This is a genomic window from Salinisphaera sp. PC39, from assembly GCF_040361335.1.
In the GTDB taxonomy this organism is placed as follows: domain Bacteria; phylum Pseudomonadota; class Gammaproteobacteria; order Nevskiales; family Salinisphaeraceae; genus APNM01.
This window is the reverse complement of sequence record NZ_APNM01000008.1, coordinates 114693-170969: the sequence shown is the minus strand read 5'-3', so window position 1 is coordinate 170969 and position 56277 is coordinate 114693. Positions and strand designations below refer to the sequence as shown.

The following is a 56277-nucleotide window of genomic DNA, read 5'->3' as shown; positions in this document are numbered from 1 at the left end:
TGCTGCACGGCGCGCGCGACCCCGCGACCCTGCCCGAATGGGCCGCGGGACTGGCGCGCCGTCTGCCGGCGGCCCGGGCGCTGTTGTTTCGCGATGCCGGGCACACGGTCACGTTCACGGATGCCTGTGCCATGGCCGTCGCCGACGCCTTTCTGGCGTCGCCCCGGGCGTGGTCGCCGCCGGCCTGTCTGGGCGAGCGGCTCCAGGCCGCCTACCCGTAACAGTCCGGGACCAGGACGGTCGGTACGGCTTCCGGCAGTGTCTCGGGGTAATCCAGGGTGTAGTGCAGGCCGCGCGACTCCTTGCGATCGCTGGCCGAGCGCACGATCAGGTCCGCGACCTCGACCAGGTTGCGCAGTTCGATCAGGTCGGGTGTGACCCGATAGTTGCCGTAGAACTCGTGGATCTCGCTGCGCAGCAGCTTGACGCGATGGCGGGCGCGGGCCAGGCGCTTGTTGGTACGCACGATGCCGACGTAGTCCCACATGAAGCGGCGCAGTTCCTGCCAGTTGTGCGCCACGACCACTTCCTCGTCCGAGTCGGTCACCCGCGACTCGTCCCAGGGCGGCAGCGACGGCGGGGCCGGCACCGTCTCCCATGCCGATTCGATCGACTCGGCCGCGGCGGTGGCGAATACCAGGCACTCCAACAACGAGTTCGAGGCCATGCGGTTGGCGCCGTGCAGCCCGGTGTAGGCGGTCTCGCCGATGGCGTAGAGGCCCGGCAGGTCGGTGCGCCCGCCGAGGTCGGTCACCACGCCGCCGCAGGTGTAGTGGGCCGCCGGCACCACGGGCAGGGGCTCGCGGGTCATGTCCAGTCCCAGTTCCAGGCAGCGGGCGTGGATGGCCGGGAAGTGGCGCTGGATGAAATCGGCGTCGCGGTGGCTGATGTCCAGCCAGACATGATCCAGGCCCAGGCGCTTCATCTCGGCGTCGATGGCGCGGGCGACGACATCGCGCGGCGCCAGCTCGCCGTCGGGGTGATAGTGCGTCATGAAGCGGCTGCCGTCGGGCAGGCAGAGGTGGCCGCCCTCGCCGCGCACGGCCTCGCTGATCAGGAACGAGCGCGCCCTGGGATGGAACAGGCAGGTGGGATGGAACTGCATGAATTCCATGTTGGCCACGCGGCAGCCCGCGCGCCAGGCCATGGCGATACCGTCGCCGCTGGCGGAATGCGGGTTGCTGGAATACAGGTAGGCGAGGTTCGCGCCGCCCGTGGCCAGGACCACGTTGCGGGCGGCGAAGGTCCGCACCCGCTCGGCGGCGATGTCATAGACGTACGCCCCGAGGCAGCGTTCGCGCGGGCGCCCGAGGCGGGAGTCGGTGATCAGGTCTACGGCGGCGTGGTGCTCGAATATCTCCACGCCGGCCGCGCGTCGCGCCAGGCCTTCCAGTGTCGTTTCCACGGCCCGGCCCGTGGTGTCGGCGGCGTGGATGATCCGGCGATGGCTATGGCCGCCCTCGCGGGTCAGGTGGTAGGCGTAGCCGGTGTCGTCCTCGGCCGGGGTGAAGGGCACCCCGCGTTCGATCAGCCACTCGATGGCGGCGCGGCCGCGGGAGACGGTGAACTCCACGGTCCGCTCGTCGCAGAGCCCGGCGCCCGCCGCCAGGGTATCGGCCACGTGCGACTCGATGGAGTCCTCGGCGTCGAGCACGGCCGATATGCCGCCCTGGGCATAGAGTGTGCCGCCCTCGCTGAGGGCGCCCTTGGAGAGCAGGGCGATGCGGCGGCCGGCCGCGGCGAGCCGCAGGGCCAGCGTCAGGCCGGCGGCGCCGCTGCCCAGGATCAGGACATCGTAGGCCGTCGGTCGATCTCGGTTGTTGTCGTCGGGCATGACGGGAAACGGGGCGATCGCTAGAATACAGGCATATCAGAACAGTTCCCGCCCGGCCGTCGGCATCGGCCGCGCGGGCCCGAACCGGCCGGCGCGGCCGGCAACAGAATACAAGCCGCCACTATACCGCAGTCGCAGGGCGAACTTATCCGGGGGACACGGGTCTACAGGTAGGTGAGTGCCCCGGTGGCGCGGTTCGCGGCCGGCGATACCGTGAGCACAGGGGTGAAGGCCCAGATGGGCGAGGACAGCACCGACGAACAACTGGTGGCGAGGGCACAGGCGGGCGAGCGCATCGCGTTCGACCTGCTGGTGCGCAAGTACCAGTACAAGGTGGTGAAGCTGGTGTCCCGCTATGTGACGCCGGCGGATGCGCCGGACGTTGCCCAGGAAGCCTTCATCAAGGCCTATCGGGCGCTCGACGGTTTCAAGGGCAACAGTGCGTTCTACACATGGCTGTACAGGATATCCATCAACACGGCGAAGAATTTCCTGGTCGCGCGATCGCGGCGACCGGCGTCGCAGGACATCGACTTCACGGACGCGGAGATGCTGGGCCACAGCGACCGGTTCTCCGAACAGGACACCCCGGATGCCCTCCTGGAGAGCGAGGAGATCCGGGACGCCGTGATTGCCACCATTCGCGAGTTGCCTCCGGACTTGCGGACGGCGATCATGCTGCGAGAGTTGGAAGGCATGAGTTACGAGCAAATCGCGGACAGCATGGAATGCCCGGTGGGGACCGTGCGCTCGCGCATTTTCCGGGCGCGGGCCGCGATCGACGAACGCTTGCGGTCGTTGAGCGAGAGGTGAGGGCATGATTGACGAACGGTTTTCGGCATACCTGGACGGCGAGGCATCGCCGTCGGAAGCGGAGGCGGTGCTATCCGAGATGGGCCGCGACCCCGGATTGCGCGCGGCTTGGGGGCGCCAGCAGTGGTTGCGCTCCGCGTTGCGCGACGTCGACACCGAGGCGGCCTACGATCCCGGCTTCGCCGAGCGGGTGGCACGGGCCATCGATGACGCCGGCGAGAGCCCGGCGCGGGCGGACCGGGTCGTTTCCTTCCCCGCCCGCCGTCGCTGGCGGACCGCCGCCAGCCTTGCGGCCGCCGCCTCCGTGGTCGGCGCGGTGTTGTTGGTCGCCGAGCCGCTCGGCCGTGACTCGTCGGGCATGCCCGACGCCGGCGGCACCACGCTCGCCGGTGACGATGCCGGCGTCCCGGCCGTCGCCGTTTCCGGCACGCCGGCGGGCGAGACGCGGGCCGCCGTCAACGTGGCGCGTTCGAACCGTGCCGCCGATCACTGGTCCGTCTCCGATCCCGCGGTCGAGGACCAGCTCAACGGTTATCTCCTGGAGCACAACGGTCTGGCCCGCGGCTACGGCATGTCGGGCGCCACGCCGAGCTTCCTCCGCGTCGCGACGTACGGGCAGGACACGCAACGGTGATGATCCGCCGGCTCGTCCCCCTGGCACTGCTGCTGGTCGCCGGGGTCGCCGTCGCGTCGGACGGCTGGCTTGCCCAGGCATCGCAGGCCGTGCGCACGACCAACTACCAGGGCGTGCTGGTCTATCTCCGCGACGGCAGCGTCGACACGCTGCGCATCGTCCACCGTTACCGCGACGGCGAGGAACGCGAGCGGCTGGTCTCGCTGAGCGGCGAACCCCGGGAAGTATTGCGCCACGAGTCCGAGGTCACCTCGGTGCTGCCCGAACGCCGGGTGGTCATGGTGGCGCAGCATCCGCGCGAGGGTCTGTTGTCCAAGTTCGGCCGTTATGCCGACGGCGGCTTGAGCGAGCATTATGCCTTCCGCGAGCTCGGCAAGGCGCGGCTGGCGGACCGCCTCTGCCGGGTCGTGATGCTGGAGCCCAAGGACCAGTACCGCTACGGCTATCGCCTGATGATCGACAAGCAGACGCACCTGCCCCTGAAGCTCGATCTGCTCGGCGAGGAAGGCGTGCTGGAACAGCTCATGTTCACGCAGATCGAGTTCCCCGAGCGGATCCCGGACGAAGCCCTGGCGCCCTCGTTCGACACCGAGGGCTTCCGCTGGGTCCGGCACCGCCCCATGGAAGTCCAGGGCGGCGAGGCCGAACGCGATGCGTGGGAGGTCAGCGATGTCCCGGCGGGCTTCGAGCTGGCCGAGGACGGGTTCCGGCGCGTGGGCAACGGGGTCGCGAGGCAATTGCTGTTCACCGACGGCATCGCCACCGTCTCGGCCTTCATCGCCCGCGGCGAGGGTCGCGGCTTCACGGGAGGCACCACCATGGGCGCCGTCAATGCCTACGGCCGACGTGACGGGGAATACCAGATCACCGTTGTCGGCGAGGTGCCCGAAATCACGGTAAGGTACATCGCCGAGCACCTGCAGCGTCGGGCGGGCGGCGTTGCCAAGGAATGAGGCCGCCGCGGCAGCGTCCGCGTGGTCGCAGACATACCCGGATCAAGGGGGACCCATGCCACGTTTGATAGCCGCGGTGGTCGCGGCCGTGCTGCTCGCCGGCTGCGGGTCGGAGCCCTATGAGGCCCGCCTGCCCGATTTCACCGATCTCGCGAAGCAGGCGGCGCCCAGCGTCGTCAATGTCAGCGTCGCGCCGGAGAGTGGCAGCGACGAGCCCGGGTCCGAAGGTTTCGAGGACTGGTTCCGGCGGTTCTTCGAGGACGGCTCGGCGCCGCCGCCCTCGCGCGCCGCCCAGGGGTCGGGTTTCGTCATCTCCGAGGACGGATACATCCTGACCAGCCGGCACGTGGTGCGCGGCGCCGGCGAGATCGAGATCACGCTCAGCGACCGCCGCCGTTTCGTCGCGGAGCTGGTCGGCGAGGACGCGGCCAGTGATCTGGCGGTGTTGAAGATCGACGCCGAGGACCTCGATCCGGTCGCCATCGGTGATCCCGCGGCGCTGGAGGTCGGCGCCTGGGTGATGGCGATCGGCTCCCCGTTCGGCTTCGAGACCTCGGTGACGGCCGGCATCGTCTCGGCCAAGCAGCGCAGTCTCGTGGACGACCAGTACGTGCCGTTCATCCAGACGGACGTGGCGATCAATCCGGGCAATTCCGGCGGCCCGCTGTTCAACCTCCAGGGCGAGGTGGTGGGCATCAACGCCCAGATATTCAGCCGCAGCGGCGGATTCCAGGGCGTGTCCTTCGCCATCCCGATCGATGTGGCGATGGATGTGGCGAAACAACTCCGCGACAACGGCCGCGTCGCGCGCGGCTGGCTGGGCGTGCAGATCCAGGAGGTGGATCCCGCGCTGGCCGAATCCTTCGGCATGGACAAGCCGACCGGGGCGCTGGTGGCGCGCGTGTTCCCCGGCAGCCCCGCGGAGGCCGCGGGGTTCCGCGACGGTGACGTGATCCTGGCATTCGGCGGCCACGACATCCCCTCGGCCGCGGCCCTGCCGCCGCGTGTCGGCAGCACGCCGCCGGGCGAGGAAGTCGCGGTGGCCGTGCTGCGCGACGGCGAGCGCGAACGCATCGAAGTCACGCTGGGAGAGTTGCCGGAGGAAGGACCGATGGCCGGCTCCGCCGGCGGAGACGACGATAAGGACGCGTCGGTGCTCGGCCTCCGGCTGCGTGGCCTGACCGAGGAGGAACGCCGCGAGACCGGCTTGGAGCAGGGCGGGGTGCGTGTCGTCGACGTCGACCGCGGCGCGGGCGCCGATGCCGGCCTGCGGCCGGGCGACGTCATCCTCGGCCTGGGCGCCGAACGCATCCGGGACGCCGATACCCTGCGCGAACGGCTCGCGGGCATGGAGGGCACCGTGGCGCTGCTGGTCTGGCGCGACGGCGCCCGGCTCTATCTGGCGCTCGACACGGGCGGCTGACGCCGCCCCCGCCGCGGGCCGCCGCGGCCGTCCGTGAAGGGCGGCCGCCAAGTCCGTATACTGCGCGCTTTCACGGCCGCTCCACGCGCGTCACTTCCGGTTCTCCGCACCCATATGCAGTCGCACATCCGCAACTTCTCGATCATCGCGCACATCGATCATGGCAAGTCGACGCTCGCGGACCGTTTCATCCAGCGCTGCGAGGGTCTGACCGAGCGCGAGATGGCGGCCCAGGTCCTGGACTCCATGGACCTGGAGCGCGAGCGCGGCATCACCATCAAGGCCCAGGCGGTCACGCTCAACTACCGGGCGCGCGACGGCGAGGTCTACAAGCTCAACTTCATCGATACGCCGGGGCACGTCGATTTCTCCTACGAGGTCTCGCGTTCCCTGGCCGCCTGCGAGGGCGCGCTGCTGGTGGTGGACGCCTCCCAGGGCGTGGAGGCGCAAAGCGTGGCCAATTGCTACACGGCGCTGGAGCAGGACCTCGAGATCGTGCCGGTGATCAACAAGATCGATCTGCCGGCCGCCGATCCCGACGGCGTCGCCCAGCAGATCGAGGACGTGATCGGTCTGGATGCCGCGGACCGGCTGCTGGTCTCCGCCAAGACGGGCGAGGGCATCGAGGACGTGCTGGAGGCCATGATCCGTCGGATTCCGCCGCCGGAGGGCGATCCGGACGCGCCGCTGCAGGCATTGATCGTCGACTCCTGGTTCGACAACTACCTGGGCGTGGTCTCGCTGGTACGGGTCGTGCACGGCTCGATCCGGTCCGGCGACCGGATCAAGGTCATGGCCACCGCCCGCGAGTACGAGGTGGACGAGGTCGGCATCTTCTCGCCCAAGAAGGACAAGCGCGACGCCCTCTCGGTGGGCGAGGTCGGTTACGTGATCGCCGGGATCAAGGACATCGACGGCGCGCCGGTGGGCGATACCCTGACGCACGCCGCGCGCCCCTGCGCCGACCGCCTGCCCGGATTCCGCCAGATCCAGCCGCGGGTGTTCGCCGGGCTCTATCCGGTCTCGGCGGACGACTACGAGGACTTCCGCGACGCCCTGTCCAAGCTGCGGCTCAACGACTCCTCCCTGAACTACGAGCCCGAGACCTCGGCGGCGCTGGGCTTCGGGTTCCGCTGCGGCTTCCTGGGCATGCTGCACATGGAGATCGTGCAGGAGCGGCTCGAGCGCGAGTACGGCATCAACCTGATCACCACCGCGCCGACCGTGGTCTACGAGGTCGAGACGCTCAACGGCGAGACGCTGGCGATCAGCAACCCGACGTCCCTGCCGGAGCCCTCGGCCATCGCCGAGATTCGCGAGCCCATCATCCGCGCCAACATCCTCATGCCGCAGGAATTCGTCGGCCCGGTGATGCAGTTGTGCATGGACAAGCGCGGCGTGCAGAAGTCGATGCAATACCTGGGCACGGCGGTCTCGATGACCTTCGAACTGCCGCTGTCGGAGGTGGTGCTCGATTTCTTCGACCGGCTCAAGTCGGTGTCGCGCGGCTTCGCCTCGTTCGAATACGAGTTCGCCCGTTTCCAGGCGGCGAGCCTGGTACGCCTGGAAGTGCTGATCAACGGCGACCCGGTGGACGCGCTGGCGCATATCGTGCATCGCGATCGCGCCTACGAGCGCGGCAAGGCCCTGGTCGAGCGGCTGCGCGGCATCGTGCCGCGGCAGATGTTCGATGTCGCCATCCAGGCCTCGATCGGTACCCGGATCATCGCCCGCACCACGGTCAAGGCCCTGCGCAAGAACGTCACCGCCAAGTGCTACGGTGGCGACGTCAGCCGCAAGCGCAAGCTGCTGGAGAAACAGAAGGCGGGCAAGAAACGGATGAAACAACTCGGCTCGGTGGAAATCCCCCAGGAGGCCTTTCTCGCCGTGCTCTCCACGGATAGCGAGGAGTGATGAACGACCTGCATTTCGATTTCGAGGCGGCCCTGGTGTTGGCGACCCTGTTCACCGGCGTGTTCTGGGCGCTGGATCGCTATCGCTGGGAGCGCCGGCGCGGGGAGGGCGACCGGCCGCCCTGGGTGGTGGAATTCTCGCGCTCCTTCTTCCCGGTGATCGTGGCGGTGCTGGTGCTGCGCTCGTTCCTGTTCGAGCCCTTCCGCATCCCGTCGTCGTCGATGGTGCCGACGCTGCTGGAAGGGGATTTCATCCTGGTCAACAAGTTCGGTTACGGGCTGCGGCTGCCCGTGATCCATACCAAGATAGTGCCCCTGGGCGAGCCCGAGCGGGGCGATGTGGCCGTGTTCCGGTTCCCCCCGGATCCCAGCAGCGACTTCATCAAGCGCGTCGTGGGCCTGCCGGGCGACGTCATCACCTATCGCGACAAGCACCTGAGCATCAACGGCGAACCGGTGCCCATGGAATCCCTCGGCCTTTACCAGGGGCCGGGGGCCTCGGCCTACGATATGGTGACGGCATTCGAGGAAGTGGTGGGCGAGCACCGGCACCGGATACTGCACGTCCAAGGGCGCGACTCGCTCAACTTGCGGGCCGAAGTGCCGCCGGGCCATTATTTCGTGATGGGCGACAATCGCGACAACAGCGCGGATTCGCGCCGCTGGGGCTTCGTGCCGGAGGCCAACCTGGTGGGCAAGGCCTTCCTGATCTGGCTGAGCGTGGACACCGACGACTGGCGGCTGCGGCTGTCGCGCTTCGGAGACAGCATCGAATGATGACGGGGCATCCGGATAGACAGCGCGGGCTCACCCTATGGGGGTGGCTTTACGTCCTGGCGACGCTCGGCGTCATCCTGATGGTCGGCATCAAGGCCGTGCCGATATACATGAACAACTACGATATCCGCTCCACGCTCCAGTGGGCGTCGTCCCAGCCGGAGCTCCGCGATGCCCCGGCTTTCGAGATCCAGGAACGGATCCAGCGGCGCTTCGACTCGGGTTACGTCGACAACATCTCCGGCCGCGACATCAAGGTGGAGCGTGTCGACAACGGCCGCCGCCTGAGTGTGGAATACGAGGTGCGCGAGCCCCTGTTCGCGAACCTGACCCTGCTCTTCGAGTTCCACGAGACCGCGGTCATCCCGCGCAACCCTTGACCGGCGGGGCAGTCGACAGCACCGCCGCCGCGCTGGCGCGGCGCCTCGGGCACGATTTCCGCGACCCGGCGTTGCTGGACGCGGCGCTCACCCATCGCAGCGCCGGCGGCGCCCACAACGAGCGTCTGGAGTTCCTGGGCGACGCGGTGCTCAACTGCGTGATCGCCGAGGCCGTCTACGAACGCCGGCCGGACGCGCCGGAGGGCGATCTGTCCCGCCTGCGCGCGAGTCTCGTGCGCGAACGCACCCTGGCCGAGATCGCCGGCGAGCTCGATCTCGGTGCCTGTCTGCGGCTGGGTTCCGGCGAGTTGCGCAGCGGCGGTTTCCGGCGGGCCTCGATCCTGGCGGACGCCGTCGAGGCCCTGGTCGGTGCCGTCTACCGCGATGCCGGGTTCGCCGCCGCCCGCGAGGTGTTGCTGCGGTTGTTCGCCGACCGCCTGGCATCGCTGCCGGACGCGGACACGCTCAAGGACGCCAAGACCCGGCTGCAGGAATGGCTGCAGGGACGTGGCCGGCCGTTGCCGGGCTACCGGACCATCGAGGTGAGCGGCGCGGAGCATGCCCGCCGCTTCGTCGTTTGTTGCGAGCTGGCCGATGCCGACCTGTCGGTGACGGGCGAGGGCAGCGGTCGCCGGCGCGCCGAACAGGCGGCCGCGAGCGCCATGCTGGCGGCGCTGGAGGAAACCGATCATGACTGATGCCGTTGACACCGGCCCGCGACGCGCGGGCCTGGCGACGCTGTTCGGCCGGCCCAACGTGGGCAAGTCCACCCTGGTCAATGCCCTGGTGGGCGAGAAGGTGAGCATCGTCACCCCCAAGCCGCAGACCACGCGCCACCGGATCGTGGGCGTGGTCACGCGCGATGACCTCCAGATCGGCCTGGTCGACACGCCCGGCCTGCACGGCGGCCACGGGCATGTCCTCAACCGGGTGATGAACGATGCCGCCCTGGGCAGCCTGGAGGGCGTGGACGCGGTGGTCTTGGTGGTCGAGGCCGGCCGCTGGGACGAGGGCGACGACCGCGCCCTGGCGCGCGTCCGGGCCACCGGCCTGCCGGCCGGGCTGGTGGTGAACAAGGTCGACCGTATCCGGCGCAAGGAACAGTTGCTGCCCTTCATCCAGGAATGTACCGCGCGCCACGACTTCGCCTTCGTGGTGCCGTTGTCGGCCGAACGCGGCGACAATCTCGCGCCGTTGGTCGAGGAACTCGGCAAGCTGATGCCGGCCGGGGAGTTCCTGTTCCCGGAGGACGAATACACCGACCGCAACCTGCGGTTCCTGGCGGCCGAGGCCGTGCGCGAGAAGCTCATGATGCACCTGCGGCAGGAATTGCCGTACGCGGTGACGGTGGAGATCGAGTCCTTCGAGGAGACGCCGCGCGGCCCGCGCATATCGGCCGTGATCTGGGTCGCGCGCGAGGCGCACAAGCGCATCGTGATCGGCGAGGGCGGGGCGATGCTCAAGCGGGTGGGACGCGGCGCCCGGCTCGATCTCAAGCATCGCCTCCAGGCGGCCGTGGACCTGCGTCTGTGGGTCAAGGTGCGCGAGGATTGGTACGACGACGAGGCCGCCGTCCGCTCGCTCGGCCACTGACGCGGCGATGCGCGTCCAGCTCGAGCCCGCGTTCGTCCTGCACCGGCGGCCCTATCGCGACAGCAGCCTGCTGCTCGAGGTCTTCTCCCGCGAGCACGGCCGCCAGGGCCTGGTGGCCCGCGGCGCCCGCCGTCCCAAGGGGCGCTGGCGCGGCCTGCTGGAGCCGTTGCAACGCCTGCGGTTGTCGTGGAGCGGCCGCGGCGAGCTGGGCACGCTCACGGCCGCCGAGCCCGAGGCGCGCCGGGCGATCGCCGGCGACGGCCTGTACGCCGGCTATTACGCCGGCGAGCTGATCCTGCGCCTCACGGCGCGCGCCGATCCGCATCCCGAGCTGTTCGACATCCTGGATTCGTTGCTCGCGATGCTGGCCGACGGCGCCGACCCCGGACCGCCGCTGCGGCTGTTCGAACGCGATCTGCTCGCCGAGATCGGTTACGGCGTGCCCCTGACCCACGAAACCGACAGCGGCGAGCCGGTGCGCCCGGATGCCGCGTATGTGTACCATCCCGCCCACGGTCTGCGACGCGGGGCGAGGGCGGCCCCGGGCGAAATCCCGATCGCCGGCGACGCCCTGCACGCGCTGGCCGCGGGCGACCTGAGCGACACCGGGCACGCGCGTGCCGCCAGACGCCTGCTGGCCGCGGGTCTCGCCGCCCAGCTCGGGCCGCAACCCCTGCGGACCATGCAGACCCTGCGCGCGCTGCGCCGTTTCCGCCATTCGGAGGAGTCATGAAGCAACCGATCCGCCTCGGGGTGAATGTCGACCACGTGGCCACCCTGCGCCAAGCCCGCGGCACGACGTATCCCGATGTCCTGGCGGCCGCGCGGCTGGCCCTCGAGGCCGGTGCGGACAGCATTACCGTGCATCTGCGCGAGGACCGTCGCCACATCCAGGATCACGATGTCGCCTCGCTGGTCGCCGAGGGCGATATCGCGGTCAATCTGGAGATGGCCGTCACCGACGAGATGCAGGGGATCGCCGAGCGATTGCGCCCGCGCGATGTCTGCTTCGTGCCGGAGCGCCGCGAGGAGTTGACCACCGAGGGCGGACTGGATGTCGCCGGCGACCGCGAACGCGTGACCGCGGCGGTGGCGCGGCTTGCCGCGGCCGGTATCCGGGTGGCGCTGTTCGTGGATCCGGAGCCGGCCCAGATGGCGGCCAGCGCCGCCGCCGGCGCGGCCGCGGTCGAGATTCACACCGGCGCCTACGCGGATGCCGCCGATGCCGCCGCGCGCGAGGCGCAACGCCGGCGTATAGCCTCCGCCGCGGTCCGGGCACGCGAGCTGGGCCTGGAAGTGCATGCGGGGCATGGCCTGCACGCGGACAACGTGGCGCCGATCGCGGCCATGGAAGAGATCGTGGAACTCAATATCGGCCATGCCCTCGTGGCGCGGGCGGTTTTCGTCGGCCTCGGCGCGGCCGTGGCCGAGATGCGGTCCGCCATGAGCGCGGCCAGGGACTGACCGTATACGGCTGCCGGGCCGCTACTGACAATCGGACGTATTCGTGTCAGACTATTCCTACATTGAGGTAGGAGTAGGGATTACGTGGATTCCCTGCATCGCGGATTCCTGACGACACTGTGCCTGGCGGCGATCGCGCTCGGGGCGCCCGCGCTCGCCATCGGCGAGCAGGCGTTGACCGCGCTACGCGGCGGCGCAACCGCGGGAAGTGCCGGCCTGCAGATCCTGGGCGGCGACCTGCTTCCGTCGGGGGAGGGCTCGGCCGCCGGCGGCGACTCGCTGCTGGCCGACAACGGCGAGGTCAACGACAGCGCCACCCTGTCGCCGGCCGCCGACCATGTCGGCGGCCTGCCCGGGCTCGATGGTCTGAATGCCTCCAGCCGGGCCGTGCGGGAGGCCCTGGAGGACCTCGACCCGGTCACCGTCCGGCTGCTGTTGGGGCAGGTCGACCGGGCGATACTCGAGCATATCGCCGGCAGTCTGGCGGCGCCGCTGCCCGGCATCGACGAGCAGGGAACGACCGCCCTGCCGGGACTCGACGGCCTGCCGGTCCGGCCCCGGCGCCAATGATGCCGACCCGCCGGCATCGTCCCGGCTCAAGTTTGCCGGCGGCATGCCGATAAACGGCGGGTAGACCATCCGGTAACCGCTGCCGCAAGCGACGAAGGACCATCGCGATCATGAACAAGCTGTTCTATCTCGCCGTCGGTCTGTGCCTGATCTCCGGCGCCGCGCGCGCCGAGGGCGGCGACACCCTCGGCGGCACGGTGAACGATGTCACGACCGGGCTGACCGGGACTCTCGCGCAGACCCTGCTCCTGCTGGATACCTCCACCGGCGCGCTCCTGGGCGTGGACGCGGGGCTCGATGGCCTGGCGGAAACGATCGATGCGACCGGGCAGGGTGCCGGCGGTTCGGCGGAGGCCCTGCTCGACGGCCTGACCGGCGATGCCGGCCTGGACGCCGCGCTCGGCGCCACGCTCACGCAATTGCCGTCCGGCGACGACGGGCTGGTGCTGCCCGGGCTCGGGGCCTTGCCGCAGGATACGGTCGCGGATACCGCGCTGCCCCTGCCGGGGCTCGATGCGCTGCCGATGCAGGGCGTCCTCGCCGCGCGCGAGGACGATCCGTCGCTGCCCGGCGTCCGGACCCTGCCGCTGCCGGGGTTGGATGCGTTGCCGATTCCCGTTCGTTAGACCGTGATCCGTGATTGGTGATTGGCAAGAGCGTAAGCCCCTCTTCCCAACGAATCACAACGAATCACCAATCACGCCAACCTCCCGGCCAACGCCAGGAAACTGCGATAACGCCTGTCGCTGACGTCGCCGCGTGCCACGGCCGCCCGCAAGGCGCAGTCCGGCTCGCGGTCGTGGCGGCAGTCGCGGAACCGGCACCGGCCCAGCCAGGGACGGAATTCCCGGAAGCCCCGGGCCAGTTCCGAGGGCGGCATGGGCCAGAGGCGGATATCGCGCACGCCCGGCGAGTCGATCAGGTGTCCGCCGTGCGGCAGCGGGTATAGACGCGCCGCGGTGGTGGTATGCCGGCCCTCGCCGCTGGCGGCGGACAGGGCCGAACTGCGTGCTTCGTAGTCCGGGATCAGCGCCGTGACCAGCGCGGACTTGCCCACCCCCGACAGCCCCGAGAGGATCGCCTGCCGGCCGCGCAGGGCCCCGGCCAGGCGTTCGAGGCCGGCGCCGGTATGGGCGCTGACGGCGTGGACTTCGTAGCCGAGCGCGAGGAATTCGTCCGTGGCCACCGGGCCGATGTCGCATTTGTTGGCGACGAGCAGGGGACGCAGTTCCAGCAATTCCGCGATCGCCAGGTAGCGATCGATCTGTTCCGGCGCCACCGGCGGTTCGGGGGCCGCCACGATCGCCATGGTGTCCAGGTTGGCGGCCACCGGGCGTCGTCCGCGCCGCTCGTCGTGTCGCCAGAGGACGCCCCGGCGGGGGTGGATGCGGGTGACCACGATCCCGCCGCCCGTCGTCGCGATATCCACCCGGTCGCCGCAGACGGTCCGGATACCGCGCTGTTGCGGGAAACCCTGCACCAGCCGGCCGTCCGGCAATTCCAGCAGCATCCGGCGGCCGTAGGCGGCGGCCACGACCGCGGTTCCGGCGTTGTCCAAGCGGGGTTATTCCTCGAGCAGCCGGTCGACCTTGGCGGCACATATGAAGTCGTTCTCCGACAGGCCGCCGATGGCGTGGGTGGTGTAGTGGATCCGGCAGTTCTTGTAGCCGAACTCAATGTCCGGGTGATGGTCCTCGCGATGCGCGATCCAGGCCACCGCGTTCACGAAGGCGGTCGTCTGGTAGTAGTTCTTGAACCCGAACTCGCCGGCCAGGGCCTTGCCGTCGCCGCTGATCGACCAGCGCGACGAGAGTTGTCCGAGCCGGGCATCCGCGGTATCGCGGTCCATCGGTTCCACGCCGCCCTCGCAGGGCGCGCAGCGTTTGTCAGCGAGTTCGCTCATGGCTCGATCCGGTCGCCGCAAATGGGTAGGTTAAAGGTAACATCAGGGGGCGCCGTCGCTAAATCGGGGGTGCCTTAAGACCACATGCCGCCAGGATGCCGTCTATGACTGCGGACCCGCAGAACCTGATCTGGATCGACCTGGAGATGACCGGGCTCGATCCCGAGAACGACCGAATCATCGAAATCGCCACGGTGGTGACCGACAAGTACCTGAACATCCTCGCCGAGGGGCCGGTGCTGGCCGTGCGCCAGACCGAGGAACGCCTGGCCGCCATGGATGCCTGGAACACCCGTCAGCACGGCGGTTCCGGCCTGGTCGACCGGGTTCTGGCCAGCGATGTCGACGAGGCCGAGGCCGAGCGCCGTACCCTGGCATTCCTGGCCGATTTCGTGCCGGCCGGCGCGTCGCCCATGTGCGGTAACAGCATCTGCCAGGATCGGCGTTTCCTGGCGCGCTACATGCCGGAACTGGAAGCCTACTTCCATTATCGCCATATCGACGTCAGCACCCTCAAGGAACTGGCGCGGCGCTGGGCGCCGGACGTGGCCGCCGGCTTCGGCAAGGAGAGTCGCCACCTGGCGCTGGAGGATATCCGGGACTCGATCGCGGAGCTGGCGTACTACCGGACCAATTTCCTGCGCGTGTGACCCGTCACAGCGCCGCCAGCGCGTCGCGTACCGCGGCCTCCACGTCGCCCAGGTCCACCTCGGCGGGCGTCTCACCCGCCTGGATGCGCGTCTCGACCGTCGCGGCCGCCGCGCGTATCGCCTCCAGACCGTAGAAGGCCGCGGTGCCGTGCAACGTGTGGATCTCGGCCGCGGCGCGCTCGCCGTCGCCGGCGCGCAACGCGTCGGCCACGGCCTCGGTCTGGCGAGGCAGTTCCTGGGCCAGCAGGGCCGAGAGTTCGGGGTCGGAGGCCAGATGGGCGGCGCGCCCGCCGCCGCCGCTGGGTTCCGGCACGTAGGCGAGCTGGGGCATGTGCGGTTGGACCGCCCGCCAGAGCCCGGATTCGTCGAAGGGTTTCACCAGCGATTCGTCGGCGCCGGCCGCCAACAGGGCGCGCCGGCGCTCGGGATCGGCGTCCGCGGTCATGGCCACGATCACCGGCTGGCGTCCGGCCGCGGCCAACTCTCGGATCCGGCGGATGGCGCCGGCGCCGTCGAGTCCGGGCATCTCCGAGTCGACGATCACAAGGGGGAAGTTCGCCTTGCGCCACGCCGCCACCGCCTCATTGCCGTCGGCGGCCTGGGCGACACCGGCCCCCAGGCCGCTCAACAGGGCCGCCAGGTAGCGCCGCGCGGCCTCGCTGTTGTCCGCCACCAGCGCCGGCACGTTCTCCAGCGGCCGCTCGTGGGAGGGGGCGGCGTCGGGTGCGGGCACGCCGCTGAGATCGCACAGGCTGCGATACAGCCGCAAGCGGTTGCTGGATTTGGGCAACGCCATATTGGCGCCGAGTCCCTCCAGGGCCGACAGCACGTCGCGGTCGATCGAGGTCACCAGGGCCAGCACCGGCAGCCCGGCTTCCCGGCAGGCGGCGATCGCCGCCGACAGGCGTTCCCGCCCGGTCAGGTCGGCCGCCCGCAGGCCCACGAGCACGACGTCCGGCCGCGCGGTGTCCGGGCTGGCCGCCAGCTTGTCCGGTAGCGCGGCGTGTCCGTCCAGCTCGGTCACGTCCATGCCCCAGAAGCCGAGGTGATGGGCGAGGGCGATGCGGGCGGTGGCGTCCTCGTCCGCGAGCCAGGCGCGTTTGCCCTGCAGCCCGGTCCAGGGCATCCAGCGTTGATCGCGGTGCGGCGCCTTCCTGAGGGGCAGCACGAATTGGAAATCGGAGCCGCGGCCGGGCTCGCTGTCGACCGTGATGTCGCCGCCCATCATCTCCAGCAGGCGTTTGCTGATGGCCAGCCCCAGGCCGCTGCCGGCTTCCGCCGCGCCGCTGCGCAGCCGTTCGTACATGTCGAACAGGCGGTCCATGTCGCGGGCGTCGATGCCGCGCCCGGTGTCGGCAACGCTCACCCGCAGGGTGCAGCGCTCGTCGTCCTCGCTTTCGAGCATCAGCCGGACGGTGACCCCGCCGCGGTCGGTGAACTTGATCGCGTTCGACACCAGGTTGGTCAGGATCTGCTGGAAGCGCAGCGGGTCGCCGCGCAGATGTACCGGCACGTCGCGGTAGATCAGGTGCACCAGCTCCAGGTCCTTTTCGAAGGCCAGCGGCGCGAGTAGGTTGAGCGTGTCCTCGACCGTCTCGATGAGGTTGAAGCCCACTTCGTCGAGGCTGGCACGGCCCGATTCCAGGCCGCTCCAGGCCAGCACGTCGTCGATGATCCCCAGCAGGTTGCGCGCCGACTTGCGCACGGTGGCGACGTACTCCCGCTGTTCGCCGTTCAGGCCGGATCGCTCCAGCAGGCTGGTATGGCCCAGGATCGCGGTAAGGGGCGCGCGCAGCTCGTGGCTCATGCCGGCGACGAGATCGGCGCGCATCCGCGCGGCGTTGCGGGCGTGGTCGCGCGCCAGCGCCAGCTCGCGCTCGCGCCCGCGCAGTGCCTCGCTATACTCGCGCACCTGGTGTTCGCTCTGGGTCAGCCGTTCGCCGATCGCGGTGAGCTGGTTCTCGATATCGGCGAAGCCGTCGCCGGCGTCGGGCGTCTGGCCCGCGAGGTCGCGCACCCGCTGCCCAAGGCGCGACAGGGGGCGCGCGGAGAACCAGCCGACACCGTATCCGCCGGCGGCCAGGATCGCGAACAGGATGACCGCTACCGCGGCCGCGCGATGGACCACGCCCGCGATCTGTCGTTGCAGTTCCGGCTCGGACAGAGTCAGCGCCGCCTCGCCGATATCCGGCCGCGGCGTGCCGAACGGGTCCAGCAGGCTGCCTTCGCCGGCGGGCGGTATCTGGGCGCGGAAGCGCCGCGGCGGGATCGGCTCCAGGCCCGGCAGCCGGGCGACGGCGCGGCCGAAGGCGGCGGCCCACTGTACGCTCGCCGGCGGCTGGCGCGTGCCGCGCTCGGCGCGTGCCGCCAGGATGTCGCCGGCATCCCGGATCTCGGCGCTGCCGAGTATCGGGTCGGTCTCCAGGACCGAGCGCGCGATCTCGTTGAGTTCGGCGCGGTTGTCGGCGAGCAGCGCGAGATGCCCCGCGCGCGCCACTTGCCGCACCAGGCCCTCGGCCAGGGTGCGCTGGGTGCGCTGCAGTTCCCGCACGTCGTTATGGACCAGTGCGAGACCGGTAGCCAGGGATAGGGCGAGCGCGGACCCGAGTACGATCAGGGTCAGGCGCGTGCCCGGGCGCCAGCGTGTCATCCCGGCATGGTAAGGCAATCGGGGGCTGTGCTCACGCCCCGCGTGCCGGCGGCTGTTAGAATCGCCCGCATGAAGACCATCACGCTCGAAGACTGCGTCGGCGGCACGCCGCTGGTGCGCCTGCAGCGCTTGGCCGGCGACGATCGCGGCAACACCGTGCTCGCCAAGCTGGAGGGCGACAATCCCGCGGGTTCGGTCAAGGACCGCCCGGCCTACAGCATGATCAAGCGGGCCGCCGAGCGCGGCGACATCCGGCCCGGCGATACCCTGGTGGAGGCCACCAGCGGCAACACCGGCATCGCGCTGGCGATGGTCGCCGCGATGCAGGGCTACCGCATGCGTCTGATCATGCCCGAGAACATGAGCGAGGAACGGCGCGCGGCGATGCGGGCCTACGGCGCCGAGATCATTTCGGTCTCCGAATCCGAGGGCATGGAGGGGGCGCGCGACCTCGCCGAGTCGATGTCCCGCCGTGGCGAGGGCTATCTGCTGGACCAGTTCGCCAACCCCGACAATCCGCGCGCCCACTACGAGGGGACCGGTCCCGAACTCTGGCACGACACCGGCGGCGAGATCACCCACTTCGTGGCGTCCATGGGTACCACCGGCACCATCATGGGCGTGTCGCGCTACCTCAAGGAGCGCAACCCGGATATCCAGATCGTGGGCGTACAGCCGGCCGGCGAGTCGCGTATCCCGGGCATCCGGCGCTGGCCCGAAGCCTATCTGCCGCGCATCTTCGAGCCGGCGCGGGTTGACCGCGTCATCGACGTGGAGGCGGCCGACGCCGAGAACACCATGCGCCGTCTGGCGCGCGAGGAGGGCATCTTCGCCGGGCCGTCCTCGGGCGGTGCGGTCTGGTCGGCGCTGCAACTCGCCGGGGAGGTGGAGAACGCCGTGATCGCGGTGATCGTCTGCGACCGGGGCGACCGTTACCTGTCCACCGGCGTCTATGACTGAATCCGTCGTCTCGCTGGCGATCGCCACCGTCCCCGACACGGCCGCCGCCCGCCGCCTGCACGATTTCGGCGATCTCGACGACGCCGACGTGGTGCGGGCCCTGGGGCAATTGCGCTTCCAGGCCGACGGCCACGACACCCTGCCGCCGCATCTGTGCCGCGTGTCCGCCGTCGCCATGGCGGTGGCCGACGGCGACGGTTTCCGCCTGGAGATGCCGGAAGGCGGGGAGGAGGATCTCCTCAAAGCGCTCGCGTCCCGTGCCGGTGAGGGCGCCCGCATCGTGTCCTGGGATGCCTCCGGCGTGTCCGTGGCCGCGCTGCGCTATCGCTGTCTGCTGCACGGGGTGACGGCGCCGGGGCTCTGGCCGGGTACGAACGGGACGGGGTACCTGGATCTGGCGTCGACTCTGTCCGGTGCGTCCGCGGTGCCGGTGACGCTCGGCGACGCCGCGCGGCTGCTGGGCCTGCCGGCGCCGATGACATCCGGCGACGGCGCCTGCGCGACCGCGGCGGTGACTACCCATCTGCTGCATCTGCGCTATCGGCAACTGCGCGGCGATCTCGACGCGGGGGCGAGGGCAGCCGCGGAGTCGCGGGTCCGGGAAGCGCTGGCCGCCCGTGGCGAACCTTGCTGGGAGCCCTTCCTGGGCGAGTGGCGGGCCGCGTGAGCCGGCGGCGGCGCAACCAGCCGGCGGGCCCGTTCGAGCTCGCCGTCGAGGACCTGGCGAGCGACGCCCGCGGGGTGGGCCGTGACGCCGACGGCAAGGCCGTGTTCGTCGCGGACACGCTGCCGGGGGAGCGCGTGCGCTATCTCCGCACGCGCCGACGGCGCCATCACGACGAAGGCCGGCTGGAGGAGGTCCTGACGGCATCGCCCGAGCGGGTCGATCCGCGCTGCCCGCATTTCGGCGTCTGCGGCGGCTGCGCGCTGCAGCATCTGGACCCGGCCGCCCAGATCGCGTTCAAGGAGCGTCAGCTCCTGGAAGCCCTGGAACGCATCGGCGGGCTGGTTCCGGCGTCCGTGCTGCCGGCGGTCACCGGCCGGCGCTGGGGCTACCGGCGGCGGGCCCGGCTGGGGGTCAAGCACGTGCCCAAGAAGGGCGGGACCCTGGTGGGTTTCCGCGAGCGCGGCGCGCCCTATATCGCGGTCCTCGAGGGCTGCGAGGTCCTGATCCCCGATGTGGGGCGCCGGATCGCCGGCTTGCAGCGGCTGCTGGACGGCCTCTCCATCCGCGAGCGTGTTCCCCAGATCGAGGTCGCCGGCGGCGACGACGCCGTCGCCCTGGTCCTGCGGGTCCTGGACGAGCCCAACGAGGCCGATCGGCAACGGTTGGCCGAGTATTCCCGCGAGACCGGGCTGTGGTTCCACCTGCAGCCCGGCGGCTTGGACACGGTGACGCCGCTGTTGCCGGAGACACCGGAACTGACCTATACGCTGCCGGCCTTCGATGTCCGGCTGGCCTTCCGGCCCACGGATTTCGTCCAGATCCACGGCGAGGTCAACGCGCGCATGGTCGCGCAGGCGATCGACCTGCTCGAACCGGCGCCGGGCGAGCGGGTCCTGGAGCTGTTCGCGGGCCTGGGCAACTTCAGCCTGCCGCTGGCGCGGCGGGGTGCGCGGGTGACCGCCGTGGAGGGCGAGGCGGGCCTGGTGGCCCGGGCGCGCGAGAACGCTCGCGCGAACGGCCTGGGCGACGCCGTGACCGCCTGGGACGCCGACCTGTTCCAGCCGTCCGCCGATGCCGCCTGGCTCGCGGGCGACGTGGACCTGGCGCTGCTCGATCCGCCCCGGGCCGGTGCCGCCGAGATCCTGCCGCTGGTCGCGGCCAAGGGGCCGCGGCGCATCGTGTACTGTTCCTGTCATCCCGCCACGCTCGCCCGCGACGCGGCCGAGCTCGCCGGCCGCGGCTACCGGCTGCGGGCCGCGGGCGTGGTCGACATGTTTCCGCACACCGCCCACGTCGAGGCAATGGCGCTGTTCGAGCGCTGACGCCGCGAGCAGCCGAACGGGAGGCCGGGCCATGGCTGTCGAGATCGAACGCAAATTCCTGGTGAGCGGCGATGGCTGGCGCGAGGAGGCCGATGCCGGCCGGGTCCTGCGCCAGGGTTATCTCTGCGGTCCGGGTCCGGCCTCGGTACGGGTGCGGGTGGACGGCGAGCGGGCCGAGCTCAATATCAAGGCGGCCGTCATCGGCGCTTCGCGCGCGGAATACGAGTATCCCGTCCCGCTGGCCGATGCCGAGGCCATGCTCGCGGAGCTGTGCGTGTATCCGCCGCTTTCCAAGACCCGGTACTTGGTCCGGCGCGGCGGCCATGTCTGGGAGATCGACGAGTTCGACGGCGCCAACGCGGGCCTGGTGGTCGCCGAGATCGAGTTGTCGGATCCGGACGAGGCATTCGAACGTCCGCCCTGGCTGGGCCGCGAGGTCACGGCCGAGCGGCGCTACTACAATCAGGCCCTGGCGGAACGCCCGTACCGGGAATGGGACGATGACGCATAGGATCGAGATCGACCTGGCCGCGCAGCGCCTGTGGCTGCTCGACGACGCCGAGCGGATATTGGCCACGCACCCCGTGTCGACCGCGCGCAACGGTGCCGGCGAGCGCAACGGCAGCCACTGCACGCCGCGCGGCGCCCACCGCATACGCGCCAAGATCGGCGCCGGCGCCGCCCCCGGGACGGTATTCGTCGGCCGGCGGCCCACCGGCGAGATCTACTCGCCGGCGCTGGCGGCGGCGCATCCGGGCCGGGACTGGATCCTCACCCGCATCCTCTGGCTCTGCGGCGAGGAGATCGGCCGTAACCGGCTGGGTTCGGTGGATACCATGCGGCGTTATATCTATATCCACGGCGCCCCGGACGAGAGCGCCATGGGCGTGCCCGGCTCCATCGGCTGCATCCGCATGCACAACGATGAACTGATCGACCTGTTCGACCGCGTCGCGGTCGGCACCAAGGTCCTGATCCGCGAAGGGGACGGCTCGTGAACGCGCCGGCGCCGGGTCCCCTGATGATCGATCTCGCCGGCCCCGAGCTGACGCCGGAGGAACGCGACATGCTGGCGCATCCGGCCGTCGGGGGGCTGATCCTGTTCACCCGCAACTACCGCGACCGCGCCCAGCTCGCCGCGCTCTGCGCACAGGCACGGGAGGCGCGCCCCGGACTCCTGATCGCGGCCGATTACGAGGGCGGCCGGGTGCAGCGTTTCCGGGACGGCTTCACGTTGTTGCCGCCGATGCGGGCGCTCGGGGAACTGTACGACCGCGATCCGGCGGCGGCCCGGACCGCCGCCGGGGACTGCGGCCTGGTGATGGCGGCGGAACTGGGCGCGGCCGGCCTGGACATGCCCCTGGCCCCGGTCCTGGACCTGGACCGGGGCGTGTCGTCCGTGATCGGGGATCGGGCCTTCCATGCCGATCCCGCGGCGGTCACCGTGCTGGCGCGCGCCCTGCGGCGCGGCCTGAATGCTGGGGGCATGGTCGCCACCGGCAAGCATTTCCCCGGCCACGGCGGGGTCGCGCCGGACTCGCACCTGGAATTGCCCGTGGACGAACGCGGCCCCGACGAGTTGGCGTCGGATCTGGCACCGTTCCGCGACCTGATCGCCGACGGGTTGGAGTCGGTGATGATGGCCCATCTCGTGTATCCCGCCGTCGACGACCGGCCGGCGAGCCTGTCCCGGCGCTGGATCGGTGAACGGCTGCGGGGCGACCTGGGTTTCGACGGCGCCGTGTTCTGCGACGACCTGAGCATGGCCGGCGCGGCGGCGGCGGGCGACTACCCCGACCGCGCCGCGGCGGCGCTGGAGGCCGGTTGCGATATCCTGCCGGTCTGCAACAATCGCGACGCGGCGGTCCGGCTGCTGGATTCGCTGGGCGAGACCATCGGCGATGCCGATTCGGTCCGGCGCCGGCGTGCGCTGGCGCGGCGCCGGGCGCGGGTGCCCGCCGCGGAGGCGCAGGCGGCGCGGGTCCGTATCGCTGCCATGCCTGCCGGTGCGAACCAACCTTAAGAAAAGGACGCAAGCCCTTGGAAAGCCTCAGCGAATGGATCGCACGTTTCGTGCAACTGCGCCAGGATTGGGGGCACGTCGTCGACATTTTCGTCGTGGTGACGGCGGTCGGCGTCATCAACCTGGGCCTGCGGTTCCTGTTCAAATATCTCGGGCACCGGGTCGAGAAAAGCCGGAGCGTCTGGGACGACGCGCTCTATCACAGCCTCAGCGGGCCGCTGCGGGCCCTGGTCTGGATCGTGGGGCTGTCGGTCGCCGCCGAGCTGGGCGAGCCGCCGGACGGTTCCTGGATCGCGGAATACCTGCCGAACGTGCGGATCATCGCGGTGGTCGCGGTGCTCGCCTGGTTCCTGGTGCGCCTGATCGATGAGGTCGAGGCCAATGTGCTCAAGCGGGCGATCCGGCGTGGCGAGCCCATCGACGAGACCACCGCGGATGCCGTCGCCAAGCTGTTGCACGCCTCGGTGCTGATCACCGCGGGCCTGGTCATCCTGCAGAGCCTGGGGGTGTCCATATCCGGGGTCCTGGCCTTCGGCGGCATCGGCGGTTTCGCCGTGGGCTTCGCGGCCAAGGACATGATCGCCAATTTCCTGGGCGGTCTCACGGTCTATCTCAACCGGCCGTTCTCGGTCGGCGACTGGATCCGCTCCCCGGATCAGGATATCGAGGGCGTGGTCGAGGCCATCGGTTGGCGGGCGACCACGGTTCGCCGCTTCGACAAGCGGCCGCTGTACGTGCCCAACGCCGTGTTCACCACGGTCGCCCTGGAGAATCCCTCGCGGATGACCCACCGCCGGATCTCCGAGACCATCGGCCTGCGTTACGACGACGCGGCGGTGGTGGCGCCGATCGTGGCCGACATCCATGCCATGCTCGACGCCGACGAGGACATCGACAGCAACCAGGTGATCCTGGTCTACTTCAACAACTTCGGGGCGCACTCCCTGGATTTCTTCGTCTACTGCTACACCGTGACCACGCAGTGGGCCGAGTTCCACAAGGTGAAGCAGAAGGTGCTGATGCGCTGCCACGAGATCATCGAGGCGCACGGCGCCGAGGTCGCGTTCCCGACCACGACCCTGCGCATGCCGGGCGGACTGGAGCTGCATTCGCCCGACGAGGGGCGGCGGACCGCCGCCGACGAACGAACCGGAAACGAACCACGGAGCGAGGCCGATGACTGATCGCCGCGACGATGCCCTGCGGATGCTGGAACGGGCGGAGCACCTGTACGATGCCGACGACCTGGCGGCCATGTACGACGCCATGGCCGAGCACATCGGCCGCGACCTGGCGGACCGGGACCCGATAATCCTGTGCGTCATGCTGGGCGGCCTGGTGCCGACCGCCGAGATCATCCGGCGCCTGTCCTTCCCGTTCGAGCTGGATTACCTGCACGCCACCCGCTATCGCGGCGAGACCGCCGGCGGCGAGCTGGTCTGGAAGGTCAGTCCCGGCATCCCGATCGAGGGGCGCCACGTGCTGGTCATCGACGACATCCTCGACGAGGGCACGACCCTGGAGGCCATCATCGAGGCGCTCGGCGCCCAGGGACCGGCCTCCGTGCGCACCGCGATCCTGCTCGAAAAAGAGCACGAGCGCCGCGATCCTGCGCTCAAGCCGGACTACCTGGGGGGCCGGGTCCCCGACCGCTACGTGTTCGGCGCCGGCATGGACTACCGCGGCTACTTCCGGCAATTGCCCGGCGTGTACGCGCTGGCGGAATGATGCCGGCGCCGGTCGGAATCATCGGCGGTACCGCGCTGAGCGGGCCGCACGGCCTGGACGCCGGCCGCGAGTCGCCGGTGGCGACGCCCTACGGCACGCCCTCCGGTCCGCTGGTGCGCGGCCGCTGGGCCGGTCGCGAGGTGGTCTTCCTGCACCGGCACGGCCCCGAACACCGCCTGGCACCGCACGCCATCAACTATCGCGCCAACATCCGGGCGCTGGCGGATGCCGGCGTGGAACGGATCGTCGCCGCATCCGCGGTGGGCGGCATCGGCCCCGAGATGCGGCCGGGCCGGGTGGTGATCCCGGACCAACTCATCGACTACACCTGGGGCCGGGCGCACAGCTTCGCCGACGAGGAGGGGCCGGTGCCGCACGTGGATTTCACCCAGCCCTACGATCCGGACCTGCGCGCCGTGCTGGTGAACGCCGCCCGCGGTCTCGACCTGGATGCGGTCACCCGCGCGGTGCACGGCGTGACCCAGGGCCCGCGCCTGGAGACGGCGGCGGAGATCGACCGCATGGACCGCGACGGCTGCGACATCGTCGGCATGACCGGGATGCCGGAGGCGGCTCTGGCACGCGAGGCCGGGCTGGCCTACGCTTGCTGCGCGGTGGTGGTCAATGCCGCGGCGGGCCGCGGCGAGGGCGCGATCCACGCCGAGATCGAGCGCACCCTGGCCGAGGGCATGGCCACCCTGGGCCGCCTACTGGACGCGGTGTTGCCCGACCTTTAGGAGGGAGGGGCACGCCGGCCCCGGTTTGCGTTACCCTTACGCGCCCCGTTACGGCAACCGAAGAAGCGTCATGGCCGAAGACAGCAACCTGCCCGATTTCACGTTCGACCGCACCCAGCTCGTTCGCGAGGACACCTTCACCGACGGCCGGGTCGGCGCCATCCGCCGCCTGGTGCCGGTGACGCCGGACGGGGCCGACGATCCCGATCGCAGCGTGCGCTACGAGGGGCAGACCAGCCTCATGACCCCCGCCGGCACGCTGCCGCTGCAGTTCGAGATCGAGGCGGATTCGCTGGAGGCGGCGATCGAGGGCTTCGCCGACGCCGCCCAACAGGCCACCGAGCGGGCCATCCAGGAGCTCCAGGAAATGCGCCGCGAGCAGTCCTCGCGCCTGGTCGTGCCCGGCCAGGAAGGCGGCGGCCAGGGCGGCGGGTTCCAGGGCGGCGGCTTCCGCTAGCCGCCGCCGGGGCGCGCCGACTCAGGCGCCGGCGGCCGCGGGTTCGCCGGCGAGCCGCGCCAGCAGTTCCGCCAGGGTGTCCCGGCGACTGTCCACGTCGGGCATGTCGCGGTGGAAGGTCAGGCGGCGGTCGCCTTCCAGACGGTAGGCGCGCGGATCGCTCTGGACCAGGGCGATCAGGGTCGCCGGGTCGATCGCGGCGTCGCGGCCGAAGTGCAACCGGCCGCCGTCCGGGCCGGCCTCGATCTTGGCGATGCCCAGCGGTGTGGCCCGTAGCTTGATCGCGGCCGCGGCGAACAGGTTCTCGGCCGGCTCCGGCAGCAGGCCGAAGCGGTCGATCAGCTCCACCTTCAACTCGCGCAGGGCGTCGCTGTCGCGCGCCGCGCTGATGCGCTTGTACAGCACCAGACGCATGTGCACGTCCGGGATGTAGTCCTCGGGCAACAGGGTGGAGGCGCTCAGGTCCACCTCGGTGCCGCGCGCGGCGTCGGCATCGGGGTCCGGCACCTCGCCGCGCTTGTAGGCGGCCACGCAGCGCGCCAGAAGCTGCTGGTAGAGATCGAAGCCGACCTCCTGGATCTGACCGCTCTGTTCCTCACCCAGTAGCTCGCCGGCGCCGCGGATCTCCAGGTCGTGGGTGGCCAGGGTGAAGCCGGCGCCCAGGTCGCCCAGCGAGGCGATGGCGTCCAGGCGCTTGCGGGCATCCGCCGTCAGGGCCTCGGGCGGCGGCGTGAGCAGGTAGGCGTAGGCGCGGTGGTGGGAGCGGCCCACGCGACCCCGCAGTTGGTGCAGTTGTGCCAGGCCGAACTTGTCCGCGCGGTCGATGATCATGGTGTTGGCGCTGGGTACGTCGATGCCCGACTCGATGATGGTGGTGCACAGCAGCACGTCGAAACGCCGGTGGTAGAAGTCGAGCATCACCTGTTCCAGCTCGCGCTCGCGCATCTGGCCGTGGGCGATGCGGATCTTCGCCTCGGGCACGATCTCCGCCAGTTCGCGCGCGACCCGCTGGATGTCCCGCACTTCGTTGTGCAGGTAATAGATCTGGCCGCCGCGGCGGAGCTCGCGCCGGCAGGCCTCGCGGATCAGCGAGGCGTCGCTGCGGGCCACGAAGGTCTGGATCGCCAGCCGCTGCTCGGGGGGCGTGGCGATGATCGACAGGTCGCGCAGACCCGCCAGGCTCATGTTGAGGGTGCGCGGGATCGGGGTCGCGGTCAGGGTCAGCAGGTCCACCTGCGCGCGCATCGCCTTGATCCGTTCCTTGTGGCGCACGCCGAAGCGGTGCTCCTCGTCCACGATCAGCAGGCCCAGGCGCTTGAAGCGAATGTCGTCGCCCAGCAGCCGGTGCGTGCCGATCACGATGTCGATCTTGCCCTCGGCGAGGTCCGCGGCCAGCTTGTCGCGCTCCTTCTTGCCGCGCAGGCGCGACAGCGAGCCGATGCGAACCGGCCAGTCCGCGAAGCGGTCGGCGAAGGTCTGGTAATGCTGCTGCGCCAGCAGGGTGGTGGGCACCAGCACGCAGACCTGGTAGCCGTTGTCGGCGGCGACGAAAGCCGAGCGCAGGGCCACCTCGGTCTTGCCGAAACCGACGTCGCCGCAGACGACGCGGTCCATCGGCCGGGTCACGGCGAGATCGGCCAGCACCTGCTCGATGGCCCGGGCCTGGTCCGGTGTCTCGGTGAAGGGGAAGCCGTCGCAGAAGCGTCGGTAGGCGGCCTCGTCGATCTCGAAACGCACGCCCTTCTCGGCCTCGCGCCGGGCCTGGATGTCGAGCAACTCGGCGGCCACGTCGCGGGCGCGCTCCGCGGCGCGGCGCTTGGCCTTTTCCCAGCGGTCGCCACCCAGCTTGTGCAAGGGCGCGGTCTCGGCGTCGGCGCCGGTGAACCGGCTCACCAGGTGCAGCGAGGAGACCGGCACGTAGAGCTTGTCGCCGCCGGCATACTCCAGGGTCAGGAACTCGGCCTCCTGGCCGCCGGCGGCCAGCTTCTGGAGGCCGCGGTAGCGGCCCACGCCATGATCGGCGTGCACTACCGGCGCGCCCTCGGCGAGGTCGGCCAGGTCGCGGATCGCGCCCTCGGGATCGCGCGCCGCGCGGCGTCGCCGGACCGGTGGCTTGTCCCCCGTGAGCTGCGCCTCGGCGACGATCGCGAGGCCGGCTTCCGGCAGCAGGCAGCCGGCCTCCAGCGGTGCCGCCGTGACCGCGAGGCGCGCCTCGCCCTCGACGAAGGCGGTCCAGTCGTCCACCCGCTCCGGACGCAGACCCAGGCCGCGCAGCCAGTCGCGCAGCGTCTCCCGGCGGCCGGCGGAGTCGCCCACCACGAGCACGCGGCCCTGGAAGGACTGCAGGAAGGCCAGCAACCGGCGGCCGGTCTCGGCCTCGTCCGGGCCGCCCAGCGCCGGCACGGGCTCGGCGGCGAACGAGGCCCCGGCCGCCGCCGTGTCCGCGATACGCAGGGCGGCGGTGTCGCGCAGATGGGCCGCGATCCCGGCGGCGGGTCGGAAAGCTTCCTCGGGCGGGAGCAGGGGACGTTCGGGGTCGACCCCGCGTTGCTCGTAGCGGTCGACGACCTCGGCCCAGGCGCGTTCCAGGGCCGCCGGGACGTCTCCGATCTCGGCGATCAGGGTGGCGTCGGGCAGGTAGTCGAAGAAGTCCGCCGTCTCGTCGAAGAACAGGGGCAGGTAGTACTCGACACCGCCCGGCGGAACGCCGCGGCTGACTTCGCGGTAGACCAGGCTGGCCGCGGGGTCGCCGCTGAAGCGCGCGCGGTAGCGCTGACGGAAGCCCTTGATACCTTCCTCGTCGAGGGGGAACTCCCGTGCCGGCAGCATGCGGACATGCTCGATGCGATCCGTGGAGCGCTGGGTCTCCGGGTCGAAGCGCCGGATGGCCTCGATCTCGTCGTCGAACAAATCCAGACGGAAGGGCGTCTCCGTACCCATGGGGTAGAGATCCAGGACCGAGCCGCGCAGCGCGAATTCGCCGTGCGCCCGGACTTCGGAGACCGCGGCGTAGCCGGCCGCCTCTAGCCGCTCGCGCATCGCCACCGGGTCCAGGCGTTCGCCGACCCGCAGGATCAGGGCGCGGCCTTCCACGTAGGACGTCGGCGGCAGCCGCTGCAGCAGGGTGTCTGCGGCCACGATCACCAGTCGCCGGCCGCCGCGCGGCAGGGTGTGCAGGGCCGCCAGCCGCGCCGAGACGATATCGGCGTGCGGCGAGAAGACGTCGTAGGGCAGGGTTTCCCAGTCCGGGAAGTGTTCGACGGGGACGCTGTCCCCCGTGAAGAAGCGGATCTCGTCCTCGAGCCGGTAGGCCCGGTGCTCGTCGGCGACCACCGCCACCACCGGCTGTTCGCGCGCGGCCGCCAGGCGCGCCAGACCCAGCGCCGCGGCGGCGTCGGGCAGGCCGGACCAAGCCTGTCCCTCGCCGGGCGCGGGACGGGGCGGATCCAGGGGATTGTGCTCGCGATCGGCCATGAGGGCCGCGGATTATCGCATAGGCGCGTTGCGCCGTGATCGGTGATTCGTGATTAGTGATTCGGGAAGGCTGTGATCCGTGATTCGTGATTGGTTGGGAAGAGGGGGCTACGCTCTTTGCCAATCACCAATCACGAAACCTCAAAGCCAGATCGCCGTAGGCGTCGATGCGCCGATCCCGCAGGAAGGGCCACATCCGTCGCAGCGTGTCGGTGCGGGACAGGTCCAGCTCGGCGGTCAGGATCTCCGGGCCGATACCGCCCTCGGCCAGCATCTCGCCCTGGGGCCCGGCGATGAAACCGTGGCCCCAGAAGCGGGTGTCGTCCTCGTCGCCGATACGGTTGGCCGCGGCCAGGGGCAGGCAGTTGGCGATGGCGTGGCCGCGCTGCACGCCCTGCCAGGCGCGGAGCTGGCGCTCGCGTTCGGCCTCGTCGTCGGCCGGATCCCAGCCGATCGCCGAGGGATAGAGCAGCACCTGGGCGCCGGCCAGGGCCATGAGCCGTGCGGCTTCCGGATACCACTGGTCCCAGCACACCAGCACGCCCAGCAGGCCCACGGCGGTGTCGATGGGCTCGAAGCCCGTGTCGCCGGGCGTGAAATAGAATTTCTCGTAATAGCCGGGATCGTCCGGGATATGTGCCTTGCGGTAGCGGCCCGCCAGGCGGCCGTCGGTGTCCAACACCACGGCGGTGTTGTGATAGAGCCCGGCGGCCCGGCGCTCGAAGACCGAGCCCACGACCACCGCCCCGGCGGCGCGCGCGGCCTCGCCCAGGCGCTCGGTGGTGGGGCCCGGGACCGGCTCGGCCAGGTCGAAGGCGGCCGGGTCCTCGGTACGGCAGAAGTAGCGCGTGTTGTGCAGCTCCGGCAGCAATACCAGCCGGGCGCCCCGCGCGCCCGCCTCGGCGACGGCCGCGACCGCGGCGTCCAGGTTGGCGGCGGGATCGTCGCCGCAGGCGTGCTGGACCACGGCCAGGATGAGGGTGTCGCTCATGTGCGGAAATCCCGTGTCAGGTGTCGCCCCGCGGAATCTGCATCGCGGCGCAGTGCAGGGCGCCATTCTGCCGGATCAGGGCCCGGCAATCGACGGCGACCAGGCGCCGGCCGGGAAAGCAGTCCGCCAGCAGGGCGTGCGCCTCGGCGTCGGCGGGGTCGTCGTAGGCCGGAGCCAGGATCAGGCCGTTGCCGAGCAGGAAATTGGCATAGCCGGCGGGTACCCGGCGGCCGTCGGCGTCGAACTGCGGCGCCGGCAGGGGTAGGCGCGTGAGCCGGTAGCGGCCGCCGTCGGCGGTGGCCAGGGCGGCGAGTTCGTCCGCCATGGCCGCCAGCGGGGCATGGTGGGGATCGTCCGGGTCGGCGCACCCCTGGTGGACGATATGGCCGGGACCGGCGAAGCGGACCAGGGTGTCGACGTGGCTGTCGGTGTCGTCGCCTTCCAGGTGGCCGTGCCGCAGCCAGAGCACCCGGTCCACGCCCAGGTCCGTGCGCAACCGGGCTTCGACGGCCGCGCGGTCCAGGCCGGGATTGCGCCGGCCGTGGAGCAGGCAGCGCTCGGTGGTGAGCAGACTCCCGGCGCCGTCGACCTCGATGCTGCCGCCCTCCAGGACCCAGTCGCGGCGTACCAGGCGGCCCGCGCCGAGCGTGCCGGCGGCATGCAGGCGCGCGGTCAGGGCGTCGTCGTCGGCGGACGGGTGGCGGCCGCCCCAGCCGTCGAAGCGGAAATCCAGGAACCGTCGGCCGCCGTCGCCGTCGAGCAGGGTCACGGGTCCGGTGTCGCGGACCCAGATGTCGTTGGCCGGGATGTCCGCGATCCGCAGACGTTCGTCCGGCAGGCCGGACAGATCGGGATGGGCGCGGATGCTGGACCGGCACTCGGCATCGGCCGCGATCAGGATCACGTCCTGTGCCGCGGCCAGGGCGGCGGCCATGGCGGCGAGGGCGTCGCGGGCGGGTGGCAGGTCGGGGCCCCAGTCGCCGCCGGCGCGGGGCCAGACGAGCAGGGTGGCGGCCTGCGGCGCCCATTCGGGCGGCAAGAACGGTGTCCGGGACGGTGCCAAGGGGTCGTCGGGGCTACTGACGCAGTTCGTCGCGGTTGCGGATGTCCGGGAAATCGCCCGGCACCACCGCGTGCAACACCCGGTCATGCTCGAAGAACACCGAAAAGCCGGCATAGTCCCAGCGCGTGATCGGCGGCTCGCCGACCGCGCCGTGGCGGGCGCGCGGCTCGCCGTAGCGGCGCTCGACCTGGGCCATGGTCATGGACCGGCGGGGGAGCGTGTCCGGCGTGTCGGCACCGGCCGATGCCGGCATGTCGACCACGGTGCCCCGGGTGGTGCTCCGGTCGCCCTGCGCCGCGACGGCGGCACCGGTCAGGGCCAGGAGGCTGATCAGCAAGACAATCCGCATGCCGCGAATATAGCACCGGGCGGACGGCGGGGAGAAGCGTTCGTGTGCGTGCCGGGATGCGGATCCGGGGCCTTTATGCTTAAATGCCGGCGCCATGCTGCGACCCCTGGAACTCTACATCGGCCTGCGTTACACGCGGGCCAAGCGGCGCAATCATTTCATCTCGTTCATCTCGGCGATCTCGATGGGCGGGATCGCGCTCGCGGTGATGCTGCTGATCACGGTGCTGTCGGTGATGAACGGCTTCGAGACCGAGCTGCGCGAGCGCATCCTGGGTATGGCCTCGCACGTGACCGTTTCCGGCGGCGACGGAGCCCTGGACGACTGGCGCGGCGTGCGCGACGAGATCATGGCGCGGTCGCCGGCGGTCGAGGCCGCCGCCCCCTATATCCGCGGCGAGGGCATGCTGCGCTCGGGACGCGATCTCAGCGGCACCCTGCTGCGGGGCGTCCTGCCGGAATTCGAGACCGAGGTCTCGGACGTGGCCCGGAACATGGTGGCGGGCTCCTTCGACGACCTGGCGCCGGGGGCCTACCGCATCGTGATCGGGGTGGAGCTGGCGCGCTTGCTGGGCGTTCGCGTCGGCGACACGGTCGATCTCATGATCCCGCAGGCGAACACCACGCCCGCCGGCATCCTGCCGCGTTTCCGGCGTTTCCGGGTGGCCGGGATATTCGAGGTCGGCATGTACGAGTACGATCGCGGCCTGGTGTTCCTGCACCTGCGCGACGCCGCCACGCTCTATCGGCTGGGAGACGGGGTCACCGGCCTGCGGGTACAGCTCACCGATCTGTTCGACGCACCCGCCGTCACCCGCCAGCTCGAGGTGACCCTGCGCCCCGGGCTGCGCGTATCCAACTGGACGCGCGAGCACGCCAACTTCTTCCGCGCCATCGCCACCGAGAAGACGGTGATGTTCATCATCCTGTCGCTGATCATCGCGGTGGCCGCGTTCAACATCGTCTCCATGCTGGTGATGGTGGTCACGGACAAGCAGGGCGATATCGCCATCCTGCGCACGCTGGGCATGACCCCGCGCTCGGTGATGTCGATCTTCATGGTCCAGGGATCGTTGATCGGCGTGATCGGCACCCTGACCGGCGTGGGCCTCGGCGTGCTGCTGTCGATCAACATCGAGAACATCGTGCCGCTGCTGGAGCGGCTGCTGAACACCGACCTGTTGTCCGCGGACGTGTACTACATCAGTCAGCTCAAGGCCGAGCTGCACGGCGAGGACGTCGGCCGCATCGCGGCGCTGGCGCTGTTCCTGAGTTTCCTCTCCACGCTCTATCCGGCCTGGCGCGCGGCCCGGGTGCAGCCGGCGGAGGCCCTTCGCTATGACTAGCGCGACGCCGGTGGTGGCCTGCCGCGGCCTGACCAAGACCTTCACCGAGGTGCGCGAGCCGGTGACCGTGCTCGCCGGCGTCGACCTGGACGTGAACCCCGGCGACTGCATCGCCGTGGTGGGTGCGTCCGGCTCCGGCAAGAGCACGCTGCTGCACCTGCTCGGCGGCCTGGAGCAGCCCAGCGGCGGCGACGTGCGCATCCAGGGGCGGGTCATGAGCGAGCTTTCGGACGCCGAGCGCGGCCGACTGCGCAACGTCGCCCTGGGCTTCATCTACCAGTTCCACCACCTGCTGCCGGAATTCACCACCCTGGAGAACGTGGCGATGCCGCTGCTGATCCGGCGCGAGCCGACGCAATCGGCCCTGGCGGCGGCATCCCGTCTCCTGGACCGGGTCGGGCTCGGGCAGCGCCTGGGACACAAGCCGACCGAGCTTTCCGGCGGCGAGCGCCAGCGCGCCGCGGTGGCCCGCGCCCTGGTGACGCGGCCGGCCGCCATCCTCGCCGACGAGCCCACGGGCAACCTGGATCACCGCACGGCGACGGGGGTCTTCGACCTGATGCTTGAGCTGAACCGGGAACTCGGCACCAGCCTGGTCCTGGTCACCCACGACACGGAACTCGCACGACGCATGGATCGCGTATGGGCCCTGGAGGACGGCCACCTGGCCGACGCCGGCCTCTAGCGGGGCGGCTGGACCGTGACGTCCGCGCCTGGGCCCTGGCGGCCCTGGCGGGAATACTGGCGGTGCATGCTCTACCGGCGCTGCCGGCGCCGGCCTGGCTTCTGCCGCCGCTTCTCCTCTGTCTGTTCCGCTTTCCCGGCCGCACGCTGGCCGCCGTCGCGGCGCTGGCCTTCGCGTACGCCGTTCTCCTGGGGTCGTGGCTGCATTCGCAGCGTCTGCCGGCGACGGCGCATGGCCAGGAACGCTGGTTTACGGGCCACGTGGCCGGTTTGCCCGAGGTCGACGAATTCCGGACCCGTTTCCGTTTCGAGACCGGCGCGCGTCCGCGGTACGTCCGCGTGTCCTGGTACGACCGCCCGCCGGCGCTGGCGCCGGGTGACTGCTGGCGCCTACGGCTGCGTCTGAGCGCGCCGCGCGGCTCCCTCAATCCCGGCGGCTTCGACTACGAGGCCTGGCTTTGGCGCGAGCGCATCGGCGCCACGGGCTACGTGCGCGAGGCCGAGCGTTGCGCCGACGACGCGACGGCACCGCTGGCCCGTTGGCGGCATGCCGCCGCCGGCCGTATCGCGGCGGCGCTCGACGGCGATCCCGTGACCGGCCTGGTCCAGGCCCTGAGCCTGGGCGAGCGCGGCGATATAACGGACGACCAGTGGCGTGTCCTGCGCCGGACCGGCACGACGCACCTGTTCGCGATATCGGGCCTGCACGTGGGCCTGATCGCCGCGGCCGTCTTCCTGGGCCTGCGCCGGGCCGTGCCGTGGCTGTATCCGCGGCCGCGTCCGGCCGCATTGACGGTGGCCGCGGCCGCCGCGGCCCTGGCGGCCACCGGCTATGCGTTGCTGTCCGGCTTCGACCTGCCGGCGCGCCGGGCGCTGATCATGACCCTGGCGGTACTCGCGGCCGTGCTCTTGCGGCGGCGCACCGCCCCCTCGCGCCTGCTCGCGGTGGCCGCCCTGGCGGTCCTCGCCGCGGACCCGTTCGCGGTGCTGGCGCCCGGTTTCTGGTTGTCGTTCGGCGCGGTCGCCTGGCTGCTGTACCTGGCGGGGGGACGCGGCCGTCCCGGACCGGCTTTCTGGCTCCGGCTGCAACCGGCGCTGGCGCTGGCCCTGCTGCCGCTCACGCTCTACTGGTTCGGGGAGGCCTCGCTGGCGGGCGCGGTGGCCAACGCCGTGTTGATCCCGGCCTTCGCGGTGTTGGTCCCGGCGGTCCTGCTGACGGTGCTCGCGGCGCTCGCGTTACCGGCCCTGGCGGGCCCGTTGCTGGCCGCGTTGGCGGTGGTTCTGGATGCCGGCTGGCGGCTGCTGGCCGCGCTGGCGGATGTCCCGGGCGCCTATCTCGTGCTGCCGACGCCGGGGTTGCCCGCGCTGGTCGTCGCGCTCGCCGGCGCGGCCTGGCTGCTGGCGCCGCGCGGCGTGCCCGGCCGCTGGCTCGGGGTCCTGGGTCTGCTGCCGCTCCTGCTCGGTCCGCCCGCGCCCGCACACGGCGGGTTCCGGCTGACGCTGCTGGACGTGGGGCAGGGACTGGCGGCGGTGGTGCGCACGGCGGAGCACACGCTGCTGTTCGATGCCGGACCGCGCTATCGCACGGGCTTCGACACGGGCGCGGCGATCGTGGTGCCGTATCTCCGGTCGCAAGGTGTCCGCCGCCTGGACAGGCTGGTGCTGAGTCACGGGGATATCGATCACCGCGGCGGGGTCGCGGCCGTCCGGGCGGCGTTGCCGGTGGCCGCCACCCTGGGTGTGGACCAGGCGGCGCCGTGCCGCGACGGGCGGCGCTGGACCTGGGACGGCGTCGAGTTCCGGGTGCTGCATCCCGGACCCGGCGACTGGCGGGGCAACGACGCTTCCTGCGTGCTGTCGGTGACCGGGCCCGGCGGCCGGGTCCTGCTCACCGGGGACATCGAGGCGCCCGCCGAGCGCCGTCTGCTGGCCGCGCACGGCGAATCCTTGCGCGCGGCGGTGCTGGTGGTGGCGCACCACGGCAGCGCCAGCAGCTCCAGCGCGCCGTTCCTGGCCGCGGTCGCGCCCGATTACGCCCTGGTGCCGGCGGGTTGGCGCAATCGCTGGGGGTTCCCCGCGGCCGCGGTCCGGCAGCGGCTGCGCGAGGCCGGTGCCGAGGTGCGGGTGACCGGCGCGCAGGGGGCGCTGCGGGTGGACGTCGATCCGGTCGACGGCGTCGCCGCGCCCCGGGCCTGGCGCGCGCAGGCGGCGCGTTTCTGGCGCGCCGCGCCCGGTCCCTGATCCGGCCGGCGGGGTATGCGCGACGCATGCACTGGCTGACAGCCGCGCCGGCCTCTATCATGCGTGGCTTTGCCGAGTGGGCGAGGCCTATGTGGGAACTTGTGGCGGCCGGCGGCTGGGTGATGCTGCCGATACTGCTGTGCTCGGTGCTGGCGCTGGCGATCGTGCTGGAGCGGCTATGGGCCCTCCGGGCGGCGGTGGTGACGCCGGCACGCCTGAGCCGGCGGGTGCCGGAACTGGCGGCGGCGCCGGCCATCGCCGAGCGCGACCTGGCGGCCCTGCGCGCGGACAGTCCGCTGGGGCGCATCCTGGCGGCGGGGCTGGCCAGCCGGGGCGAGGGTCGCGCCGTGGTCCGGGAACGCGTCGAGGAAGCCGGGCGCCAGGTGCTGCACGAGCTGGAACGCTATCTCAATACCCTGGGCACGATCGCCGCGGTGACGCCGCTGCTGGGCCTGCTGGGCACGGTGATCGGGATGATCAAGGTGTTCGCCGCGATCACCGCCACCGGCGTGGGTGACGCACGCGCCCTGGCCGGCGGCATCTCGGAGGCCCTGCTGACCACGGCGGCGGGTCTGTGCGTGGCGATCCCGGCCCTGATCCTCTATCGCTATCTGCGCGGCCGCGTCGACGAGTTGGTGGTGGCCATGGAGGCCGAGGCCGTGCGTCTGATGGAAACCCAGGAGCGGAGCGGGGCCGCCGGATGAGACTGCCGCGCTCGCGCAGCGAGGATCCCCAGCTCAACCTGACGTCGCTGATCGACGTCGTCTTCCTGTTGCTGATCTTCTTCATGGTGACCACGACCTTCGTGCCCCACGCCGGTCTGCAGTTGCGCCTGCCCGAGGCCGCGGCTACCCCCGCCGAGACCGAGGGCCGGCCGTTGGATGTCTCGATCGATGCCGCCGACCGAATCTACGTGGACGGCGAGCCGGTGCGGTCGGAGCCGGCCGCGCTGCGGGCGCGGCTGTCGGCGCGCGCCGGCGATGATGCCGGCCGGGGCGTGCGCATCCGGGCCGACGGTCGTGCCAGCCACCAGGCCGTGGTATCGGTGATGGACGCGGCCGCGGCCCTGGGCCTGGCCCGTGTGGAGATCGTGACCCGTCCGGCGGAGGAGGGACGATGACGCAGAATCGTTCGGTGACCGATATGCCGATCGGCGAGATCTATCCGCGGTTGCTGCGCTACACGGCCCGCTACTGGCGCTGGCTGGCCGTGGCCGGCCTGGGCATGGCGGCGTACGCGGGCGCGGACACGGGCCTGGTCTACATCCTCAAGCCGCTGCTCGACGGCAGCGTGGTCGAGCGCGACCCCTGGATGATCCGCTGGATCCCGGTATTCATGCTGGGATTGTTCCTCCTGCGCGGCTGTGCCGGCTTCCTGTCGCAGTACGGCATGGCCTGGGTCGCCAACCGGGTCGTGCACGACGTGCGCGCGGATGTGTTCGGGCAGTATCTGCGCCTGCCCACGGCCTATTTCGACGCCAACTCGTCGGGCAAGATCACCGCCAAGCTGACCTACTACACCAGCCAGATTTCGGGTGCCGCCACCAGTGCCATCACGATCGTGGTCCAGGACGGCTTCCGGGTGATCGGTTTCGTCGGGCTGATGTTCTACATCAATTGGTCGCTGGCCTTGCTCACGCTGGTCGTGGGGCCGCCGATCGCCGGCATCATGAACCTGGTGTCCAAGCGCTTCCGCCGCTATAGCAGTCGTATCCAGCAGTCCATGGGTGATCTCACGCACATCAGCGAGGAAGTGCTCACCGGCCACCGCGTGGTGAAGGTCTTCGGCGGCGAGGAATACGAGCAGTCCAACTTCGACGCCGCCAACGAGCGCAACCGGCGCATGTCCATGCGCATGGCCACGACGCGCGCGGCCAGCGTGCCGGTGATCCAGCTCATCGCCGCGATCGCGGTCGCCGGCGTGGTGTGGCTGGCGGTGCGCGACACCGGCGGCGGCATCATGTCGCCGGGCGACCTGGCGGCCTTCTTCGGCGCCATGCTCGGGCTGATGGGGCCGATCAAGCGGCTGACGCAGGTCAACGCCACCATCCAGAGCGGCGTGGCCGCGGCGGGCGCGATCTTCGAGCTGCTCGACGAGCCCGGCGAGGATACCGGGGGGCGGCGTCCGCTGACGCGGGCCGAGGGACGCATCGAGGTACGTGATCTCTGGTTCCGCTATCCGCGTACCGAACGCGACGTGCTCCGGGACGTGAACATCAGCGTCTCGCCGGGGCAGACCGTCGCTTTCGTCGGCCGCTCGGGCAGCGGCAAGAGCACGTTGCTGTCGCTGTTGCCGCGGTTCTACGATCCCACCCGCGGCGCGATCCTGATCGACGGCCACGATGTGCGCGAGTATCCGCTGCGCAACCTGCGCGATCAGATCAGCCTGGTGGATCAGAATGTCGTGCTGTTCAACGACACGGTGGCGCGCAACATCGCCTACGGCAGCCTGCGGCCGGCGGATCGGGCCGAGGTCGAGGCCGCCGCGTACCGCGCCTATGCCGCGGATTTCATCGAGCGTCTGCCGCAGGGCTACGACACCCTGGTGGGGCAGAACGGCATCATGCTCTCGGGCGGCCAGCGTCAACGTCTGGCGATCGCGCGCGCCCTGCTCAAGAACGCGCCCATCCTGATCCTGGACGAGGCCACCTCGGCGCTCGATACGGAGTCCGAGAAGGCGATCCAGAAGGGGCTGGAGAATCTCATGCGCGACCGCACCACGCTGGTGATCGCGCACCGCCTGTCCACCATCCAGGACGCCGACAACATCGTCGTCATGCACGACGGCGAAGTGGTGGAGCAGGGCCGTCACCGCGAGCTCATGGACGCCGGCGGCCATTACCGCGCCCTGCACGACATGCAGTTCGCGCGGCCGGAATGAGCCGCCGAGCGGACTGGCGGGAAGCGTTCACCCGGGGTTGGTATCGGGGTGCCGCCTGGACCGCGTTCCTGTTGCCGCTTGCCTGGCTCTACGGCGGTGTCGTGCGGTTGCGACGCCTGGCCTACCGGCGGGGCTGGTTGCGTGCGGCGCGCGTGGGCGTGCCCGTCCTGGTGATCGGCAATATCACCGTCGGCGGCACCGGCAAGACGCCGCTGGCGGCCGCCGTCACCCTGCGCTTGCGCGAGCGTGGCCTGCGGCCGGGGTTGGCGATGCGCGGGTACGGCGGACGGCGCGTGCGCCGGCCGCGGCGGGTCGAGGCGGGCAGCGATCCGCGGGAGTTCGGCGACGAGCCGGTGCTGCTGGCGCGTCGCACCGGTTGCCCGGTCGCGGTGGCGCCGCGCCGCGCGGAGGCGGCGGCACTGCTGGTCGCGGCGGGCGCGGACGTCATCGTCTGCGACGACGGCCTCCAGCACTACGCGCTCGCCCGCGACGCCGAGATCGCCGTGGTGGACGCGGCCCGGGGCTACGGCAACGGCCGTCTGCTGCCGGCGGGTCCCTTGCGGGAACCCTTGTCGCGCCTGCTCGATGTCGATCTCTCGCTGCGCCAGGGGGCCGGCGAGGACGTGGCATTGCAGCCCGAGCCGGCGCGGCCCGTCGCCGGCCCCGGCGAGGCGCGGCCGCTGGCCGCGTTCGCGGGCCGGCGGGTCCATGCCGTGGCGGGGATCGGCGATCCGGGGCGTTTCTTCGCCACGCTGCAGGCCGCCGGCCTGACGGTGACACCGCACCCGTTCCCGGATCATCATGCCTTTCGGCCCGGCGACATACGCTTCGCGGACGACCGGCCGGTGCTGATGACCGAGAAGGATGCCGTCAAGTGCGGCGCGTTCGCCGATGCCCGGCACTGGTACGTACCGGTGACCGCGCACCTGCGCACGGAGGCCCGCGCCCGACTGGATGCACTGCTGGACCGACTGCTGGAGGAACGCTCGTGAGCTTCGTCGTCGCCATTCCCGCCCGCTACGGCGCGACCCGGCTGCCGGGCAAGGTTCTGCGCGAGATCGCGGGTGAGCCGTTGCTGGCCCATGTCCACCGCCGGGCGCTGGAGTCGGGCGCCGACGAGGTCTGGGTCGCTACCGATGACGATCGCATCGAGGCCGCCGCCGTCGGGTTCGGGGCGCGCACGGCGCGCACCAGCGCGGCGTGCGCTTCAGGGAGCGACCGCATCGCCGAGCTGGCGGCGCGCGAGGCCTGGCCGGACGATCTCGCGATCGTGAATCTGCAGGGCGACGAGCCGCTGATGCCGGGTGCCCTGATACGGCAGGTGGCGGAGGCCCTGATCGCCCGGCCCGGGGCCGATATCGCCACGGCCTGCACGCCGATCGAGGAGCTCGCCGATTATCGCGACCCCAATGTGGTCAAGGTGGTACGCGACGACGCCGGCGACGCCCTGTACTTCAGCCGGGCGCCGATTCCGCACCAGCGCGGCGGGGGGAACGGCCTACCGGCCGGCGGTGCCTGGCGCCACCTGGGCATCTACGCCTACCGGGCCGCGGCCCTGAAACGTTTCGCGGCGGCGCCGCCGGCGGCCCTGGAGCGTTGCGAGTCCCTGGAGCAACTGCGGGCTTTGGCCCTGGGCATGCGCATCCATGTGGTCGAGGCCGCGGCCCTGCCGGGGCCGGGCGTGGACACCGAGGAGGACCTGGCGGCGGTGGCGGCCCTGCTGCGGCGCGGATGATCCGCGGATGGGGGGATCATCGAGACCGGCTTTATGGATCCACAGATTGCGCGGATTTCGCGGATGACTTTAAAAAAACCGAATAACTATCTGAATATAAATGTAGTCCGTGGATAGTCGAAAAGGAATGGCGATGACGGACGCTTCGGAGACTTCGGTCCTCTTTGTTTGCATGGGCAATATCTGCCGGTCGCCGACGGCGGAGGGCGTGTTCCGCCGGCTGGCGGCGGAGCGGGGCCTGGATGATCGCCTGGCGATCGATTCCGCCGGCACGCACGGCTATCACCTGGGCAGGCCGCCGGACACCCGTGCCCGTGAGGCGGCGGCGGCCCGGGGCGTCGACATCTCGGGGTTGCGCGCGCGGCGGGTGGAAGCCGCCGATTTCGAGCGTTTCCACCATGTCCTGGCCATGGACCGGCCCAATCTCGCGGCGTTGCAGCGTCTGCGCGCGGCGGCGGGCCGGGGCCCGCATCCGCGGCTGTTGCTCTCATACGCCGCAGAGGCGGGTGTCGAGGAGGTGCCGGATCCGTACTACGGCGGCGACGACGGCTTCGAGCACGTGCTCGATCTCGTCGAAGCGGCGTGCCGCGGCCTGTTGGACTCGATCGAGGCCGGGCTGCGCTGAATATCGCGGGGCGGCCGGCGTCGCCGGCCACGCCCCCGCAGCCTATTGCCCGCCGGAGGCGGTCGTCGCGTCGTTCCGGCGCTCGGTGCCTTCGGTGGCGGCGGCCGACTCCTGACCGCCGAGCGTTTCGCCGTCGTGCGACTGCCGGGTCTCGACCTGCTTCGGCGTCCCGTCGTCCTCCGGCTTGTCGCCGCCCGCCGCCTTCGCGGCGTCCGGCTTCTCCGCGGGCTCGGGGCGGGTCTCGGGTCGTGACCGTGTCGTCGGCTGCGTACCGGTGTCTTCGTTGCCGGCGGCGGCCGCGTGGCGGTCTCCGGGGCCATCCGTGTCCGCTCGTGTCTCGCTCGCCGCGGCCGGCGTCACGGTTTCCGGGTGCTTGTTCCCGTCACCCGCCTTCGACGCCGTGCTGGTCGGCTCGGTGGCCTCGGGCTTGTCCCGCTCGGCGGCGGGCCGCTTGTCCGCGCCGTCGTCGGGTGCCTTGCCGCTCTTGCCGCCGTCACCATCGGTTGTCGCCGGCTTGCCGGACTCGCCGTTGTCGGACCGGCCATTGCCGGTCTTGGCACCGCGACCGTTGCCGCGGTGATCGTCTCGGTCCTTGCCGGTCGGGCCGTCGGCGGATTGATCGCCGGCCGGTTTGCCGCCGCCGCGCGTCTCTCGATCACCGGTCTCGGTGTCCGGCCGGGTGTCGCGCTTGCGGCTACCGCCGGACTGGTTCTCGTCGGGTTTGTTGTCGCCGGCCTTGTTGTTGCCGCCCTTGCCGTCGTTCGCCTGGGCTTCGCCGGCGGCCTGGCCGCCGCGATTACGGCCGCCGCGTCTGCGCCGGCCGCCGCGCCGGCCCCGGCGGCTGCGGCCGCTGCGGGAACGGCCGCCGTCCTCGCCCTGGTCCTGGCCGCCGTCGCGCTTGCTCTCGGCGTCGCCCTGGCGGGCAGTATCCGTTTGCGGCTTGTCGTCCTTACGGCTTTCCTTGTCCTTCTCCCTGTCCTTGTTGTCCTTATCCTTGTCCTTGCGGTCGTCGCCGTCGCCACGCCGCTGTTGCGGCTTGCGGCGCTCGGATTGGGACTTGCCTCCGCCGTTACCGCCGCCACGGCGCTGGCCGCCGCCGCTCCGGCGGCTGTCCCCGCCGCGGGATTTGCCTTCGCCCTGGCTCTTGTCGCGAGCCTGCTGCGGTCGCCCGGCGGCGCGTTTGCCGCCGGCTCGCTCGTTGCGTTGACGCTCCTTGCCGGTATTCGCCGTGTCGTCGTCGCCGGCGAACCAGTCCTTGATGCGGGCCCACAGACGCTGCCAGAGGCCGGGGCCGTCGTCGGTCCGGGCCGTCTTCTTGTCGGTCGTCGCCGCGGCCGCCGGGGCGCTGCGGGTCACGCCGCTGACCGCGGGTTTCGGCGGCGGTGGCGGGGCGGCGCGCTCGGCCTCGGGCTCGGGCTCGGGCAGGTTCTCGGGGCGCAGCCTGTAGCTGGCCGCGTCGTTGTCGTCCTCACCGAGCTGATCGCCGCGGATCCGCCGGATCTCGTAATGCGGCGTCTCCAGGTCGGCGCTCGGGACCAGGGTGATTTCCGCCTCGGAGCGTCGCTGGATATCGGCGATATCCGCGCGCTTCTCGTTCAGGAGGAAGCTGCCGACCGGGATCGGCAACTGCGCGACCACGCGCGCGGTGCCGGTCTTCATCGCCTCTTCCTCGAGCAGGCGCAGGATCGACAACGCCAGCGATTCCACGCTGCGGATGGTGCCCTGGCCGAGACAGCGCGGGCAGGGGTGGGTGCTGTATTCGCCCAGCGAGGGGCGCAACCGCTGCCGCGACATCTCCAGCAGGCCGAAGCGCGAGATGCGGCCGAGCTGGACCCGGGCCCGATCCTCCTTGACGGCGTCGCGAAGGCGCTTCTCCACCTCCCGCTGGTTCTTGTTCGACTCCATGTCGATGAAGTCGATGACCAGCAGACCGCCCAGGTCCCGCAGCCGGAGTTGACGCGCGATCTCGTCGGCCGCCTCCAGGTTGGTGTGGAGGGCGGTCTCCTCGATCCCGCCGCCGCCGGTGGAACGCGCGGAGTTGATATCGATCGTGGTCAGCGCCTCGGTGTGATCGATGATGATGGCGCCGCCGGACGGGAGGGTGACCTCGCGCTGGAAGGCGGTTTCGATCTGGGACTCGACCTGGAAGCGCGAGAACAGCGGGGTCTCGTCCTCGTAGAGCTTGAGTTTGGGCAGGTTGCCGGGCATCACCTGCTCCATGAACTCGTGCCCGGTGCGGTAGATGTCCGGCTGGTCGATGATGACCTCGCCGATGTCGTCACGCAGGTAGTCGCGCAGCGCCCGGATGATGACGTTGGATTCCTGGTAGATCAGGAACGGCGCGGGCCGCTGCTCGGCGGCCTCGCGGATCTTCTCCCAGAGCTGGAGCAGGTAGTCCAGGTCCCACTGCAGTTCCTCGGCGGCGCGGCCCACGCCGGCGGTGCGCGCGATCACGCCCATGCCGCTGGGGATGGTGAGATCGCTCATGGCCTCGCGCAGCTCGGCGCGGTCGTCGCCGTCGATGCGCCGGGAGACCCCCCCGGCGCGGGGATTGTTGGGCATCAGCACCAGGTAGCGCCCGGCGAGGCTGATGAAGGTGGTCAGGGCGGCGCCCTTGTTGCCGCGCTCCTCCTTTTCGACCTGGACGATCAGCTCCTGGCCCTCGGACAGCACCTCCTTGATCTCGATGCGCCCTTGGCCGGGATTCTGCTTGAAGTAGGGGCGGGCGACCTCCTTGAGCGGCAGGAAGCCGTGCCGGCCGCCGCCGTAGTCGACGAAGGCGGCCTCCAGGCTGGGCTCGATGCGGGTGATCCGGCCCTTGTAGACGTTGGCTTTTCGCTGCTCGCGGGAGCCTACCTCGATGTCCAGGTCACGTAGTTTCTGGCCATCCACGATAGCCACGCGCAGCTCTTCCGGCTGCGTGGCGTTGATCAGAATCCGTTTCATTGTCCTTGATCTCTTGTCGCGCTCGACCCCAGCCACGGCCGGCCGACGCCTGCATGATCGCGGCGGGCGCGGTGCACGACCGGTGTTGGATCGGGCTCGGGGAGCGCATTGGTGACTGTTTTTTCCTGTCCTGCCCGGCGACGCGCCGTTCGGGCGCGCATGCTAGGCTTTGCGCCGCGCGCCGAATGCCGTTCGCGGAATGGCTCGGGGCGCGCGTGGCGGAACTCAGGCCGGCGGTCAGCGAGCGCGATATGATCCACGGCGGACCGGCCGACAAACGGGAGTGTAATCTGGGACACGACGCCCCTCAAGTCCGGCATCAAACGGTCGGTGACGACGCCGACGGCATGCGGCTGGACAACTATCTTCTGCGGGAGCTCAAGGGCGTGCCGCGCTCGCGTGTCTATCGGCTGATCCGGCGCGGTCAGGTCCGCGTCAACAGCGGTCGGGCGAAGCCGCACACCAAGCTCGCGGTCGGCGATCGGGTCCGGGTGCCGCCCGTGCGGCAGGCGCCCAAGGATGATCCGGGGCGGCCGCCGGACGGTCTCCTCGAGCGCGTCCGCGCGGCGGTGGCCGAAGAGACGCCGGACTGGCTCCTCATCGACAAGCCCGCCGGTCTGGCGGTGCATGCCGGGACCGGATTGCGTTTCGGCGTGATCGAGGTGTTGCGGGCCGATCGGCCGGACGAGTACCTGGAATTGGTGCACCGGCTCGATCGGGATACCAGCGGCTGTCTGCTGGTGGCGCGCAACCGGCCCGCGCTGACGGCGCTCAGGCGCGCCCTGCGCGATCCGGCCGCGGACAAGCGTTATCTGGCGCTGCTGGCCGGCGCCTGGGAGGGCGGCCCGCGCGACGTCGACGCGGCCCTGGTGCGCGACCGCGAGATCGGCGGCGAGCGCCTGAGCGCGGTGGCCGAGGAAGGCAAGTCCGCGCACAGCCGGTTCGTGCCGCGCGAACGTTTCCGCGACGCCGTTCTGGCCGAGGTGGCCATCGCCACCGGCCGCACGCACCAGATACGCGTGCACGCGGCGCACCTGGGCCACCCGGTCGCCGGCGACGACAAGTACGGCGACCGCGATTTCGACCGCCGCATGCGCGGCCTCGGCCTCAAGCGCCTGTTCCTGCACGCGGCGTCGCTGTCGCTGCCGGGCATCGACCGCACGCTGTCGGCGCCGCTGCCACCGGAGCTGGAGGCCGTGCTCGACGTCCTCCGTGATGAAGGTTAACCACAGAGACACAGAGGACACAGAGCGTGAAAAAAGGCGAAGCCGCTGGAGGGCGTCGATGCGGGTGCGCTGACGATTGCCCCTGCATGCTTCGGAATCCTTGGATACGCCGATACTTCCTCTGTGCGCTCTGTGTCTCTGTGGTTAGTTATTATCTTCGGAATGATGCAGCGCATATCTAGAGATGACCTAGAGGACATCGAGCTGATCGTGTTCGATTGGGACGGCACGATCATGGACTCGGCCGCCGAGATCGTGGGCGCGATGCAGCAGGCGATCGCCGACCTCGGCTTGCCGGAACGTCCGCCCGAGGCGATGCGGGAGCTGATCGGCCTGGGTCTGGACGATGTCCTGGCGCGCCTGTTCCCGGAGCTGGAGACCCGGCACGTGCGCGAGCTGCTGATGGCCTACCGGGCCCGCTATACCGCGCCGGGGCCGGGATCGACCCTGTTCGCGGGTGTGCACGACACCCTGACGGTGCTGCGCGAGTCCGGACACACCCTGGCGGTAGCCACCGGCAAGAGCCGACGCGGTCTGGACCGGGGCCTGGCCGAGACCGGCCTGGGGCGGTTCTTCCGGATCAGCCGCTGCGCGGACGAAACGGTGCCCAAGCCGGCCCCCGACATGCTGGAGGACATCCTGCTGCGCACCGCCACCGAGCCCGGACGTGCCCTGATGGTCGGGGATACCGAGTACGACATGGCGATGGCCGCGGCCGCCGGGGTCCCGGCGGTGGGCGTGGCCTGCGGTGTTCACGATCCGGGCCGGCTTCACAAGGCTGGCGCCCTGGCCGTGCTGCCGGACGTAGCGGCGCTGCCGTGCTGGCTGCTCGAAGGCCGCCGGAGCGGTTGAGCCGGAAGCCAGGCTCGGGCGCTATCCGGACGTGGATCATGGGGCGTGATCAAGCGCCGGCTGCGTTCGTGCGGGACCGCTCCTCCGGCCTTGGTGGCGGGGCATGAAACCACAGAGGCGCACGGAGGCGCGCAGAGGTTCTGGCTAGCCGCTTGCCGGAAGGAGGAATCCACAGATTACGCCGATGGACGCAGATTCAAGAGCAGCCCTGACCAATCTGCGTTAATCGGCGTTCATCCGCGGATAAACAAATGCCCTGGTTCGGCCCGGCGCCGACCGCGCAGCGCCCCGGCGACCGAACTGGCGGGTTGGCAACGGGCCTTGGCGGGTGGTTCTCGGAAGAAACGATCCGCAGATGACGCCGATGGACGCAGATTAAAGAGCAGCCCCAATTAATCTGCGTTAATCGGTGTCAATCTGTGGATAAAACAAGCGCCTTGACTCGGCACGGCGCCGACCGCGTAGCGCCTAGGTGACCGAATTGCCGGGTTGGTAACGGACCTTGGCGGGTGGTTCCCGGAAGAAGGAATCCACAGATTACGCTGATGGACGCAGATTAAAGAGCAGTCCCGGCCAATCTGCGTTAATCGGCGTCCATCCGCGGATAAACAAATGCCTTGCCTCGGCACGGCACCGACCGCGCAGCGCCCCGGCGACCGAACTGCCGGGGCGGCAACGGACCTTGGCGGGCGGTTCTCGGAAGAAACGATCCGCAGATGACGCCGATGGACGCAGATTAAAGAGCAGTCCCGGCCAATCTGCGTTAATCGGCGTAATCTGTGGATAAACAAATACCCCGGCCCGGCACGGCACCGACCGCGCAGCGCCCCGGCGCTCGAGCTGCCGGGTTGGCAACGAACCTTAACGGGCTATCCGCCTCTTTCGCTTGAAAACCGTGCTCGTGTCCGGGGCAGGCTTCTTTGCGGCTTCCGGGACAACAGTCAGTTTCCTCTGTGTCCCTCTGTGCGCCTCCGTGCGCCTCTGTGGTCCATGTTCCGGCTGGCCGCTTGCCGAGGCGCTTTCCACTGTCGTGCTCTTCGGCAGGGGAATACCGGGAACGCGCGCTTATCCCGCCTACGGTCTGCCTTTGCGCGCCACATTTTTAAACACCCTCCTAGGGAATCGCGATGCCGACCTCGGCGAGCATGCGCCGCAGTGCGATCAGCGGCAGACCCACCAGCGCGGTGGGATCGTCGCTGGCGATGGATTCGACCAGGGCGATGCCCAGCCCCTCCGACTTGATGCTGCCGGCGGTGGCGGTCACGTCCTCGGCCGCGACGTAGCGCACGATCTCGTCGTCGTTCAATTCGCGGAAGGTGGTGGTCACGATGACCCGCGTGACCAGGGGCGCCGGCAGGCCCGGCGCGGCCACGGCGAGGCCGGTGTGGAAGATGACCCGACGCCCCGACTGGCGTCGTAGCTGCTCGATCGCCGCGGTCTCGCTGCCGGGCTTGCCCAGGATATCGCCGTCGAGATCGGCGACCTGGTCGGAGCCGATCACGGCGGCGTCCGCATGGCGCTCGGCGACCGCTTCCGCCTTGGTCCGTGCCAGGCGCTCCACCAGCGCGGCCGGGGATTCGTCCGGCGCCGGCGTCTCGTCGATGTCGGGCGCGACCACGCGGTATTCGATGCCGAGACGGTCGAGCAGTTGGCGCCGCCAGGGTGAGCCGGAGGCGAGGATGAGCGGAGGCGGACTGGGCACGATGCGGTCACCGGGTCGGATGTATGTCGGAACGCGTGGATAACGGCCGCCCGACCGGTTGTCAACCGCGCGGGTGTGCGCGGCGGTCCGGCGCCGGCGATTTTGACTTGATCGGCGCGTGGCACTAATATCGCGCGCCATGACAGCGCCCGGCCGGGGCCAATGAGCGAAGCCAAGCGCCTGCCCGAACGCGTCGATCCGAGAAGGCTTGCCCTCGGCGGCGGCAGCGTGGCGGGCGATGTGGCGCTCGCGGACCTGCGGCGGCTGGCGGAATACCTGCTGGTCGACGAGGTTCCCGACAGCGGCCGGGCGTCGCTGTTTCTGGCATTCGACGAGGACCCGCAGCGCCGGGTCCGGATCACGGGCAACCTGAGGGCCGTGTTGACGCTGCAGTGCCAGCGCTGCCTGGGGCCCGTGAGCTGGACGGTCGACCAGCCGCTGCGGCTGATCGCGGTGGCGGACGAGGAGGAGGCCGCCGGGGTGCCGCGGGAATACGAGCCGGTCGTGGTCCCGGCAGAGGGACTCGATCCGGCGGCGCTCGCCGAGGACGAGCTGATACTGGCGTTGCCGCTGGTGGCGCGCTGCGAGCGTTCCGAGTGCGACGGCGCCGCGGAGGCGGCGACGGGCTCGGAGCGGGCCGACAATCCCTTTGCCGCCCTGGCGGCGCTGAAGGGGCAGGACGGCGGCCGCCGGGACGAATGACCGGCGGCACGATACAACGGAATCCGGAGTAACAAGATGGCTGTTCAACAGAATCGCAAGACGCGCTCGAAGCGGGGCAAGCGGCGTTCCCACGACGCCCTGTCGGGACCGACCCTGTCGATCGACGCCACCACCGGCGAGACCCACCGCCGGCACCACGTCACCCGCGACGGCTATTACCGCGGCCGTCGCGTCGTGCAGCGCGACGACGCGTAAATCCCCAGCGCGCCGGCCCCGCCGGCGCCGTCCGGGTCTTTGTCTTGAGCATGAGCGCCGGCATTACCGTCGCCCTGGACGCCATGAGCGGGGACCACGGTCTCGACGCGGTGGTGCCCGCGGCCTTGGCCTCCCTGCAGCGGCACGCCGACCTCAACCTGCTCCTGGTCGGTGACCGCCCCGCCCTGGAGCGTTCCCTGGCCGAGCACCGGTCGCAGGAATCCGAGCGGCTGCGCATCCAGCACGCCTCCGAGGTCGTGGGCATGTGGGAGTCGCCCTCCAAGGCGCTGCGCACCAAGAAGGACTCGTCCATGCGCGTGGCCCTGGACCGGGTGCATGCGGGCGAGGCCGATGCCTGCGTGTCGGCCGGCAACACGGGCGCGCTCATGGCGACCTCCCGTTTCGTGCTCAAGACCCTGCCGGGCATCGACCGGCCGGCGATCATATCGCCGATCCCGTCCCGCAACGGCCACACGCTGATGCTGGATCTGGGCGCCAACGCCGAGTGCACCCCCGAGCAGCTCTTCCAGTTCGCGGTGATGGGTTCGGTGCTGGCCACCGCGGTGCACGGCATCGCCAGTCCCCGCGTCGGCCTGCTGAATATCGGCTCCGAGGAGATCAAGGGCAACCAGCAGATCCAGACCGCCGGCCGCCTCCTTTCCGCCAGCAATCTCAACTACATCGGCTACGTCGAGGGCAACGATATCTACGTGGGCGACGTGGACGTGGTGGTCTGCGACGGCTTCATCGGCAATGTCGCCCTCAAGACCAGCGAGGGCCTGGGCAAGCTGATCGGGGAGTACCTGCGGGAGGAGTTCTCGCGCAACCTGCTCACTCGCGCCGCGGCGCTCTGCGCCATGCCGGTGCTCAAGGCCTTCCGGCGACGGGTGGACCCGCGCAACTACAACGGCGCCAGCTTCGTGGGCCTGCAGGGCATCGTCATCAAGTCGCACGGCAACGCCGACGCCATCGCCTTCACCAGCGCGATCGAGACCGCGGTGGTCGAGGTGCGGCAGGCGGTGCCCCGCCGCATCAGCAATCTCCTGGCGTCGGCCCTGGGGGAGAGCGCCGAGGCCATCGCCTGACGCCGCCGACTTTCCCCGTCATTCAGGATCGAACTTCCGCGCCGCCGCGGCATCCAACCGTCAGGTGGCTTGGTAGAATACGCGGAGGTTCGGTCACGCGACATGGATCGCGATCATGAGCGCCAATCATCCCCAGCAGGGCTCGGACGCCGGCGTCGCCGTCGAGGAGGCGAAACCGCGCGTCAAGAAACCGCCCCTGTACCGCGTCGTGATGCACAACGACGACTACACGCCGATGGACTTCGTCGTCGAAGTGCTCCAGCGCTTCTTCTCCCTGCCGCGCGACCAGGCCGTGCAGGTGATGCTGACCGTGCATACCCGCGGCAAGGCCGTCGCCGGCACCTACAGCGCGCAGATCGCCGAGACCAAGACCATGCAGGTGAACGAGTACGCGCGTGCCCACCAGCATCCGCTGTTGTGTACCATGGAGAGAGCTTGAGTCGAACCGCGTCAGCCGTCACATTGGAAACCGTCGGAGTCGCTATTTTCGAGGTACCGCCGCCATGCTGAGCCAGGAACTGCAGACCGCACTCGATGCCGCATTCATGGTGGCGCGCCGGCAGCATCACGAGATGCTCACCGTGGAGCATCTGCTCCTGACGCTGCTGGACAACCCCGCCGTGGTCGAGGTCCTGCAGGCCTGCAACGCCGATATCCAGCAGCTCGAGCGCGAGCTGCGGGCCTATATCGAGACCCACGTGCCGGTCGTCCAGGACGAGGAGGACCACGAGGTCCAGCCCACGCTGGGCTTCCAGCGGGTGCTCCAGCGCGCCGTCTACCACGTGCAGTCCTCCGGCAAGAAGGAGGTCAGCGCGGTCAACGTGCTCGTGGCCATCTTCTCCGAGCAGGACGCGCACGCCGTCTACCTGCTCAACGAGCAGGGCGTGACCCGGCTGGATGTGGTCAACTACATCAGCCACGGCATCTCCAAGGTGGCCGGCGAGCGCGAGGAAGAGGGCGCCGCGCCCGAGAAGGAGGCCGAGGCCGCCGAGGAGGGCAGCAGCCCGCTCGAGCAGTACGCCACCAATCTCAACAAGCGCGCCGCCGAGGGCCGGATCGATCCGCTGATCGGCCGCGAGCACGAGATCGAGCGCGTCATCCAGACCCTCTGCCGGCGCCGCAAGAACAACCCGCTGCTGGTGGGCGAGGCCGGCGTGGGCAAGACCGCCATCGCCGAGGGCCTGGCGCACATGATCGTCGAGGGCCGGGTGCCCTCCGTGCTCTCGGAGAGCACCATCTACGCCCTGGACCTGGGCGCGCTGATCGCCGGCACCAAGTACCGCGGCGACTTCGAGAAGCGCCTCAAGGGGGTGCTGTCGCAGCTCAAGAAGCGCAAGGGCTCGGTCCTGTTCATCGACGAGATCCACACCGTGATCGGCGCCGGCGCGGCGTCCGGCGGCGTGATGGACGCCTCCAACCTGATCAAGCCCATGCTCGCCTCGGGCGAGCTGCGCTGCATCGGCGCCACCACCTACCAGGAGTTCCGCGGCATCTTCGAGAAGGACCGTGCCCTGGCGCGGCGCTTCCAGAAGGTCGATGTCACCGAGCCCTCGATCGCCGACACCGTGCAGATCCTGAACGGACTCAAGTCGCGCTTCGAGGAGCATCACCAGGTGCGTTACACCCGCACCGCGCTGGAGGCGGCGGCGGAGCTGGCGGCTCGCCACATCAACGACCGCTACCTGCCGGACAAGGCCATCGACGTGATCGACGAGGCCGGCGCCCGGCTGCGCCTGCGGCCCAGCGCCAAGCGGCGCAAGACCGTCCAGGTGCGCGACATCGAGGAGATGGTGGCCCGCATCGCGCGCATCCCGCCGAAGAGCGTCTCGCGCTCCGACCGCGACGTGCTGCGCACCCTGGAACGAGACCTCAAGCTGGTGATCTTCGGACAGGACGAGGCGGTGGAGACGCTGTCCAGCGCGATCAAGATGGCGCGCTCCGGTCTGGACAACCCGGACAAGCCGATCGGTTCCTTCCTGTTCGCCGGTCCGACCGGCGTCGGCAAGACCGAGGTCACCCGACAGTTGTCGCTGCACCTGGGCGTGGACCTGATCCGCTTCGACATGTCCGAGTACATGGAGCGCCATACCGTGTCGCGCCTGATCGGCGCGCCGCCCGGTTACGTGGGCTACGACCAGGGCGGTCTGCTGACGGAGGCGGTGACCAAGCAGCCGCATTCCGTGGTGCTGCTGGACGAGATCGAGAAGGCCCATCCGGACGTTTTCAACCTGCTGCTGCAGGTGATGGACCACGGCAAGCTGACCGACAACAACGGCCGCGAGGCGGATTTCCGCAACGTGATCCTGGTGATGACCACCAACGCCGGCGCCGAGGACATGGCCCGGCGCGGCATCGGCTTCGCCGACCAGGACCACAGCACCGACAGCCTGGAGGCCATCCGGCGCAGCTTCACGCCGGAATTCCGCAACCGGCTGGACGCCATCATCCAGTTCCGCGCGCTCGCCGGCGACACCATCGACCGGGTGGTGGACAAGTTCATCCTGCAGCTCGACGCCCAGCTCGAGAGCCGCGGCGTGGACCTGACCGTGGAGGCGGGTGCCCGCCGCTGGCTGGCCGAGCACGGCTACGATCCCAAGATGGGCGCGCGCCCGATGGCGCGCGTGATCCAGGATCACATTAAGAAGCCGCTCGCCGAGGAACTGCTGTTCGGCCGCCTGGCCGGCGGCGGCGAGGTGATCGTGCGGGAAGCCGGGGACAGCCTGGAACTCGAGGTTAAACCCCGGGAGCCCGTGGGCGCCTAACGAGACTGGTGATCAGTGATTGGTGATTCGTGATTTGACGGCGCGGGTCACCGGTCACGAGTCACGAGTCACCGGGCGTCTCAACGCCCCCGATAGGTGATCCGCCCCTTGCTTAGGTCGTACGGGGTCAACTGCACGGTCACGCTGTCGCCGCGCAGGATGCGGATGTAGTGCTTGCGCATCTTGCCGGAGATATGGGCGGTCACGATGTGCCCGTTCTCCAGCTTCACGCGGAAGGTCGTGTTCGGCAGCGTCTCCACTACCGTGCCTTCCATTTCGATGTGGTCTTCCTTCGCCATGTAGTCGTTGCGAAACCTCTTGAGGTGAAGCGCGGCATTATCGGGGAAAGCGCGGGCCGGTTCAATTGCGCGGCGGCAGGTGCGCCTCGTTGCGGGGTACATCGAGCTCGAAGCGCCAGGGTGCGGGCGGCGATGCCAGGGCGCCGTATTCGCGCAGGCAGGCGATGAACCGCGGACGCGGCAGGTCGAAGGCGCCCATGCGGTAGAGATGCGGCGAGCCGACCTGGCCGTCGATCAGCGGGAAGCCCCAGGCCGCCAGTTGCCGTGCCAGATGCACCAGGGCCAGTTTGGATGCGTCGGGAACGTGCGAGAACATCGACTCGCCGAAGAACATCCGGCCGTGGGCCACGCCGTAGAGGCCGCCGACCAGTTCGCCGTGGCGCCAGACCTCGACCGAGTGGGCGTCGCCCGTGTCGAACAGCCGCCGGTAGGCGGCGCGCATCTCCGCGCCCAGCCAGGTGCCCGGCTGATGACGCCGGGGGCCGGCGCAACCGGTGAGGACGCCGTCGAAATCGCGATCCAGGGTGACCGCGTAATCCGCGCGGCGCAGCGTCCGCGCCAGCCGGCGGGATACATGCACACCGTCGGTGGCGAACACGACCCGCGGGTCGGGCGACCACCACAGGATCGATTCCTCCGGGTTGTACCAGGGGAAGATACCGTTGGCGTAGGCATTGCGCAGACGTGTCGGGGACAGGTCGCCGCCCATCGCGAGCAGGCCGTTGGGCTGGGTCAGCGCCAGCGCGGGATCGGGGAAGGGCGCGTCCGGTGTCGCCGGGTCCAGCCAGTAGAGTCGCAGCGCGGTCACGTTTCGATCTCGTCGGCGTCGGGGAAGGCGCAGCGGCGCCGTTGCTCGTGGTGCCAGTCGGCGATCAACCCGCCCTCCCGGTCGACAAAGTCGGCGATGGGGCCGCGCAGCGCCGGCTCGACCACGAAATGGGCGGAGTAGGTGGCCGCGGGCTCGAAACCGCGGCGGATCTTGTGCTCGCCCTGGGCGCCGGCGTCGAAGCGCGCCAGCCCGTGCTCGATGCAATAGTCGATGCCGGCATAGTAGCAGGTCTCGAAATGCAGGCTGTGGTAGTCGGCGAGGCTGCCCCAGTGCCGACCGTAGAGGGTGTCGTCGCCGACCAGCATGAAGGCCGCGGCTACCGGACGGGTCCCCTCGCAGGCGAGGAAATAGCGTACCCGATCCGGGAGGGCCGTCTCGATCCGGCGGAAGAAATCCGGGGTGAGATAGGGCGCTTGGCCGCGTATCAGGTAGGTGCGGGCGTAAAAGGCGTAGATGCGTTCCCGCAGATCGTCGTCGACCTCGTCGGGCGGGACCGTCCGCACGCGGATGCCGGCCTCCGCCACCCGGCGCCGCTCGCGCCGTATCTGTTTGCGCCGCTTGGCCGACAGCCGGGCCAGGAAATCGTCGAAATCGCGATAGTCCCGGTTGCGCCACAGGAAATGGCAGTCCCGGCGCAGGATCGCCCCGGCCGCGGCCGCCGCCGCGCGGTCGCGGGCCCGGGGGAACAGCAGATGCAGCGACGAGGCGCCGTCCGCGGCCGGCAGCCCGGCGAGGGTCCGGGCCAGGGCCTGGCGGGTATCGTCATCCGCGGCCAGCAGTCTCGGTCCCGTCACCGGCGTGAACGGGACCGCCGCGACCAACTTGGGGTAGTAGTCCAGCCCTAGCCGGTGATAGGCGTGCGCCCAGGCGAAGTCGAACACGAATTCGCCGAAGGAATGGCGCTTGCGGAAGAGCGGCACGGCGCCGAGCAGCCGGCCGGCGTCGTCGCGTAGCGTCAGGTGCCGGGGCTCCCAGCCGGTGCCGGGACCGACGCAGCCGGTCGCCTCCAGCGTGCGCAGGAAGCCGTGGCGCAGGAAAGGGTAGCCGGGATCGTCGGCGTCGAGCAGGGCATCCCACTCCTCGCCGCCGATTTCGTCGATGCCGGCCGCCAGCCGGGTGCGCGCCATGGGCAACTCGCGATCGCAGGGACGGGGCGATTGTGACCCATCAGTCGCGGATCACCAATCGTCCGCCGGCCGCGGGTACCGTCAATTGAGCGCGTAGCGCCCGGGTACCGTATCCTTGAGCGCGAACTGGACGCAGGCGTCGTGCTCGAAGCTGGTGAACTCCGTCTCGTCCTCGGGCGCGGCGGCCTCCTGGAGTCGGCCCTCCTCGTCGAAGCCGACCACGGCGCCGACGGTGCGCACCTGGATCTGGCCGGATTCGTCGGCCTGCTCGACGGAGACCTGGAGATAGCGCAGGCGCTTGTCCGCGAATCGCGGCAGCGGCGTGTCACCGCTGGCGACCCGGGCGGCCTCCTCCTCGGAGAACTCCTCGATGCTGTCGTCGTGAGTCAACAGAAAGTGTCGAACGGTCATGTCGTCCCCCGGTCTGGAACCGGTACCATCGGATACCAGGAATATGCGCCCGAACCCCACGCTTTCAAGCTTCCTGCCGTTATAATGACCGGTCATGCGTAACGGCGTCATCAGCGAGGATCGCCGCCCGGCGGGCGCGGCAAGGGACGGCATCGCGGGCTTGCGCGCGGCGGGGGGCGCCTGATGGCGCGGGCCCCGCAGCGACGCGCGGCGGCGGCGCAGTCCAGCCGCTACCGGCAGCGGCTGGGACGATTGCTGCGGGAGGCGGTCCTGTTCGCTGCCGCGGCCCTGACCCTGTTCCTGCTGGCGGCGCTGGTCAGCTACGACCCCGCCGATCCGGGTTGGTCGCGTCTGGGTCAGGGCGGCCCGGTGAACAATCTGTTCGGCGTCCCCGGTGCCTGGTTCGGCGACGTCCTGCTCAGCCTGTTCGGCTATCTCGGTTTCGTCTTTCCCTGGCTGATCCTCTACGGCGGCTGGCTGGTGTTCCTGGGCGGCCGTCAGCCCAGCGGCGACGCCTTCAGCCTGGGGGTGCGCTCCGGCTCGCTGCTGCTCTGGCTGACCGCCGGCTGCGGCCTGGTCACGCTGGCGATCGAGGCCGCCCACGGATTGCCCCAGGGCAGCGGCGGCATCCTCGGCGCCAGCGTGGCCGGGGCCCTGCGCGGCGTGTTCAACACCGCCGGCACGGCCTGGCTGCTGATCACGGTGTTCGTGATCACGCTTTCCACCGGTCTGGGCTTCTCCTGGCTGAACGTGGCCGAGCGGGTGGGCACCGCCGTCCTGGAGGGCGGTGCGTGGTTGTGGCGCACGGCGGTCGCGCGCTGGCGCGAGGCGCGGGAGAAACGGGCCGAGCGGCGGCGCAAGGCGGCCGCGGCGCAGGCCGCGAAACCGGCCAAGCCCGCCAAGCCGCGCCGCGAGCCCAAGCTGCCGGCCAAATCCGCCGACAAGGGCAAGCGCGCCGCCCAGCTCGACCTGCCCATGGACCCGGAGCCGGAGACACCGACCGTGCCCGCCTACGACCCGGGCAAGGACAGTCCGCTGCCGCCGACGGACCTGCTGGATTCGTCGCGCCAGTCGGTGCGCGGTTATGCCGCCGACGAGCTGGAACGCCTGTCCGGGGAGCTGGAGCAGCACCTGGCCGACTTCGGTGTCCAGGCCAAGGTGGTGGATGTGCAGCCGGGCCCGGTGGTGACCCGCTTCGAGCTGGATCCGGCCCCCGGCGTCAAGGTCAACCAGTTCACCAATCTCGCCAAGGACCTGGCCCGCGCCATGTCCACGATCAGCG

Annotated in this window: 56 protein-coding genes (2 of these 56 running past the window's edge); 42 read left to right on the top strand and 14 right to left on the bottom strand. The window is 70.4% G+C overall.

Going from position 1 to position 56277, the window contains the following annotated elements; all coding sequences use genetic code 11:
- Nucleotides 1–221: the final stretch of an alpha/beta fold hydrolase gene (locus tag PC39_RS09805; protein WP_353253202.1), read on the top strand. It extends 1234 nt beyond the left edge of the window; 221 of the gene's 1455 nt are visible here — the last part of the coding sequence; its start codon lies beyond the left edge, outside the window; it ends in the stop codon at nt 219–221.
- Here the strand turns inward: PC39_RS09805 and nadB are convergent.
- A complete protein-coding gene (gene nadB, locus PC39_RS09800; protein WP_353253201.1) occupies nt 212–1834 on the bottom strand; it encodes an L-aspartate oxidase in 1623 nt (540 codons plus the stop codon). The two genes, PC39_RS09805 and nadB, sit on opposite strands and share 10 nt — an antisense overlap.
- A 237-nt stretch (nt 1835–2071) precedes the next feature.
- On the opposite strand from nadB, the gene rpoE reads away from it, so the two are divergent.
- The 13 genes from rpoE (at nt 2072) to PC39_RS09735 (ending at nt 12980) form a co-directional block, all read left to right on the top strand.
- Nucleotides 2072–2647, top strand: coding sequence for an RNA polymerase sigma factor RpoE (gene rpoE / locus PC39_RS09795; RefSeq protein ID WP_353253225.1), 576 nt, complete (start codon nt 2072–2074; stop codon nt 2645–2647).
- Nucleotides 2648–2651: 4 nt separating this feature from the next.
- Nucleotides 2652–3281 (top strand): sigma-E factor negative regulatory protein, encoded by a 630-nt coding sequence (locus PC39_RS09790; protein ID WP_353253200.1) that lies wholly within the window; start codon nt 2652–2654, stop codon nt 3279–3281.
- A complete protein-coding gene (locus PC39_RS09785) occupies nt 3281–4234 on the top strand; it encodes a MucB/RseB C-terminal domain-containing protein (RefSeq protein ID WP_353253199.1) in 954 nt (317 codons plus the stop codon). The genes PC39_RS09790 and PC39_RS09785 overlap by 1 nt, the downstream gene beginning before the upstream one ends.
- A 55-nt stretch (nt 4235–4289) precedes the next feature.
- Complete coding sequence (locus PC39_RS09780) at nt 4290–5657, top strand: Do family serine endopeptidase (protein WP_353253198.1); 1368 nt, start codon at nt 4290–4292, stop codon at nt 5655–5657.
- 114 nt (nt 5658–5771) lie between these two features.
- Nucleotides 5772–7571: a translation elongation factor 4 gene (lepA, locus tag PC39_RS09775; protein ID WP_353253197.1), complete on the top strand. Its 1800-nt coding sequence runs from the start codon at nt 5772–5774 to the stop codon at nt 7569–7571.
- Complete coding sequence (lepB, locus tag PC39_RS09770) at nt 7571–8347, top strand: signal peptidase I (protein WP_502950873.1); 777 nt, start codon at nt 7571–7573, stop codon at nt 8345–8347. The genes lepA and lepB overlap by 1 nt, the downstream gene beginning before the upstream one ends.
- Entirely contained in the window at nt 8344–8727 is a 384-nt protein-coding gene (locus tag PC39_RS09765) for a DUF4845 domain-containing protein (RefSeq protein WP_353253196.1), read from the top strand. The genes lepB and PC39_RS09765 overlap by 4 nt, the downstream gene beginning before the upstream one ends.
- The gene (rnc, locus tag PC39_RS09760) at nt 8724–9425 is read left to right on the top strand and encodes a ribonuclease III (RefSeq protein WP_353253195.1); all 702 of its coding nucleotides are present in this window, start codon (nt 8724–8726) and stop codon (nt 9423–9425) included. The genes PC39_RS09765 and rnc overlap by 4 nt, the downstream gene beginning before the upstream one ends.
- The gene (era, locus tag PC39_RS09755; RefSeq protein WP_353253194.1) at nt 9418–10320 is read left to right on the top strand and encodes a GTPase Era; all 903 of its coding nucleotides are present in this window, start codon (nt 9418–9420) and stop codon (nt 10318–10320) included. The genes rnc and era overlap by 8 nt, the downstream gene beginning before the upstream one ends.
- Before the next feature lie 7 nt (nt 10321–10327).
- The gene (recO, locus tag PC39_RS09750) at nt 10328–11053 is read left to right on the top strand and encodes a DNA repair protein RecO (RefSeq protein WP_353253193.1); all 726 of its coding nucleotides are present in this window, start codon (nt 10328–10330) and stop codon (nt 11051–11053) included.
- Entirely contained in the window at nt 11050–11784 is a 735-nt protein-coding gene (locus PC39_RS09745) for a pyridoxine 5'-phosphate synthase (RefSeq protein ID WP_353253192.1), read from the top strand. The genes recO and PC39_RS09745 overlap by 4 nt, the downstream gene beginning before the upstream one ends.
- Nucleotides 11785–11868: 84 nt before the next feature.
- Entirely contained in the window at nt 11869–12354 is a 486-nt protein-coding gene (locus PC39_RS09740) for a hypothetical protein (RefSeq protein ID WP_353253191.1), read from the top strand.
- A gap of 110 nt (nt 12355–12464) precedes the next feature.
- Nucleotides 12465–12980: a hypothetical protein gene (locus PC39_RS09735; RefSeq protein ID WP_353253190.1), complete on the top strand. Its 516-nt coding sequence runs from the start codon at nt 12465–12467 to the stop codon at nt 12978–12980.
- A 71-nt stretch (nt 12981–13051) separates the two neighbouring features.
- Here the strand turns inward: PC39_RS09735 and rsgA are convergent, their stop codons facing one another.
- Complete coding sequence (gene rsgA, locus PC39_RS09730) at nt 13052–13912, bottom strand: ribosome small subunit-dependent GTPase A (protein ID WP_353253189.1); 861 nt, start codon at nt 13910–13912, stop codon at nt 13052–13054.
- A gap of 6 nt (nt 13913–13918) precedes the next feature.
- Nucleotides 13919–14257 carry a 4a-hydroxytetrahydrobiopterin dehydratase gene (locus PC39_RS09725; RefSeq protein ID WP_353253188.1) on the bottom strand — a complete coding sequence of 113 codons (339 nt, stop codon included), beginning with the start codon at nt 14255–14257 and terminating at the stop codon, nt 13919–13921.
- Between the two features lie 104 nt (nt 14258–14361).
- Between PC39_RS09725 and orn the strand changes: the two genes are divergently transcribed.
- Nucleotides 14362–14907, top strand: coding sequence for an oligoribonuclease (orn, locus tag PC39_RS09720; protein WP_353253187.1), 546 nt, complete (start codon nt 14362–14364; stop codon nt 14905–14907).
- Nucleotides 14908–14911: 4 nt separating this feature from the next.
- Here the strand turns inward: orn and PC39_RS09715 are convergent, their stop codons facing one another.
- Nucleotides 14912–17557 carry a hybrid sensor histidine kinase/response regulator gene (locus PC39_RS09715; RefSeq protein WP_353253186.1) on the bottom strand — a complete coding sequence of 882 codons (2646 nt, stop codon included), beginning with the start codon at nt 17555–17557 and terminating at the stop codon, nt 14912–14914.
- A gap of 69 nt (nt 17558–17626) precedes the next feature.
- Here PC39_RS09715 and cysM point away from each other — a divergent pair, with 69 nt between their 5' ends.
- The 10 genes from cysM to PC39_RS09665 all read left to right on the top strand — a co-directional run bounded on the left by cysM (nt 17627) and on the right by PC39_RS09665 (nt 25451).
- A complete protein-coding gene (gene cysM, locus PC39_RS09710) occupies nt 17627–18517 on the top strand; it encodes a cysteine synthase CysM (protein WP_353253185.1) in 891 nt (296 codons plus the stop codon).
- A complete protein-coding gene (locus PC39_RS09705) occupies nt 18510–19184 on the top strand; it encodes a hypothetical protein (protein WP_353253184.1) in 675 nt (224 codons plus the stop codon). The genes cysM and PC39_RS09705 overlap by 8 nt, the downstream gene beginning before the upstream one ends.
- Nucleotides 19181–20506 carry a 23S rRNA (uracil(1939)-C(5))-methyltransferase RlmD gene (gene rlmD / locus PC39_RS09700; protein ID WP_353253183.1) on the top strand — a complete coding sequence of 442 codons (1326 nt, stop codon included), beginning with the start codon at nt 19181–19183 and terminating at the stop codon, nt 20504–20506. The genes PC39_RS09705 and rlmD overlap by 4 nt, the downstream gene beginning before the upstream one ends.
- 31 nt (nt 20507–20537) lie before the next feature.
- Nucleotides 20538–21017, top strand: a complete 480-nt coding sequence (locus tag PC39_RS09695) for a CYTH domain-containing protein (protein WP_353253182.1) — start codon at nt 20538–20540, stop codon at nt 21015–21017.
- On the top strand, nt 21007–21504 hold the full coding sequence (locus PC39_RS09690; RefSeq protein ID WP_353253181.1) for a L,D-transpeptidase family protein: 498 nt from the start codon (nt 21007–21009) through the stop codon (nt 21502–21504). The genes PC39_RS09695 and PC39_RS09690 overlap by 11 nt, the downstream gene beginning before the upstream one ends.
- Nucleotides 21501–22529: a beta-N-acetylhexosaminidase gene (gene nagZ, locus PC39_RS09685; RefSeq protein ID WP_353253180.1), complete on the top strand. Its 1029-nt coding sequence runs from the start codon at nt 21501–21503 to the stop codon at nt 22527–22529. Before PC39_RS09690 ends, nagZ begins: the two co-directional genes overlap by 4 nt.
- 17 nt (nt 22530–22546) lie before the next feature.
- Nucleotides 22547–23713 carry a mechanosensitive ion channel family protein gene (locus PC39_RS09680; protein WP_353253179.1) on the top strand — a complete coding sequence of 389 codons (1167 nt, stop codon included), beginning with the start codon at nt 22547–22549 and terminating at the stop codon, nt 23711–23713.
- Nucleotides 23706–24257 carry a hypoxanthine-guanine phosphoribosyltransferase gene (locus tag PC39_RS09675; RefSeq protein ID WP_353253178.1) on the top strand — a complete coding sequence of 184 codons (552 nt, stop codon included), beginning with the start codon at nt 23706–23708 and terminating at the stop codon, nt 24255–24257. The genes PC39_RS09680 and PC39_RS09675 overlap by 8 nt, the downstream gene beginning before the upstream one ends.
- Complete coding sequence (locus PC39_RS09670) at nt 24254–24994, top strand: S-methyl-5'-thioinosine phosphorylase (protein WP_502950872.1); 741 nt, start codon at nt 24254–24256, stop codon at nt 24992–24994. Before PC39_RS09675 ends, PC39_RS09670 begins: the two co-directional genes overlap by 4 nt.
- Before the next feature lie 70 nt (nt 24995–25064).
- Complete coding sequence (locus PC39_RS09665) at nt 25065–25451, top strand: hypothetical protein (RefSeq protein WP_353253177.1); 387 nt, start codon at nt 25065–25067, stop codon at nt 25449–25451.
- A gap of 21 nt (nt 25452–25472) precedes the next feature.
- Here PC39_RS09665 and mfd read toward each other — a convergent pair whose 3' ends face one another.
- The 4 genes from mfd to PC39_RS09645 form a co-directional block, all read right to left on the bottom strand.
- Nucleotides 25473–28925: a transcription-repair coupling factor gene (gene mfd / locus PC39_RS09660; RefSeq protein WP_353253176.1), complete on the bottom strand. Its 3453-nt coding sequence runs from the start codon at nt 28923–28925 to the stop codon at nt 25473–25475.
- Nucleotides 28926–29049: 124 nt separating this feature from the next.
- A complete protein-coding gene (locus PC39_RS09655; protein WP_353253175.1) occupies nt 29050–29916 on the bottom strand; it encodes a carbon-nitrogen hydrolase in 867 nt (288 codons plus the stop codon).
- Between the two features lie 16 nt (nt 29917–29932).
- The gene (locus PC39_RS09650; protein ID WP_353253174.1) at nt 29933–30955 is read right to left on the bottom strand and encodes an agmatine deiminase family protein; all 1023 of its coding nucleotides are present in this window, start codon (nt 30953–30955) and stop codon (nt 29933–29935) included.
- Between the two features lie 37 nt (nt 30956–30992).
- The gene (locus PC39_RS09645) at nt 30993–31316 is read right to left on the bottom strand and encodes a hypothetical protein (protein WP_353253173.1); all 324 of its coding nucleotides are present in this window, start codon (nt 31314–31316) and stop codon (nt 30993–30995) included.
- A 106-nt stretch (nt 31317–31422) separates the two neighbouring features.
- On the opposite strand from PC39_RS09645, the gene PC39_RS09640 reads away from it, so the two are divergent.
- The 9 genes from PC39_RS09640 to PC39_RS09600 all read left to right on the top strand — a co-directional run bounded on the left by PC39_RS09640 (nt 31423) and on the right by PC39_RS09600 (nt 40838).
- A complete protein-coding gene (locus PC39_RS09640) occupies nt 31423–32673 on the top strand; it encodes a lipoprotein-releasing ABC transporter permease subunit (RefSeq protein ID WP_353253172.1) in 1251 nt (416 codons plus the stop codon).
- The gene (gene lolD, locus PC39_RS09635) at nt 32666–33358 is read left to right on the top strand and encodes a lipoprotein-releasing ABC transporter ATP-binding protein LolD (protein WP_353253171.1); all 693 of its coding nucleotides are present in this window, start codon (nt 32666–32668) and stop codon (nt 33356–33358) included. The genes PC39_RS09640 and lolD overlap by 8 nt, the downstream gene beginning before the upstream one ends.
- 62 nt (nt 33359–33420) lie before the next feature.
- Nucleotides 33421–35598: a DNA internalization-related competence protein ComEC/Rec2 gene (locus PC39_RS09630; protein WP_353253170.1), complete on the top strand. Its 2178-nt coding sequence runs from the start codon at nt 33421–33423 to the stop codon at nt 35596–35598.
- An 89-nt stretch (nt 35599–35687) separates the two neighbouring features.
- Entirely contained in the window at nt 35688–36302 is a 615-nt protein-coding gene (locus tag PC39_RS09625) for a MotA/TolQ/ExbB proton channel family protein (protein ID WP_353253169.1), read from the top strand.
- A complete protein-coding gene (locus tag PC39_RS09620) occupies nt 36299–36718 on the top strand; it encodes an ExbD/TolR family protein (RefSeq protein WP_353253168.1) in 420 nt (139 codons plus the stop codon). Before PC39_RS09625 ends, PC39_RS09620 begins: the two co-directional genes overlap by 4 nt.
- Complete coding sequence (gene msbA / locus PC39_RS09615) at nt 36715–38478, top strand: lipid A export permease/ATP-binding protein MsbA (RefSeq protein WP_353253167.1); 1764 nt, start codon at nt 36715–36717, stop codon at nt 38476–38478. Before PC39_RS09620 ends, msbA begins: the two co-directional genes overlap by 4 nt.
- Entirely contained in the window at nt 38475–39470 is a 996-nt protein-coding gene (gene lpxK / locus PC39_RS09610; protein ID WP_353253166.1) for a tetraacyldisaccharide 4'-kinase, read from the top strand. Before msbA ends, lpxK begins: the two co-directional genes overlap by 4 nt.
- Complete coding sequence (kdsB, locus tag PC39_RS09605) at nt 39467–40213, top strand: 3-deoxy-manno-octulosonate cytidylyltransferase (RefSeq protein WP_353253165.1); 747 nt, start codon at nt 39467–39469, stop codon at nt 40211–40213. The genes lpxK and kdsB overlap by 4 nt, the downstream gene beginning before the upstream one ends.
- A gap of 133 nt (nt 40214–40346) precedes the next feature.
- Nucleotides 40347–40838 (top strand): low molecular weight protein-tyrosine-phosphatase, encoded by a 492-nt coding sequence (locus PC39_RS09600; protein ID WP_353253164.1) that lies wholly within the window; start codon nt 40347–40349, stop codon nt 40836–40838.
- A 42-nt stretch (nt 40839–40880) separates the two neighbouring features.
- Here the strand turns inward: PC39_RS09600 and PC39_RS09595 are convergent, their stop codons facing one another.
- On the bottom strand, nt 40881–43784 hold the full coding sequence (locus PC39_RS09595; RefSeq protein WP_353253163.1) for an Rne/Rng family ribonuclease: 2904 nt from the start codon (nt 43782–43784) through the stop codon (nt 40881–40883).
- A 185-nt stretch (nt 43785–43969) separates the two neighbouring features.
- Here PC39_RS09595 and PC39_RS09590 point away from each other — a divergent pair, with 185 nt between their 5' ends.
- Nucleotides 43970–45010, top strand: coding sequence for an RluA family pseudouridine synthase (locus PC39_RS09590; RefSeq protein ID WP_353253162.1), 1041 nt, complete (start codon nt 43970–43972; stop codon nt 45008–45010).
- Between the two features lie 162 nt (nt 45011–45172).
- Nucleotides 45173–45862, top strand: coding sequence for an HAD-IA family hydrolase (locus PC39_RS09585; protein ID WP_353253161.1), 690 nt, complete (start codon nt 45173–45175; stop codon nt 45860–45862).
- 1114 nt (nt 45863–46976) lie between these two features.
- On the opposite strand, the gene PC39_RS09580 is transcribed toward PC39_RS09585, so the two are convergent.
- Nucleotides 46977–47567, bottom strand: coding sequence for a Maf family protein (locus PC39_RS09580; protein WP_353253222.1), 591 nt, complete (start codon nt 47565–47567; stop codon nt 46977–46979).
- A 159-nt stretch (nt 47568–47726) separates the two neighbouring features.
- Between PC39_RS09580 and PC39_RS09575 the strand changes: the two genes are divergently transcribed.
- The 5 genes from PC39_RS09575 (at nt 47727) to clpA (ending at nt 52329) form a co-directional block, all read left to right on the top strand.
- Nucleotides 47727–48266, top strand: a complete 540-nt coding sequence (locus PC39_RS09575) for a YceD family protein (protein ID WP_353253160.1) — start codon at nt 47727–47729, stop codon at nt 48264–48266.
- Nucleotides 48267–48302: 36 nt separating this feature from the next.
- Complete coding sequence (rpmF, locus tag PC39_RS09570) at nt 48303–48482, top strand: 50S ribosomal protein L32 (protein WP_353253159.1); 180 nt, start codon at nt 48303–48305, stop codon at nt 48480–48482.
- Between the two features lie 50 nt (nt 48483–48532).
- On the top strand, nt 48533–49567 hold the full coding sequence (gene plsX, locus PC39_RS09565; protein ID WP_353253158.1) for a phosphate acyltransferase PlsX: 1035 nt from the start codon (nt 48533–48535) through the stop codon (nt 49565–49567).
- A gap of 115 nt (nt 49568–49682) precedes the next feature.
- Nucleotides 49683–50006, top strand: a complete 324-nt coding sequence (gene clpS, locus PC39_RS09560; protein WP_353253157.1) for an ATP-dependent Clp protease adapter ClpS — start codon at nt 49683–49685, stop codon at nt 50004–50006.
- A 64-nt stretch (nt 50007–50070) separates the two neighbouring features.
- On the top strand, nt 50071–52329 hold the full coding sequence (gene clpA, locus PC39_RS09555) for an ATP-dependent Clp protease ATP-binding subunit ClpA (RefSeq protein WP_353253156.1): 2259 nt from the start codon (nt 50071–50073) through the stop codon (nt 52327–52329).
- A gap of 80 nt (nt 52330–52409) precedes the next feature.
- Here the strand turns inward: clpA and infA are convergent, their stop codons facing one another.
- The 4 genes from infA to PC39_RS09535 form a co-directional block, all read right to left on the bottom strand.
- Entirely contained in the window at nt 52410–52628 is a 219-nt protein-coding gene (gene infA / locus PC39_RS09550) for a translation initiation factor IF-1 (protein ID WP_353253155.1), read from the bottom strand.
- A 61-nt stretch (nt 52629–52689) separates the two neighbouring features.
- On the bottom strand, nt 52690–53427 hold the full coding sequence (aat, locus tag PC39_RS09545) for a leucyl/phenylalanyl-tRNA--protein transferase (protein WP_353253221.1): 738 nt from the start codon (nt 53425–53427) through the stop codon (nt 52690–52692).
- Between the two features lie 5 nt (nt 53428–53432).
- Nucleotides 53433–54584 carry a GNAT family N-acetyltransferase gene (locus PC39_RS09540; protein ID WP_353253154.1) on the bottom strand — a complete coding sequence of 384 codons (1152 nt, stop codon included), beginning with the start codon at nt 54582–54584 and terminating at the stop codon, nt 53433–53435.
- 81 nt (nt 54585–54665) lie between these two features.
- Complete coding sequence (locus tag PC39_RS09535) at nt 54666–54995, bottom strand: hypothetical protein (RefSeq protein ID WP_353253153.1); 330 nt, start codon at nt 54993–54995, stop codon at nt 54666–54668.
- A gap of 183 nt (nt 54996–55178) precedes the next feature.
- On the opposite strand from PC39_RS09535, the gene PC39_RS09530 reads away from it, so the two are divergent.
- Nucleotides 55179–56277 carry the beginning of a DNA translocase FtsK gene (locus PC39_RS09530; protein ID WP_353253152.1) on the top strand. It continues 1238 nt past the right edge of the window, so 1099 of the gene's 2337 nt are visible here — the first part of the coding sequence; the start codon lies at nt 55179–55181; its stop codon lies beyond the right edge, outside the window.

Excerpts from the sequence above, each read along its gene's own strand:
- nadB (WP_353253201.1), bottom strand. The coding sequence starts at position 1,834 with ATGCCCGACGACAACAACCGAGATCGACCGACGGCCTACGATGTCCTG.
- rpoE (WP_353253225.1), top strand. The coding sequence starts at position 2,072 with ATGGGCGAGGACAGCACCGACGAACAACTGGTGGCGAGGGCACAGGCG.
- PC39_RS09790 (WP_353253200.1), top strand. The coding sequence starts at position 2,652 with ATGATTGACGAACGGTTTTCGGCATACCTGGACGGCGAGGCATCGCCG.
- PC39_RS09785 (WP_353253199.1), top strand. The coding sequence starts at position 3,281 with ATGATCCGCCGGCTCGTCCCCCTGGCACTGCTGCTGGTCGCCGGGGTC.
- PC39_RS09780 (WP_353253198.1), top strand. The coding sequence starts at position 4,290 with ATGCCACGTTTGATAGCCGCGGTGGTCGCGGCCGTGCTGCTCGCCGGC.
- lepA (WP_353253197.1), top strand. The coding sequence starts at position 5,772 with ATGCAGTCGCACATCCGCAACTTCTCGATCATCGCGCACATCGATCAT.
- lepB (WP_502950873.1), top strand. The coding sequence starts at position 7,571 with ATGAACGACCTGCATTTCGATTTCGAGGCGGCCCTGGTGTTGGCGACC.
- PC39_RS09765 (WP_353253196.1), top strand. The coding sequence starts at position 8,344 with ATGATGACGGGGCATCCGGATAGACAGCGCGGGCTCACCCTATGGGGG.
- era (WP_353253194.1), top strand. The coding sequence starts at position 9,418 with ATGACTGATGCCGTTGACACCGGCCCGCGACGCGCGGGCCTGGCGACG.
- recO (WP_353253193.1), top strand. The coding sequence starts at position 10,328 with ATGCGCGTCCAGCTCGAGCCCGCGTTCGTCCTGCACCGGCGGCCCTAT.
- PC39_RS09745 (WP_353253192.1), top strand. The coding sequence starts at position 11,050 with ATGAAGCAACCGATCCGCCTCGGGGTGAATGTCGACCACGTGGCCACC.
- PC39_RS09735 (WP_353253190.1), top strand. The coding sequence starts at position 12,465 with ATGAACAAGCTGTTCTATCTCGCCGTCGGTCTGTGCCTGATCTCCGGC.
- PC39_RS09725 (WP_353253188.1), bottom strand. The coding sequence starts at position 14,257 with ATGAGCGAACTCGCTGACAAACGCTGCGCGCCCTGCGAGGGCGGCGTG.
- orn (WP_353253187.1), top strand. The coding sequence starts at position 14,362 with ATGACTGCGGACCCGCAGAACCTGATCTGGATCGACCTGGAGATGACC.
- PC39_RS09715 (WP_353253186.1), bottom strand. The coding sequence starts at position 17,557 with ATGACACGCTGGCGCCCGGGCACGCGCCTGACCCTGATCGTACTCGGG.
- cysM (WP_353253185.1), top strand. The coding sequence starts at position 17,627 with ATGAAGACCATCACGCTCGAAGACTGCGTCGGCGGCACGCCGCTGGTG.
- PC39_RS09705 (WP_353253184.1), top strand. The coding sequence starts at position 18,510 with ATGACTGAATCCGTCGTCTCGCTGGCGATCGCCACCGTCCCCGACACG.
- PC39_RS09695 (WP_353253182.1), top strand. The coding sequence starts at position 20,538 with ATGGCTGTCGAGATCGAACGCAAATTCCTGGTGAGCGGCGATGGCTGG.
- PC39_RS09690 (WP_353253181.1), top strand. The coding sequence starts at position 21,007 with ATGACGCATAGGATCGAGATCGACCTGGCCGCGCAGCGCCTGTGGCTG.
- PC39_RS09675 (WP_353253178.1), top strand. The coding sequence starts at position 23,706 with ATGACTGATCGCCGCGACGATGCCCTGCGGATGCTGGAACGGGCGGAG.
- PC39_RS09670 (WP_502950872.1), top strand. The coding sequence starts at position 24,254 with ATGATGCCGGCGCCGGTCGGAATCATCGGCGGTACCGCGCTGAGCGGG.
- PC39_RS09665 (WP_353253177.1), top strand. The coding sequence starts at position 25,065 with ATGGCCGAAGACAGCAACCTGCCCGATTTCACGTTCGACCGCACCCAG.
- mfd (WP_353253176.1), bottom strand. The coding sequence starts at position 28,925 with ATGGCCGATCGCGAGCACAATCCCCTGGATCCGCCCCGTCCCGCGCCC.
- PC39_RS09655 (WP_353253175.1), bottom strand. The coding sequence starts at position 29,916 with ATGAGCGACACCCTCATCCTGGCCGTGGTCCAGCACGCCTGCGGCGAC.
- PC39_RS09640 (WP_353253172.1), top strand. The coding sequence starts at position 31,423 with ATGCTGCGACCCCTGGAACTCTACATCGGCCTGCGTTACACGCGGGCC.
- lolD (WP_353253171.1), top strand. The coding sequence starts at position 32,666 with ATGACTAGCGCGACGCCGGTGGTGGCCTGCCGCGGCCTGACCAAGACC.
- PC39_RS09625 (WP_353253169.1), top strand. The coding sequence starts at position 35,688 with ATGTGGGAACTTGTGGCGGCCGGCGGCTGGGTGATGCTGCCGATACTG.
- PC39_RS09620 (WP_353253168.1), top strand. The coding sequence starts at position 36,299 with ATGAGACTGCCGCGCTCGCGCAGCGAGGATCCCCAGCTCAACCTGACG.
- msbA (WP_353253167.1), top strand. The coding sequence starts at position 36,715 with ATGACGCAGAATCGTTCGGTGACCGATATGCCGATCGGCGAGATCTAT.
- lpxK (WP_353253166.1), top strand. The coding sequence starts at position 38,475 with ATGAGCCGCCGAGCGGACTGGCGGGAAGCGTTCACCCGGGGTTGGTAT.
- PC39_RS09600 (WP_353253164.1), top strand. The coding sequence starts at position 40,347 with ATGACGGACGCTTCGGAGACTTCGGTCCTCTTTGTTTGCATGGGCAAT.
- PC39_RS09595 (WP_353253163.1), bottom strand. The coding sequence starts at position 43,784 with ATGAAACGGATTCTGATCAACGCCACGCAGCCGGAAGAGCTGCGCGTG.
- PC39_RS09590 (WP_353253162.1), top strand. The coding sequence starts at position 43,970 with ATGCCGTTCGCGGAATGGCTCGGGGCGCGCGTGGCGGAACTCAGGCCG.
- PC39_RS09585 (WP_353253161.1), top strand. The coding sequence starts at position 45,173 with ATGATGCAGCGCATATCTAGAGATGACCTAGAGGACATCGAGCTGATC.
- PC39_RS09575 (WP_353253160.1), top strand. The coding sequence starts at position 47,727 with ATGAGCGAAGCCAAGCGCCTGCCCGAACGCGTCGATCCGAGAAGGCTT.
- rpmF (WP_353253159.1), top strand. The coding sequence starts at position 48,303 with ATGGCTGTTCAACAGAATCGCAAGACGCGCTCGAAGCGGGGCAAGCGG.
- plsX (WP_353253158.1), top strand. The coding sequence starts at position 48,533 with ATGAGCGCCGGCATTACCGTCGCCCTGGACGCCATGAGCGGGGACCAC.
- clpS (WP_353253157.1), top strand. The coding sequence starts at position 49,683 with ATGAGCGCCAATCATCCCCAGCAGGGCTCGGACGCCGGCGTCGCCGTC.
- clpA (WP_353253156.1), top strand. The coding sequence starts at position 50,071 with ATGCTGAGCCAGGAACTGCAGACCGCACTCGATGCCGCATTCATGGTG.
- infA (WP_353253155.1), bottom strand. The coding sequence starts at position 52,628 with ATGGCGAAGGAAGACCACATCGAAATGGAAGGCACGGTAGTGGAGACG.
- PC39_RS09540 (WP_353253154.1), bottom strand. The coding sequence starts at position 54,584 with ATGGCGCGCACCCGGCTGGCGGCCGGCATCGACGAAATCGGCGGCGAG.
- PC39_RS09535 (WP_353253153.1), bottom strand. The coding sequence starts at position 54,995 with ATGACCGTTCGACACTTTCTGTTGACTCACGACGACAGCATCGAGGAG.